The sequence below is a fragment of the Halobacillus halophilus genome (genome assembly GCF_020171985.1).
GTDB lineage: Bacteria > Bacillota > Bacilli > Bacillales > Halobacillaceae > Halobacillus > Halobacillus halophilus_A.
Genome location: NZ_JAIVAL010000009.1, coordinates 1 through 57,671, shown reverse-complemented (window position 1 = coordinate 57,671; position 57,671 = coordinate 1). Strand labels below are relative to the sequence as shown.

The window sequence follows — 57,671 nt, the reverse complement described above, 5'->3', positions numbered from 1 at the left end:
AATATGGCGCTTAAAGTCATTGACCGCGCGATTCAAGCGTTTGGTGCAGCGGGCGTAAGTCAGGATACGATTCTTGCGTCGCAGTGGGCAAATATACGGACGCTGCGATTGGCGGATGGGCCAGACGAAGTCCATCGACGCGCAGTTGCTAAATATGAGCTTAAAAAGACGCAGGATCGGAGTGGCGAATATGCACGCTAAACTGCTTTTTGATCTTACGGATAAAGTGGCCATTGTGACTGGAGGAGGACGGGGACTTGGTAAACAAATCGCAGAGGGCTTTGCGGAATCAGGTGCCCACGTTGTGGTTTGCTCACGTAAGCTGGATGCCTGCCAGGAAGTAAGCAGTCAATTAAAGGAACTTGGGGTAGACTCGCTTGCTTTTGAATGTGATGTTACAAATCCCGACAGTATGCAGAAGGTCGTGGACGAAACTGTCCAACATTTTGGACGTATCGATATATTAGTAAATAATAGCGGTGCGACCTGGGGAGCTCCGGCAGAGGAAATGCCGCTTGAAGCCTGGCAGAAAGTATTTAACGTGAATGTGACAGGCACATTCCTCATGTCTCAAATCGCAGGAAAAGTTATGCTCGAGCAAGGGTCCGGGAAGATCATTAACATTTCATCTGTGGCCGGTTTAAAAGGATCAGATCCAAAATACATGGACACGATTGGCTATAATTCAAGTAAAGGAGCTGTTCTTACCTTCACCAAGGATCTTGCTGTGAAGTGGGGGCCACGGGGAATATGTGTGAATGCAATTGCTCCAGGATTTTTCCCGACAAAGATGTCCAAAGTACTTATGGAAAGAGGCGGAGATGCCTTTTTGGAAGGCACGCCCTTACGCAAATTCGGAAGTGAAGATGATCTAAAAGGAGCGGCTATTTTCTTAAGCTCCGCGGCTTCTGATCATATTACAGGTGACGTCATCATCGTGGATGGCGGCACACATGCCATGTGAAAAAAGCTCTGTTAAGCATTTGTTTTCATAAAGACTTATAAACAATAAGACCCATTACTGTAAAGACTCAGTTTCGAGATATCTTAGGTCCGTTGCTGATATAAAAAGGGGCTGGATACGGAAACAACTCGCTTTCCTGCGGCCCTACACGAGGTAGGGTCGATACATACAGAAAAGGGAGCTTAACTGGAAGATCAATACGGAATTTTAACGGATACAAATAATAGAGGGGTGACATTATGAGAGAACGTGATGCGGTGATTGTATCAGCAGTACGAACGGCTATCGGCAAACAGGGAGGAACACTCGCCAAGGTACCAGCTCATGTCCTTGGAGCAGAAGTGATTAAGGAAGCAGTCAAACGAGCTGGAGTCGATGTGGATATGATTGAAGATGTGATTATGGGAAACGTGTTAAGCGGTGGTGGCAATGTGGCTCGTCTCTCGGCATTACAGTCAGGGCTGTCTATTAACCTTCCTGGCTTAACAGTGGACAGGCAATGCGGCTCAGGTCTCAATGCGATATATCTCGCTTCGCAGGCCATTCGTGCAGGAAGCGGCGATGTCTATGTGGCGGGCGGCACGGAGAGTATGAGCCAGGCTCCTTATTTGATGGAGCGTCCACAAAGAGCTTTCAGCCCGGTTCCCCCTAAGTTTATGAAATCACAGCTGGCGCCAAAAGAGATTGGTGATCCTCCAATGGGGATTACGGCTGAAAATCTTGCTGAGAAGTATAGCATTCCAAGAGAAGAACAAGATCAATTCGCTCAGCAAAGCCAGCAGAGAATGGGAACGGCGATAGAGGAAGGGCGCTTTGAAGAGCAGATCGTACCGCTTGAGATACCAGTTCGAAAAGGCGCCACTATTCAATTTAAGGTAGATGAACACCCAAGACCCGATTCAACGGTGGAGGGCATGGCCAAATTACGTCCGGCTTTTCTTGAAGAAGGAACGGTAACCGCTGGAAACAGCTCCGGTTTAAATGATGCTGCTTCTGCTCTAATGGTTATGTCGAGAGAAAAAGCAGAGGAAGCAGGCTTGACTCCATTAGCCACTGTGAAGGCTTGCACTGTTGCCGGAGTAGACCCGAATATTATGGGAATCGGTCCTGTGCCTGCCACTCAGAAAGTATTGGAGCAGACGGGTCTTGGATTAGATGATATGGACATTATCGAGATTAACGAAGCGTTTGCTGCACAGGTGCTTGCTTGTAATAGAGAAATGGAGATGGATCTTGAGAAAGTGAATGTTAATGGAGGAGCGATTGCTCATGGGCATCCTCTTGGAGCAACAGGAGCCATTCTTGCCACTAAAGCCATTTATGAATTGAAACGAAGGGACGGGCAATACGCTTTAGTTACAGCATGCATTGGCGGTGGTCAAGGAATTGCCATGGTTCTTGAACGTGGATGAAATCCATCGTTTTCGTGTAATTTAGGAATGTTATAATAACGTATCATCCCTAAACGAGAGGACAATGCAGCGATGAAACAGAAAATGATTGATGTGAGCATTCATCTATTTGACAAAAAAGGCTTCACGGAAACGTCGATTCAGGAAATCGTCGACGAACTTGGAGTCACCAAAGGTACCTTCTATTATTATTTCACCAATAAACAGGAATTGTTAACGACGATTCACTTAAACTTCATTGAATTTCTCCTTAATAAGCAGGATGAAATTCTTCAGGATGAGGCTAAAGATTCCAGGGAAAAGCTGCGTGCGATGATTTATATGGTTCTGCAAAGTATTAACGAGCGGAAAAAAAGCGCGAGGATCTTTTTCCGCGAAATGCGTAATTTGGGCCCCAAGTACCTGGAGCAGAATGTTGAAAAAAGAGACCAATTTCGCAAAAATCTACAGCAGCTTGTGGAAGAAGGTATCCGTAAAGGAGAGTTTCAGGAAGATCTCCATGCCGATATGGTTACGCGCGGAATACTAGGAATGACAAACTGGAGTTATTACTGGTTTAACCCTGAGGGGGAGGTATCAGCTGAAGAACTCACAGATATTTATGTAGAGATCCTTTTAAATGGAATTAATAAAAGCGACTAACGAGGTCGCTTCCCTTATGGAGGGGTTTATTCAAAGGATACTAACCGGTTAGAAGGGAGGGTGACATTTGAATCATGAAATACGAGTGAGAGTAAGGTTCTGTGAAACGGATATGGCAGGACACGTAAACAATACGAGTTATTTCATTTATCTAGAGGAAGCCCGGGGGAAATTCTTTCAGGAAGTGATTCCGGAAAAGCTGAACTCAGCTGGGCAGTTCATTTTGGCTTCCACGAAATGCGATTTTGTCAGTCAGGCTTATTTTGGGCAGGAATTGATCGTGTCTTCCTGGGTATCACACATTGGAAACAGCAGCTTCTACTTTACTCATAGTATAGAAGCAGCCGATACGGGAGAACGGATTGCAAATTCCGAAGCCGTAGTCGTTCATTTTAATTATGAAGCGCAGAAAAGTGAAATTATCCCTCAACATTTGCGTGACGCACTTGAAAGTCATCTTGTTCAGAGTTCATAAGCAGAAAGGAGAGATCAACCATTTCTAGATTTAAAGGTACGATAGCTGTGGTAACAGGCGCGGGCAGCGGAATCGGCGAACAGACGGCTGCCCGACTTGCCTCCGAGGGGGCTCAAGTTATTCTAGTGGGACGGACTGTATCCAAGCTCGAGCGAGCAGCTCAGCAGATTAATGAAGGTCTGAGTGACCCAGCGGCTGATATTTTTCAGGCGGATGTGACGAAAGAAGAGGAAGTACAGGAGCTGGCTGGTTTTATTGAGCAGAAGGCAGGAGACATTCACGTTCTTGTGAACAATGCGGGCACCTCAGGGAATTCTAGCATTCTAAATATGGAAGAATCGGAGTGGGACAGAATTCAGAACACAAATTTAAAAAGCGTTTATCTAGTTTCGAAAGCACTTGGGCGTATCATGATCAAAGGTAAGGAGGAGGCAACAGAGGTCAATCGGTCGATCGTAAATGTGGCTTCTTTATCCGGACATAAAGCAGGAGCTAAAATTCCTCATTACAGCTCGTCCAAAGCTGCGGTCATCAATTTTACCAAGTCACTGGCCCTGGAGTTTGCTCCTTATGGAATCAGGGTGAATTCAGTTTCTCCTGGCTTTGCGGAAACTCCCCTCACAGAAGAAGGGCTAAAGAATAAACGATTTGAAGAAGCCATTCAGCGCAATACAGCGCTCAGTCGAGTGGGAAGGCCTGAAGAAATTGCAAAAGTAATTACTTTTGCTGCCTCAGACGAAGCCTCCTATATGACGGGATCAGATTTATTAGTCGATGGCGGATGGATGATTACTTAATTTCTCTTTGGCTAAATAAGAAAACGCTTACAAAATCCTTTAGATCCGAATTGAAAAAGGAGAGATCTTCATGAAAACGAAGCACTATGATTTCTGGCCGAAATTAACGAAGACGATTACCGTGCCGGAAACATCTATTTACGACAATCTTAAAGTATCTGCAGCGCGTTACCCCGATCACGAAGCGATTTATTATTATGGTGCAACGATGACATACCAGGAACTTTTGGCAGAAGTCGATAACCTGGCTGGTTATTTGCAGCAATACTTAGAAGTCGCCAAAGGCGAGAAAATTCTATTATTCATGCAAAATTCTCCCCAGTTCATTATTGGTTACTATGCCATCGTAAGAGCAGGAGCAGTTGTCGTACCGATTAATCCGATGCTGAAAACAAATGAGCTCGAATTCTACATTAAGGATGGTTCCATGAGAAATGCCTTAATTGGACAGGAATTCATGGAAATTGTCGAGCCGTTAGTAGAAAGTACGTCGCTTGAAAATCTGATCGTGGCTGCTTACTCCGACTATAAAGGAAATGAACTGGGAGATTATCTTCCGCCAGAAGTTTCGGCGGAACGAGCATCTTTATCGGGAGAGCATCTGCATATATGGGTGGAGGCTCTTAAACGCAGAGCAGAACCACAGGATCAATTGATTGCAGCCGATGACTTAGCTGTACTTCCTTACACATCTGGGACGACAGGCCTGCCAAAAGGGTGTATGCATACGAATCGTACCGTGCAGGCGAATACCGTTGGTGCGTATCACTGGGCTCGCGCGACTACTGATTCAAGTACGTTAGCCACCCTTCCGCTATTTCACGTGACCGGAATGATTCACAGCATGCTGATGCCGATTTTCAGCGGGAATAAAATTGTCGTTATGACCAGATGGAACCGTGAAGCAGCCCGCCAGCTGATTCGCGATCAGCAGTGTACACACTGGGTGACGATCAGCACCATGCTGGTTGATTTCCTTGCCAATCCTGATGTTAAGTCGGAGGATCTGAGCTCGCTTTATGCGATATCGGGCGGAGGAGCATCTTTTCCAAAAGCTCTTGGCGAAAAGCTCTACAATCTAACTGAGCTTGAATTTGTGGAGGGATACGGGCTGTCTGAGACCATTGCTCAAACCCATTTCAATCCACCTGATCGGCCGAAACTTCAATGCCTTGGCATCCCTTCTTTTAATGTGGATTCACGGATTATTGATCCGGCCACAAATGAGGAAGTTCCGACTGGGGAAATTGGAGAAATTATTGTTAACGGTCCTCAGGTCATGCTCGGTTATTACAATCGTGAAGATGAAAATGAAAGCGCTTTTATTGATATTGACGGCAAGTCATTTTTCCGGACAGGAGATATCGGACGTTGTGATGAGGAGGGCTACTTCTTTATTGTCGATCGAGTGAAGCGGATGATCAATGCTTCTGGATTTAATGTCTGGCCGACCGAAGTAGAATCAGCTCTGTATGATCATCCCGCTGTTCAGCAAACTTGTGTAGTGGGCGTACCAGATCCGCGGAAAGGTGAAAATATTAAAGCGTTTGTCATTTTGAATGATGGATACGAAGGAGAAGTGACGGAAGAAGAGATTATCACATGGTCCAAAGAACGGATGGCAGCTTATAAGTATCCAAGAATGGTGGAGTTCCGAGAAGAATTTCCTACAACCAATAGTGGAAAAATCTTGTGGCGGAAACTGCAGGAACAGGAGAAGGAGAAGGTGCAGGGCAGTTAACAATTGATTGAATTGATCTGGGACCCCGGGGTTTCTTGTAATGTTCATCCTGGGTCTTCCCGGACTTCAAAATCTGGTTAAAGGGGAAGTTCAATGGATATTTTAACGCAGCAGCTATTCAACGGGCTGACAATTGGCAGCGTGTATAGTCTGGTTGCTTTGGGACTGACACTCGTTTACGGCATCCTTCACATTCCTAACTTTGCCCATGGTGCTCTTTACATGCTGGGTGCTTATATCACTCTGACCATGATGCTGTTATGGGGGATTCATTATTGGATAGCTATGGCCGTTTCTGTTCTTGTAGTTGGACTTCTAGGGGTGCTTATGGACCGTCTGGTTTTCCACCCGCTTCGAAATGCCCCTCCGATCCACGATAAAATAGCGGCAATTGGTATGCTGTTGTTTCTCGAAGCATTTGCTCAATTGATCTGGGGCGCTGACTACCGTACTATGACCACACCTTATGGACAAGTCATTAACCTTTTTGGAACGACCGCCACAATGCAGCGGGTGCTCATTAATATTGGAGCTATAGCGGTCATGATTCTGCTCTATCTGTTTTTGAAAAAGACGTACATTGGTTCCACCATTATTGCCATGGCTCAAAACCGTGAGGGAGCCCATTTAGTCGGGATCAACACAAATAAAGTCGCGATGCTTACGTTTATGATTTCCGGTGGATTGGCAGCCATAGCCGCTTCTTTATCGGCACCGATTAATCTTGTCTTTCCGGGAATGGGGCACCTTGTTATCCTGAAAGCCTTCGTCATCATCATTCTTGGCGGAATGGGCAGTATCCCTGGAGCTATTCTCGGCGGTTATATTCTTGGTTTTACGGAGAGTCTTGGCGCCACCTACATTTCTAACGATTATAAAGACCTCATTGCTTTTCTACTTCTTGTGATTATTCTATCCATTCGTCCTAAGGGTCTTTTTTCCAGGGAGGGTTTCTAAATGGGAGCTTATCTTAAGAAAAAAGGCTGGATCATCGGTTTCATTTTACTAGCCGTGGTATTTCCTTTTCTCTCGCAAAATGACTACTTTCTGCATGTGTTAACTCTTGCCTTTATCTGGATGATTGCGGTTTATGGGCTGAATCTTCTGGCAGGTTATACCGGATATTTGTCCCTTGCACACGCTGGTTTTTTCGCCATTGGAGCTTATGCTTTAGGATTGCTGACGGTTAAAGCAGGGCTGAACTACTGGGTTGCTCTCGCACTTGCCTGTGTCATTACAAGTGCCATTGGTTTTGTGGTAGGGCTGGTTGCGTTGAGGACCCGGGAACATTTTTTTGCCATCTATACGCTGTGTGTTGGGTATATCATCTATTTAGTGATCGATAAATGGGACAGCCTCACCGGCGGTGTGCGGGGATTGATTGGAATTCCTGCTCCAACAGCAATTGGTCCCATATCGTTCGAAACGCCTCTCTCCCAATATTACCTAATTCTCTTTTTCTTACTGGCTACCATTCTCGTAATGTATCGGATTGTCCATTCTCTCACAGGCCGCACCTTTATAGCGATTCGAAACAGTGAAGACCTGGCTCAGACGATTGGGATCTCTACGATGAAAAACAAGCTGCTCGTCTTTGTTCTTTCCACGTTCTTCGCAGGTCTTGCGGGAGCCTTGTATGCTTCTTTTATCAGATTTATTGGTCCTGATATTGGATATATTACAGTGATTTTCGATTTCCTTACCTATTTACTTGTCGGTGGACTGGGCACTCTGGCTGGTCCTATTGTAGGCACTTTTCTTATTGTCAGCGTCTCTCAATCTCTTCAATTTCTGCAAGACTACCGAATGCTTATTTTTGGTCCGCTCTTAACTTTACTGATCATTTTCTATCCAAGGGGCATTGCAGGGGCATATCTTGATTTTCGTATGAAGAGACAAGCGAGAAAGAAGAAAGCCGTTCCGTCAAAGCAGACTTCTTATGTTCAGCAGTCACAGGAAGATGAAGAGAAAAGAGTAAAGGAGGGATAAGGCATGTTTATCGAAACCAGACAGCTCACGAAGAAGTTTGGGGGACTAATCGCTGTTAACGAAGTAGACTTTACAATTGAAAAGGGCAAGATTAACGCGATTATCGGTCCTAATGGAGCCGGGAAATCCACGTTCTTTAATCTGGTAAGCGGGTCGTACACACCAAGTTCAGGGCAGGTTTTTTATAAGGGGAAGGATATTACGAAATTGCCTCCGAATAAGATCGCATCTCTCGGGGTAGCACGTACGTTCCAAACCACAAACCTTTTCGAACAGTCCACCGTTCTTGATAACGTGATCGTTGGACACCGGCTAAGGACAAGGTCCAATCTGCTTGATGCAGTGCTCAGAACCAAACGTTATAAACACGAAGAGAAAAAGTGCCGAGACAAAGCGATGGAGGTTCTGGACTTCGTTGAATTGACACATGTAAGAGATGAGCTTGCTGTGAACATCTCCCAGGAAGAGAAGAAGCGGGTAGCTTTCGCTCTTGCGCTGGCTACGGATCCGGAAGTCGTTTTTCTCGATGAACCGACTGCAGGGATCAATCCAGGAGAAACAGAAGGCCTTGCAGCATTAATGGAAAAGATGGTCAAACGGGGCATTACCGTATGCTTAATTGAACATAAAATGAAAATGATTATGAAACTTGCCGATAAAATCATGGTATTAAATTATGGGGAGAAAATTGCAGAGGGAACTTCTGAGGAGATCATGAACAACCAGGCTGTTATAGAAGCATATCTAGGTGGTGACGCGAGTGCTTGAGTTATCCAATGTGTCCGTAAAATATGGAAGCTTTGCGGCAGTAAAAGATATTGATATTGAGGTTGAGAAAGGAGAACTGGTCGTTTTACTTGGCTCAAATGGAGCTGGAAAAAGTACAACCTTTAACGCCATTAGCGGACTGCAAAAACCTAGTGCCGGGGACATTCTTTTTGAAGGGCAATCCATCACAGGCTTATCACCAGATAAGATTGTACAAGCTGGAATCGTGCAATGTGCGGAAGACCGCAAGTTGTTTCCACAAATGTCCGTTCATCAGAATTTAATTATGGGCGCTTATGTTCACAGGAGAAAGCGTAAGCAAGTGAAAGAATCTATTTCCGAAGTATATGAACTTTTCCCGATTCTGCGAGAGAAAAAAGAGAACGCTGCCGGTTCCTTGAGTGGAGGTCAGCAGCAGATGCTCGCAATCGGCAGAGCATTAATGTCCCGGCCGAAGATGATGCTTCTTGATGAGCCATCCATTGGACTTGCTCCTCTCATTGTAGAGCAGATGTTTGAGGTCATTCAGAAAATAAATAAGGATGGTACGACCGTTTTACTGGCCGAACAAAATGCCTTTGCTGCATTAAAAATTGCGGATCGAGGCTATGTCTTTGAAAGTGGATCCATGGTGGTGCAGGGGTCATCGGAAGAGTTGTTAGCCAATGATACGGTTCGGAGAGCATATATTGGCGCCTGATAATTAGTGAGTAGAAGACGTTGGAGCAGCGGTCGGTCAAATAGAAAACACCTATCCTTAAGGAGGAGATCTAATGAAGGTTTTCAGATTATCTGCTTTTCTGGTGATGCTTTCGTTTCTGTTTATTTTAGGGGGATGTATTGATAACCCTTCCAATTCAGCATCTGGAGATGGGGGCGGAGAAAGTCAAACGGAAGAAACGAAAGCAGAAGAGGGGGAAAAACTGGTCAGTATCGGTTATACGGGACCTTTAAGCGGCCCGGCTGCCTATTATGGAGAACGCACGTTGAACGGTCTGAAAATGGCTGTCGAAGAAATCAATAATAATGGCGGATTTGAGATTGATGGACAAACATATAAATATAATCTCGTGTCGCTGGATGATAAATATCTCCCGAATGAGACCGCCGCTAACGCCAAACGTCTGCTTCAGGAAAATAATACTCCGATTATCTTCACTCCACACAGCGGAGGAGTAAAGGCGATGCAAGTATTCAATGAAAAGGAAAACTTCCTCATTGGAGCTTATACGAGTGAACCGGCAGTAACAGCTGAAGGAAATGAGCTGACGGTTCGGATTCCACCGAGCTATGATGGCTACATCGAACCATTCACTAATTACGCCATGGACAACTTCGGTAAGAAAATTGCAGCTCTTCCGACGTCCTCCCAGTACGGAAAAGACTGGACAGAAGCCCTGCTGCCATATTGGAAAGAACAAGGTGGAGAAGTGGTCTATAATTCATCCATCGATTTTTCGAAGGATACAGACTTCTTTACACTAGTGACTAATGCCTTAAAAGGGGATCCGGATGTTCTATTTATTGGAGGCCCATCCGAGCCAACGGCGAAAGTGGCCAAACAGGCAAGAGAATTAGGTTTTGAAGGTGGGTTTATCGTCATGGATCAGGCCAAACTGAATGAAATGAAAACCGTCACTGGTTCTTTAGAGATGCTGAATGGTGCGGTCGGTGTGACACCGCTTGTAAATTCAGATTACCCAGGAACTGCTGAATTTATTGAAAAATACAAAGAGAAATATGGGGAAGAACCGGGATCTGAAGCTGGTTACCATTATGTAGCGATGTATGCTTTTATGGAATCGATGAAAGCTGCGGGAACGGTCGATGATCCAGAGGCCATCCGTTCTCATATGCAAGATGGACTGGATGCGGTACCTAAAGAGAAAGAAGTGTACACAATTAAGAGAATTGAAGAGGATGGAGGATTCACGACTGGATTGCGCATTGCAGCTGTTGAAAACGGTGAAATCGTTACGATTAACGTGAACGAGTAAGGCTGAGTAAGCCAGTTGTATGAAGAGAATACACCATATAACTGGCTTTTTTTATACATAGACTTCCCTGGTAAGGAAGGTTGTAGTAAGCATTGTAGTTCATCAGCGGGTTATTACACTAAAGGGCGGGTTACTGTAAGACGCAGGTTCGAGATATTGTCTTGCTTTTTTTGGAAATGTTTTTAAGTGTAACGAAAAATAAGGTTCTTGTTGAATTAGCTGTTGGAATGAATAATTTAAGGAGGAAATTTGAATGATGAACTTTGAATTAACGGAAGAACAGGAAATGGTTAGAAAAGTGGTTCGTAAATTCGTAGATCAGGAAATCAATCCCTACATTCAGGAATGGGATGAAAAGGGTCACTTTGAATCCTCAATTATGCACCGTCTCGCAGACCTGGATCTGATGGGGGTGTGTATTCCTGAGCAGTACGGGGGCAGTGGAATGGATTACAATACACTGGCCATTGTCTGCGAAGAATTAGAGCGTGGTGATACAGCCTTCCGTACAGCTGTCTCCGTTCATACAGGTCTGAATAGCATGACACTGCTCCAATGGGGCAATGAAGCTCAGAAGCAGAAATACCTTATTCCACAGGCAAAAGGAGAAAAAGTAGGGGCGTTTGGATTAACAGAGCCCAATGCAGGGTCCGATGTGGCCTCCTTGCAAACTACCGCTACAGAAGAAGGGGATTATTACATTTTAAATGGGCAGAAAACGTGGATTTCCTTATGCGATCATGCAGATCATTTTCTCGTTTTTGCTTATACAGACAAAAGCCAGAAGCATAAAGGCATATCGGCTTTTATCGTAGAACGGACTATGGAAGGATTCTCCTCACAGGCTATCAAAGGCAAGCTTGGGATTCGGGCAGGGAACACGGGAGAATTATTTTTTGATCATGTAAAGGTACCAAAAGAACATCTGCTCGGTGAAGAAGGAGAAGGATTTAAGATCGCTATGGCCGCTCTCGACAATGGGCGCTTTACGGTGGCTGCCGGAGCATGCGGTCAGATACTTGCGTGCCTCGAGGAAAGTGTGAAGTATTGCCACGAAAGAAAAACGTTTGGTAAAGAAATCGGCAAGCATCAGCTGGTCCAGCAGATGCTTGCCAAAATGGAAGCGGGTTATCAGATGTCCCGTCTCCTTGTTTTCCGCGCGGGTGAATTAAAAAATCAGGGCAGACGGAACACACGGGAAACGTCACTTGCGAAATGGCAGGCCTGCGATTATGCGAATGAAGCAGCGAATGATGCCGTTCAAATCCACGGAGCTTACGGTTATTCACACGAATACCCGGTAGAACGATATTTAAGAAACTCGAAAGCTCCAGTCATTTATGAAGGAACGCGTGAAATTCATACGGTTATGCAGGCGGAGTATGTACTTGGCTATCGATCAGATAAGACTTTGTCACGCTCGCTTCCGGCTTGGCCGTATGATGAGGTGAAGGAAGAAGTGTAAGAAAGGGGGACTGTATGTGACGGATATTGAAAAACGCCCGTGGTATCAATCATATTCTCCTGAAATGAATACAGAAGTAATAGATCCTCAAGAGTCTCTCTATACACTGCTTCATGAAGCGGCAAATGAATTCAGTGAGAGGACGGCCATCCTATATGAAGATAGCAGAATAACCTATCAGGAGTTGAAAGAGAATGTAGACCAACTGGCAGGCGCGTGGAATGATCTAGGATTAAAAAAAGGCGAACGAATCGGTCTGATGATTTCAAACCACCCGGACTATATCAAGGCCTATTATGCTGCTCAGAGGCTCGGCCTCATCGTGGTTCAAATTAATCCGCGTTATACAGCAAGAGAACTGTTTCATATCATCAAAGATTCCGGTATGAACTATCTGGTAGCTGAAGAGAGCAATCGTTCACTCATTGAGCAGGTAAAGGAAGAGAGTAATATTTCTCTTGTGTTTTTCTCAAAAGCAGATCAGGATCTTCCTGAATCGTTGGAAAGTATTATAAATAAAGCGTATCCACTGAAAAAGGATATTCCTATTACGACTAAAGAAGATGTAGCTGTAATTCAATACACAGGTGGAACAACCGGTAAAATTAAAGGAGCTATGCTCACTCATTACAATTTAGTAGCTAATGTTATTCAGAGTCATGCCATGTATGGGGAGCTGATGAGGAGGGGAAAGGAAACCGTACTGGCCGCTACTCCGCTTTATCACGTGTATGCAATGACTAGTGCCATGAATCTCGGTATCTACCTTGGCGCTACAATTCTGTTAATACCAGAATTCAAGGTGGCTGATGTAGCCGAAAAAATTAAAAAGTATCAGCCGACTTTCTTTCCCGGGGTACCGAAGATGTACAGTGCTTTCGTACATTACCCTAGCATAGAATCGTATGGTCTGAGTTCTCTAAGGTTTTGTTCAAGCGGGTCTGCTCCTCTCCCTGTAGAGATTATCAGACGTTTTGAAAGTTTGACGGGTGCCGTGATTGGCGAGGGGTTTGGGCTTTCAGAAGCCTCTCCTTCTACTCACCGGAACCCTGCTGGCGGAATACGAAAGATAGGGAGCATCGGTATCCCCTTTCCGGGTACGGATTGCTGTATTATAGACGATCAAGGTGAGAGCCTGCCGGTCAATAGCGTAGGAGAGCTCATCATTAAAGGCCCACAGATTATGAAAGGTTACTGGGGACATACAGAAGAAACAAAAAACACGTTAAGGAACGGCTGGTTATACACGGGAGACCTGGCCATGTGTGATGAAGATGGCTACTTTTATATAGTTGGACGGAAAAAAGAAATGATTATTAATGGCGGATTTAATATTTATCCGCAGGAAATTGAAAGCGTTTTATATGAACATCCAGCTGTAAAAGATGCAGCGGTAGTGGGAGTTCCAGATAGGGATGAGGGAGAAATTGTAAAAGCCTATGTGGTCCTTAAAGAAGATTGCAAGGTCGAAATTAACGATTTAAAAGACTATTGTTCGACCCGTTTAACCCGGTATAAAGTGCCCAGGCAATACGAGATTCGTAATGACCTGCCGAGGAATACAGTGGGAAAGTTATTAAAACGAAAACTGGTGGAGGAAGAAGAAAGTAAGTCCAACGGGGGCATTCCCCCGCATGCTAGTTCAAATAATGTTTAAGAAACATGAATTCCTTACAAATTTATAATTCCGGGAGTGGTACTGTTGGATTTTAATTTTGATGAAGATATTCAGATGTTGAAGAACAGCGTACGAGATTTTGTTCAAACTGAGGTAGAAGCGGTAGCCATGGAGATTGAGCGTGAGAATAGAATTCCTGACCATATCTTAGAGATGTCTAAAGAAATGGGGCTGTTTGGTCTAAGTATTCCAGAAGAATACGGTGGTCTTGGTATAGGAATGGTAGGGAAGTGTGCGTTGTACGAAGAGATTGGGGCTACTCATAATGGTTACACCACGCTAGTTGGCGGTCATACGGGGATTGGTACAGTCGGTATCGTGGAAATGGGGAACGAAGCTCAAAAACAGCAATACCTGCCGAAACTCGCACGCGGAGATTCAATCGGCGCTTTTGCCCTCACCGAGCCAAGTGCTGGTTCGAATGCGACCAATTTAAAGACTACCGCGGTTAAACGTGGAGATAAGTACATCCTTAACGGAACGAAGCACTATATTACCAATGCCACAGAGGCTGACGTCTTCACGGTAATGGCTGTAACGGATGCAAGCAAAGGGGCGAAAGGAATTACCTCGTTTATTGTGGAAAAAGATTTTCCGGGCTTCCAGGTCGGAGCTATTGAACCTAAAATGGGGCTGCATGGTTCACATTCAGCCGAAATTATTTTAGAAGATTGTGAAGTTCCTAGCGAGAATGTGCTGGGACAAGAGGGAGAGGGGTATGTAAATGCTCTGAAAATCCTTGCGAACGGAAGGGCTGGGCTCGCCGCGAGAAATTTAGGCTCCTGCCAGAAACTACTGGACTTATCGATGCATTTTACACAGGAACGAGAACAGTTTGGTGTACCGATTATTGAACATCAGGCTGTGGCCCATATGGTTTCTGAGATGGCCGTAGAGATCGAAGCGCTTCGTTCCTTTACGTACCGGATTGCGTGGATGGTGGATCAAGGTCAGAAAGTAATTAAAGAAGCGGCAATGCTCAAATTATATGGATCAGAAGTGTACAACCGGGTAGCTGATAAGGCTGTGCAGGTTCACGGCGGCATTGGTTACATATCCGATTATCCCATTGAGCGCTTCTTTCGCGATGCACGAATTACGAGAATTTATGAAGGAACGTCTGAAATTCAGAAAAACATTATTTCCAGCCAATTGAAAAAGGAATATAGCTTGTGAACGGGAGAGGATGTTATTGATGAAGGAACCGGTGGTCATTGTAAGTGCTGTCCGAACCCCGATAGGAAAATATGGAGGCTCATTTAAAGAACTATCCTCGGCTGATTTAGCTTCTATCGCCATAAAAGAAGCAGTTTCAAGAGCAGGTCTTTCCTTGCAGCAGGTGGACGAAACGATTATGGGAGAGGTCCGGCAGACCACTCAGTCTTCTAATGTTGCCCGCGTTGCAGCTTTACGGGCAGGAATTCCTGAATCTTCTCCCGCTTATACGATTAACCGGCTATGCGCCTCTGGCCTGGAGGCTGTAGCCTCCGGGGTTCAGCAAATTGCTTTTGATCAAGCGGAGGTCATTGTGGCTGGGGGCACTGAAAGTATGAGTCAATCTCCTATCTATCTAAGAAATTCGAGGTTTGGAGGTGACCAGCCTGTTTTAATTGATTCGAATAAGGAAGCTGGGCAGCAGCCCAAAGAAATCTACGGAGATGATCTTGGAATGGGGATAACGGCTGAAAACGTTGCCGAACGCTATTCTATTTCAAGAGAAGATCAGGATGCTTTTGCTCTTGAAAGCCAAAGACGGGCATCAAGGGCGATAAAGGAAGCAGTGTTCGAAGATGAAATCGTACCGGTTGAAGTAAGAGAGCGTAAAGGATCTTTCATTGTAGATCGCGACGAGCACCCCAGGCCTCAAACGACGCTAGATAAGCTCGCGAGGTTACGGCCTGCTTTCAAAGAAAATGGGACGGTAACGGCGGGGAATGCGTGCGGTCGGAATGACGGGGCAGCTGCCCTGGTGCTCATAAGGGAGTCCAAAGCAAGATCATTAGGGCTGACACCAATGGTCCGGATTACAGATTGGGCTGTATCAGGCGTTTCCCCTGAAGTGATGGGAATCGGACCCATACCTGCTGTTAAGAAACTACTTGAAAAGACGTCTACCAAGATAAAAGACGTCGGACTTGTAGAGTTGAACGAAGCCTTTGCTTCTCAATCCCTGGCGGTTATTCGTGAGCTCGGTCTGGTTCAAGAACGAGTAAATATTCACGGTGGAGCAATTGCTCTTGGGCACCCTGTTGGAGCGAGTGGAGCAAGAATTTTGACCACACTTTTACATGCGTTAAATAGAAGTGATTCACAAAGAGGGATTGCTACCTTATGCGCAGGTGGCGGGCAGGGAATGGCCCTGATGGTTGAAAAAATATAGGGAGGGGATTTAAGAGTGAGAGGGCAATCTTCTTTTTTTGAACACTTAGGCTGTATTAAACATAGGGGAAGAGAAGGAGAAATTCTTCTCACTCTTCAAGTGAAGCGGGAAATTTTATCGGCCGAAGGCACTATTCCTTCGGGTATATTTTCAAGCATGCTCGATATTGTTATTGGTTCAACCATAGCAGAGTTAGTCCAGCAGCCCACCACAACCGTAAATTTAAATATCAATTATTTTGACTTCACAAATTGCGGACCATTTACCGCAGTCGGAACGATCACCTGGAGGAATGGAAAACTAATTGCAGGTGAAGGTAGTGTATCGGATCGTGATGGAAACCTGAAAGCCAAAGCGGCCGGGACTTTTAAGGTGATAGGCCGGTAAATAGGGAGGAAAAGACATGACAAAGACGATTGATGAAGTACGTGAAAGTTTTGAAGCCAGTCCGTTTTTTTCCCATATTGGCTTTGAGATCATTCATTTCGAAGAGGGGAACGTTCGATTGAATCTTCCCATTCAGGAAAAGTTATTTAATGTGAATGGCACTCTCCATGGAGGTGTCCATGCCACCATGCTTGACTTAATTATTGGAATGGCTATTCGCTCCACGACTAAAACGCGGTGTACAACTATGAATTTAAATATTAACTATTTGGCCCCTTCGGCAGGCGGCAGCGTAACGGCAAAGGGGAGGATTTTGCAGCAGGGATACCGGATTGTGACGGCAGAAGGAGAGTTATATGATGGGGAAGGTACGATGCTGGCAAAAGGCATCGGTACGTATAAATTAATTAGGGATGAATAACGCTCAGTCCGCGATTGAGCGTTATTCATCCTCTAAGATTTCCTTTAGCACGACCGCATGATTATGCTTTGAATCTTTAGCTCCAAAAAGAAGGATTAGACGTTTATCCTTTGCTATTGCTTTCAATTCTTTAATTTTGGATTGTGCTTCAGCGTTATTCTCTATTTCTTTCCGATAAGCTTCTGTAAACGTATCAAATTTAGCAGGATCGTGATTAAACCATTTTCTAAGCTCCGGGCTTGGGGCAATACTCTTAAGCCATTCATCAATTTCGGCATCTTCTTTAGAAATTCCTCTTGGCCAGATACGATCAGTCAGTACCCGGTGGCCGCCTATCGTTATGTTTTCATCATAGATTCTTCTTAATATAATAGACAACCTAATCCCTCCCCGTGTCGAATCTGCAGCTTCACTTTCTCAATCTTCTTTTAGCCAGCTCCAGGCATCTTCCAACTGGTTTGGTTTATAATCTTTGGCCTTTAACCCTGGCAGATAACCGGCTGCCTGCGTAGCTACCTCTATCCATGCTCTTTCCGTAATTACCGCGAATTTTGAGAACTGTTTCCAACGTTTTAAGTTGAGTTTTGTACCTTCCCAGAACCCTTCAAGTGTGGAACCTTGAACTTCAGGAATAAAGGCTAAAATATTAAAATTCTGATCATCATCAAAATATCCTTCTATATAGTTATCAAGCATTTTTGCATCTTGTCCTGTTAATATTTCTCGGACGTCTATGACGATGGTGGATGGGTCACGGCTTGAAAGAATCGTAAACATAACACACCTGCTTTCTATAAATTAATACACGTGTTTACCTGTTCCCAATGAGTCGTTGGATAAACATGGTGCTATCGACAGGGATGGGGTTTTTGAAGTTAATTCTTAAAGATAAGATCCCGTTACTGAAAGACTTGATTTCGAGACAAATGGGTCCGTTACGTTAAATGGATAAGGAATTGGTGGTGAAATAACTCGCTTTCCTGCTGTCCTACATGACGTAGGATCGATCCTCCTTCTTTCCATGAGCGTCCTCAGTCGTTTCACTCCTTGGGGGGTCTCACCTGGATCCTTCTCCCGCGGGAGTCTCGCCATTTCCTCCGCCACCCCAACGATAGGAATAAAAAAAAGAAACGCCTGCTATTTAAAAGCAGGCGTTTTATAATTCAATTATTGATTAATATACATATCGACACCAGGACCGAACGGAATGCCAAGTAGTGCAAAGGCAATCAATAGTACGACCCAGATCAAGAAGAAGATAATGCTGTAAGGCAGCATGAGGGAAATCAATGTCCCTAATCCAGCTTTCTTATTGTACTCACGCATAAAGGCAAGAACAACAATAATATAGGGGTTCATCGGTGTAATAATGTTTGTTGAGGAGTCGGCAATACGGTAAGCTGCTTGAATGAATGCCGGGTGATAATCCAATAGATAGAACATTTGCAGGAAAATCGGTGCTTCAAGCGCCCATTGAGCTGATCCACTGAAGATCAATAGGTTCATAAGCGCAGTCAGCATAGAGAAACCGACTACAACCGGTAATCCCGTCATATTCATGGCTTCTAGAGCATTTGCACCGCTTACAGCTACCCATGTTCCGATATTCGTCCAGTCAAAGTAAGCAATAAACTGCGCAGCTGCGAAAATCAAGACGATGAATCCGGACATGTCTTTCATGGCTTCACTCATAAATCCAGAAATGTCACGAGTAGATTCGATCTTTTTAACGGTCACTCCATAGGTGATACCAATGGTAATAAAGAAGAAGAGAATAATAGGAACAATTCCATCTAAGAATGGAGACGGGATAATACCGCCCTCTTCATTCCTTAAAGCGGAACCAGGCCATGCAATAGCGATAATAAGGATAGCAATAAAGACTAAGCCTGATATAACTGCGTTTTTGAATCCTTTTTTCTCAAGAGTCGTGCTTGCTTCCAGTTCATTTTCAGAACCTTTACCTTCATATTTTCCTAAGCGGGGTTCAATAATTTTTTCAGTTACCAGGGCCCCTGTAATAGAAAGAATAACGACAGATACAATCATGAAGTACCAGTTATCTACAGGAGTTACTACGATGTCAGATCCAATACTCTCCATAACCTCTGTTGAAATTCCAGAAAGCAGGGCATCTGTACCAGCGATAATGATGTTGGCGGTGAAACCGGAACCTACTCCTGCGAAACCGGCAGCTAAACCAGCCAGCGGGTGACGTCCGATTGTGTAGAAAACCATAGCAGCAAGAGGCGGAACAATAACGAAAGCGGCATCGGAAGCCAGGTTTCCTAATATTCCGACAAATATAACCGCATAAGTGATCAAAGACTTAGGTGCTTTTAGTATCGTACTTTTAATAGCTGTTTCGAGTAAACCAACTTTATCTGCAAGACCAATCCCTAACATCATAGCCAATACCAGGCCAAGGGGTGCGAATCCAGTGAAATTATCAAGCATGGAGGTAAGAATGTATTCCAGTCCATCTCCTGAAACCAGACTCTGAATGGCCACTTCTTCTCCCGTACCGGGTTCTTCGACCGTTACACCAAATAATGAAACCACCCAGGAGAATAAAATCGTAAACCCGGCCAGATACACAAATAACATAAACGGCTCCGGCAACTTGTTTCCTGCTCTTTCAATAAAATTTAAAAACCTTGCCATTCCTTTGCTCGACTGTTCAGTGTTGTTACTCATGTGCTTCACCCTTCCAATTAATTTGGGAAATTTTCCTTAATACTTCCGTTTTTAGCCAAAAACTGTGTAAACGTCATGAGTCTAAAGGGAAAGGGGAAGGCCCCTCCCTTTAAAAAGGGAGGAATTGATAAACCTTCCTTGGCCGGCCGCGTTCACCGGATTGTGTTTCACCGGCTTGCTCTACAATGCCGACACGTTCCATTTCGGATAAGATCCTTCTTCCATTACGTTCTGTACTTTTCAGCCATCTGGAGAGATCCTGCGATGAGAATTGCTCTCGTCCATAATGTTTTACATAGGAGACGATCTTGGAGACGACACCTGGACTGAGGTTTGCATCTTTCAGCTTCTCTTTCCAGGCTTGACCTACATCCGTCGTCTGGTAATCAATCTGTTCTTTCTGCTGTTTCAGCGAAATCGATTGATCGTCATCGACCACCAGGATCACCGGTTCTTCGTACTCTTTAACGTGACGGAATCCAATTCTTACGTGCTGCTCTGCCTGAAGGACGGTTTCGCCAAACCCAATGGATACTTTAGCTCGAAGGTTTGTCTGAAGACGGATCTCCTGGATCAGGTTAAATAAATCGGCTTCTGATTCATGGCTCAGCTCTCCTCGTGTTGTGAAGATGAAGAATAATCCATCGCCCATCTGCATAACGGATCCATTGGTTTTCTCGGCAATGGAGTAAAGCTCGCGTCGGACGTCAAGTTCCTGATACTTCGTTTTGAAGGAATAATAAAGTTCTTCTAAATGATCAGGATCCATATTAATCCGAAAGCCTATGACGGCTACCTGTGAATTACGGTAGAGGTTCGTTTGGGCCCGTTCCTCAAGAAATTGGATAATCAGCTTGATGGATAAATAAGAAGGAGTTACACGAAAAACCGGGATCCCTTTATCTTTAAGTGTCTGATAAACATATTTGATAGAGGTAATAACAACTTCCGTTTTTCCTTCTTCAAATAATTGAGTGTGATAATTTACGAGTTCCTCAGAACTTTGTCCACTTTTAAAAGGATGGTTATAATAGGATAATTCCTCAAGCTGGTAGTAAGAGAGAATCTTTTCAAACTCTTCACTTTCAATCGTATCGATACCGACTTTTCGGTACACTTGGTTAGAGGCTAATTGAGCCTCAAGTAGAATTCCGAAGAAGCTCGCTCCGTGAAGAGGTGGATAAGCTCCTTCATTTTCGGTTATCAATTCATTTTCTATTGCGTACGTGTAATTCAAAACGCCTGAGAAAAACCATTGATCGACTTCGTATCGGTGTTGAGTTAAAATATCGCTTACTTCCGAGAGCTGCTCATAGGGATAAGGAACAAATGTGATCGTCTCAAATTCCTTGGCGACATACATAATCTGCTGTAAGGAGTCATGAGGAGCAATGACTCCGATCGTTGTTTTCATGGTTTTTCACCAGTTTCAACTTTTAGATATTCAGCCATTACCCTGGCGCCTTTGGCCAGATCTTCGTTGGACGCGTATTCTTTCGGGTGATGGCTGATTCCTTCTTCGCAAGGAATAAAGAGAAGACCGGATGGCCATTTTTCAGCCATATTCATAACATCGTGTCCGGCACCGCTATCCATTTCCATAGACTTTAACTGGAGCTGATCTGTTACTTTTGCGAGCTTGCCTTGGAGATTCGGATCTAAAAATACGGAGTTATTATTCACAAGTGTTTTAACGTGAACATGTATCTTTCGTTTATCTTCAATCTTCCTGCAAAAAGATTCAATTCGATCGGCCAGTTCTTTTTTTAAAGTATCGTCCACGCTGCGAATATCAATTCCAAGCTCTACCTGACCGGGGATGACGTTCATCACATTCGGATGAAGCTGAACGGTGCTTACGGTCGCTACCAGAGGAACGTCTTGTTCTTCATTCATTTGGTTGGCTTGTTCTTCTACGAACGTGATAAGCGGCGCGATGGCCGCAAAAGCATCGGATCGACGGTTCATCGGTGTTGTGCCTGTGTGATTAGCCATTCCTTCAGCTGTAATCTGCAAACGAATCGGACAGGCCACCCCTCGAACGATTCCAATATCTGCTCCGTGATTTTCAATCTGAGTGCCTTGTTCAATATGAAGCTCTAAAAAGCTTTCTAATTCTTTCTCACCTTTTTCTGCCTGATCGATTGTATCCCAGGATAAACCGAAAGATTCTACTGCTTCCTTAATAGTGACACCTTCTGCGTCCTCCACATTGGCCACATCATCTTTATCGAGTAGTCCGCTGACAGCTTTACTGCCAATTGTGGATACACCGAACCTGGCTGATTCTTCCGAGGCGAAACAAATGACGCTTATATTTTTGCGTGGGGTATAATCTTGATCTTTTAGAAGTTTGATTGCGGCAAGGGCGGTCAATACACCAGCAACGCCGTCATACCCTCCGCCAGAACTTACAGTATCGACATGAGACCCGAGAGCGACAACTGGCGCCTCCGTATCCGTTTTCCACTCTGCCCAGACGTTACCAGCCTGGTCGGAGTGAACATCCAGTCCAAGGTTTTCAGCAATTCTGCTGAAGGCCTGGTGGGCTTGTTTTTCATCTTCCGTGTAGCTAAGCCGTGTAAATCCATTTTCATAATCCATCTCGTCTGTGAGATTTAATTCAAGTAGATGCTGATTCAGCCATTCCTCTAAGTTAGTCAAGCAAATGTCCCCCTTTTATGATATGGATGTACGTATCCAATGCAGTGGTTAAGACCTCTTCTTCAAAATCGAAGGAAGGGGAATGGTGATTATCTGGTAAATGAGTGCCGAAGAGCATATAAGTGGCCTGACCGCCCTGGGATTGGACTTCATTCATCATGAAACTGGCATCCTCTGAGCCTGACACGCGAGCCACAGGGATCACTTTACGAATGTACGCACTAGGTTCGCAGACTTTTGAAATGTAGGATGCTAAGGAATCATCACAGGTCATTTGCTCCGTTTCGCCTACAAATTCAATTTCTACCTCGACCTGGTGCATGTCCGCCGCAGCTTGAATCATACGTCTGGCTTCCTTTTGCATATAAGAATTGATGGTTTTCGTTTCTCCGCGCGTTTCGATTTCCAGAAAACCACGGTCCGATATAATATTACGTCCGTTGCCGGCAACCAGTTTTCCTGCATTCACCCGGCTGATACCTTCACTGTGCCGGGGGATGGAATGCAATTGAGTCGCTGCCGTGGCTGCCGCGAGTAAGGCATTTCGTCCTTCTTCGGGTTTCATACCGGCGTGAGAGGATTGACCTTTAAAATGGGCGTCTAATTTAGCTGAGGCCAGAAACCCTTCGGTGGTGGCTGCCACCGTTCCAACAGCTAGATCCTGAATTCCGATATGTCCGGAATAAAAGAAGTCGACGTCTTTGAGCCAGCCTTTGTCTGTCATTGCTCTTGCGCCTCGCCCGCCTTCTTCGGCCGGCTGAAACAGGAGAGTAAACTTTCCGTTTAAGTTTGAACGATTCTCCGCAATGAAATGAGCGAGTCCAAGACCGATGGTGGTGTGTCCGTCATGACCGCACGCATGCATAACACCTGTATGTTTGGAAACAAACGAGTGTTTAAATGGGAAGTGCTGTGAATCTTCAGCTTCTGTAATCGGCAAGGCATCAATGTCAAAGCGGAAGGCAAGGTGGTCACCGGCTTTTTCTGTATCCCATACTGCTACTAGTCCAGTATGACCGCCTTTCATATTTTCAAGAAAGCGGTCATCTACCGATGCGGATGCTACCATTTCCTTTTCCTGAAGCGTTTCTTCATTAGGAACACCGTATCTTGAGTCGCTTTCTAAAGCCTCTTTTCCTACATATAAAGTAAAGCCTAGTCTTTCTAATTCCTGGCCAATCGTATAGGTGGTGCAGTATTCCATAAATCCAAGTTCAGGGTACTTATGAAAGTGGCGGCGCCATTCGATTAATTTAGGCTGGATAGCCTGAATAAACGAATCATGAGGCACTTCGATCACCTTCTTTACTTTCGGCTAGACTTTGCAGGGTATCAATCGCCACCTGAACTAAATAGCGACTTCCGATAGGCAAGGCCTTTTCATTCAATTGAAAACCAGAATCGTGAAGTGGTTTTTGATTATCGGCATCTTCAATTTGGGTGCCGAGCCAGATGAATGCCCCCGGATAGTGAAGCAGAAATCTGGAGAAATCTTCTCCAGCTAAAGCTGGGTCGAGATCAGGTGTTGCATGGTCACCTAACAGGCGCTGGGCTGATTTGCGGGCTGTCTGAGCCCATTCGGGTGTATTAATGGTCGCGGGATAGCCGTCATAATAAGTTACTTCTGCCTCTCCCTCGAATGCCTCGGCCGTCTGCTGAATAACCCTGTGGAAACGTTGTTTTACTTTTTCTTTTACTTCTGGTTTAAACGTACGTACGGTACCCTCGAAAACCACTTGTTCGGGAATCACATTGTAGCCATAGCCGCCTTCGATCCGACCTACGGTTACAACTGCTGAATCAAGAGGGTTTACGTTCCGGCTTACAATTGTCTGAAGACTGGAGATGATTTGATTTGTAATAATGAGAGCATCATTGCCGTCATGAGGCATGCTCGCATGTCCGCCTTTTCCTTTAACCGTTACTTTAAATCGGTCGGAAGCTCCCATCATTTCTTTATCCCGAATGCCGACTTGACCGACAGGGAGGCTTGGCCATACATGTTGTCCGTAAATGACATCCGGAGTGTATTGATCAAACACTCCATCGTCAAGCATAGGCTGGGAACCGCCGTAAGGAGACGTCTCTTCCGCGGGTTGAAAGACGAGTAAGACCGTGCCATGAAGGTCTTCTTTCTGCTGTTGAAGAGCGTAGCCGGCACCAAGCAGCATAGCTGTATGGGCGTCATGTCCGCAGGCGTGCATCTTTCCGTCGTTTTCAGATGCGAATTCATGCTGGTTTGCTTCCTGGATCGGAAGGGCATCCATATCAGCTCTTAGTGCCACTGTCCCTCCCGGCTGCGCGCCTTTGATAATTCCGAGAATTCCGGTATTAGCAAAGCCTGATTGGAATTCAATGCCGTATTCCGTAAGTTTCTCTTTTACCAAAGCGGAAGTCTGATATTCTTCGTTGCTCAGCTCTGGATGCTTATGAAGCGTCCGGCGAATATTCAGAATATCGCTTTCAATAAATGAAATGAGTTTATTTATATTTTTCAAAAATGTTCCTCCTTTAAATTAAGGACATTTTCCTTAAATGTTCCGTTATTAAGTAGTATAACAAAAAATAAATAGATTTCATCCTTTTTTCGACAAAAAATTTAGAAAATTTGATTAGGATGGCTATAAAAGGGAAAAGCCTGGTTTGGTACTTATCGTTTGTGGTCTGTACGAGAGAGCTTCCGAAATGATACATTTCATCTTACTGTATAACTCCCTCTAATGATAATATAGTAGAAGATAGGTATAACTTGAGGTGGGATAGATGGATCAGCGAAAAGTTTTCGTTTCCTTATTACTGTTGCATATGCTTGTTCTTTTCGGAATTATTGGATATATGATTACGGAACAGCTCTCATTTTTTGATGCATTGTGGCTGGCGGTTGTCTCCGTACTAACTATCGGATATGGCGATATTTCTCCAAATACAATGGAAGGCAAGTTATTAACCCTGATTCTCATTCCGATTGCCATAGGGTTAACCACATATATACTGGCTCAAGCGGCTGGAGCGATCATCAGCGGTGAATTTTCCAATGAAATGAGGAAACGGAAAATGAATCAAAAGATTAAAAATGTAGAGGATCACATCATTATTTGCGGGTTCGGCAGAGTGGGGCAGCAAGTCCTTCAACAATTACATAAAGAAAATCACTCACTCGTCGTCATTGAATCAGATGAAGACGTGATAGCACGTCTGCCGGAGGGGACATTATTTATTACAGGAAACGCTACGGAGGATGAGATCCTCCTGCAGGCAGGTCTGGAGAGGGCGAAGGGGGTGGTGGTGACTCTCCCTGATGATGCCGATAATATATTTATTACCGTTACGGTGAAAGGGATAAAACCGGACATCTATACGGTCGTAAGAGCTGAGCGGAATTTTTCAGAAGAGAAGTTGTACCGGGCGGGCGCGGATAAAGTGATTAACACCTCGAACATAGGCGGGAAGAGAATGGCCACTGCCATTACAAAACCGATCAGCGTTGAATACGTAGAGACGGTGCTTCACGATCAGAGCAATGACTACAATATTGAAGAGATTTTAATTAAATCTACCTCTATACTTATCGGTCAAACTTTAAAGGAAGCCAGGATCAGAGAAGAATATGGAGTGAACATTGTAGCTATTAAACGCGGCCCGGAGATTATTAACAACCCTGATGCTGCTAACACGATAATGGAAGACGACCTTGTGATCGTATTTGGAACCTCGGAACAATTGAAGCGGTTTGAAGGGGCATCCATGTGATCTTTACAAAAAAGTTTGGCGTAAGGTTGACGTGGATTCACTCAGGTGCTATGATAGAAATTAATTATTCTTGTTCGTCTATGAATGAAAGAAAAAGTAACCTAGTAAGTCACTTTCGTCTAAAATGAATATGCAGAGCAATAATAGTAATACAATGTGGAGAAATTCCACGCAGGAGGCAACAATTATGTTACAAGGTAATGTTAAATGGTTCAACGCAGAAAAAGGTTTCGGTTTTATTGAAGTAGAAGGTCAAGACGATGTATTCGTTCATTTCTCTGCTATTCAAGGCGAAGGTTTCAAAACACTAGAAGAAAACGAAACAGTTTCTTTCGAAATCGTTGAAGGAAACCGCGGACCACAAGCAGCTAACGTTCAAAGATAAAACGTTAAATGAAGACTCCCTCTCATGAGAGGGAGTCTTTTTTGTTTCTCGATTGGGGTGCGGATGGTTCGTGTTCAAGTGACAAGAAATATGAAAGTGTCCTTCTGGCCATTCACGGCTACGAACAGTATCGCTGCATAAGAATATAATTTCCGGGATAAGTCCGGTGATCTTTTTTCGTTAATACTATGTGCCTTCTGATAAAAAAAGTTTGGCGTAAGGTTGACGTGGATTCACTCAGGTGCTATGATAGAAATTAATTATTCTTGTTCGTCTATGAATGAAAGAAAAAGTAACCTAGTAAGTCACTTTCGTCTAGAATGAATATGCAGAGCAATAATAGTAATACAATGTGGAGAAACTCCACGCAGGAGGCAACAATTATGTTACAAGGTAATGTTAAATGGTTCAACGCAGAAAAAGGTTTCGGTTTTATTGAAGTAGAAGGTCAAGACGATGTATTCGTTCATTTCTCTGCTATTCAAGGCGAAGGTTTCAAAACACTAGAAGAAAACGAAACAGTTTCTTTCGAAATCGTTGAAGGAAACCGTGGACCGCAAGCTGCTAACGTTCAGAGATAATAACGTTAACTAAAAGACTTCCCATACGGGAAGTCTTTTTTTATTTCTTCGTTCTTCTGGAATCTGGAGAAAAGAACCAAAAAAACCGGTCTTCTGTGAGGTCAGGCTACTTCTTCTTCAGGTTTCGGATCAGGTTTTGCTGCGTCCAGCATAAGGAAAATGGCAGACAGGATATGCATCGTAATCCCTACAAAAGGGATCCATCCGACGCAAGAGGTGATTATTCCCAGGATACTTCCCGTTGCGGCACCATTATCTTTTTTCGTTAATACTAGAGTGATAATGTGCAAAATTAACATAAGTGCTAAAGGTGTCCAGAGCAGACTGATGATAATGGTGGCACCAAGAAAAGGTACAGCTAGGATAGCTTCAAGTCCGCCTGTTACCCATTTCAAAATACGAGATGCTGACATAGGTTTCCCCCTTTAATGTATTCTAACGGTTAAGTATATCCAGACAACTAGTCTAATATGCTCCTCTCCGTACTATACGAAATCAGATGTTAGCGGTATATGCAAAAACCCCCGCGCCTTTTAAGGCCGGGGGTTTTTCGAGTTTAGCGTACTTCTCCATTCCAGGCTTTCATGCCACCTTCCATGTTGTGAGCATTTAAGCCCCGATCGTTCATAATATCGGCAGCCATATCGCTCCGTCTGCCGGAACGGCATACTGTAATATATTCCTTGTTAGGATCAAGCTCTCCAACACGTTCTTCTATTTCATCCAATGGGATGTGAAGAGCTTCCGGAATTTTACCTTCTGCAACTTCTTCATTTGTCCGCACATCAAGAACTTGAATGTGGTTTTCCTTTCGCTTGCTTTCAACTTCTTCAGGCTGAATGGTTTTAGCCATGGTATGAACCTCCTTGCTTTTAGCGAGTATTATAAATTTTTTCCACGTTAACTTGGATACGTAAACCTTAGTGTTTATTTAATAATGGATTTTATTGGATCTTACAAAAAGTGTTCCCTGTACACTCGTAAATAAACAAATCTTGATTGAAAACAAATTATCAAATATTGTTAGCGTTCTTTCGAGCTTTATATAGTATAATAGACTTAATTAGACAAAATATTCAGTCTTTTGTTCGTTATCTTTCCGTGAGAGGATTAAAAAATTCATAGCGAGGTGAATGTAATGGGAGAAAAGTTTCTGAGGTTCAGTTTGATCTTCCTTCTGATTATGGGCAGTTTCCTATCCTTTTCTAATTCTGTAGAAGCATCTCCTTCAAAGTTTGTTACCAAAGGCAATACCTCTAGTAAACGTGTAGCTTTAACATTTGATGACGGCTCAGATGGGACAAACATTGCTAAGATCCTGAAAACGCTCTCCAATGAAAATATCCACTCTACCTTCTTCTTAACTGGATCCGGAACAAATGCTCATCCAAATTCTATTAAGAATATTAAGGCGAACGGTCACGAATTAGCTAATCACTCCTATTCCCACCCAGATTTTACTGAGTTATCGAGCGCTGAAATAAAACGTGAATTAGATCGGACAGAAGCAGCGGTGAAAAATGTGGCGGGCCTATCGACTAAACCATTGTTCAGGGCGCCTTTTGGCGCAGTCAATTCTTCTGTACTTACAGCCGTAGGAAAAGCGGGCTATACTCACACGATTCACTGGAATATTGATACACTGGATTGGAAAGGTCTATCAGAAACAGAGGTTTATAACCGAGTGGTAGATAACATCGTTCCGGGTTCCATTGTGCTGATGCACACAGGAGCAGGTGCATCTGGGACTCCGGGCGCACTGCCGGATATCATCCGTTCATTAAAAGCCAGGGGCTATCAATTTGTCACTGTTTCGGAAATTTTAAATATGTCTTCTGCTTCAGGAACCATTCATACGGTGAAAGCAGGAGATACTCTTTATAGCCTCGCTAGAAAATATGAGGTAACGGTTAATCAAATTGTAAGAGAGAATAACCTTGCAAATGCTAATGTAATTCAGGTTGGCCAACGCCTTTCCATCCCTGGGGATACGCCGAATCCTCCGCCTGCTCAGGGAGACACCTATACCGTGCAATCCGGAGACACACTTTATAGCATTGCTAAAAGGTATGAAGTGTCCTTGAATGACCTTATCGAGGTTAATAAAATTTCAAATCCATCTTATATACGAATAGGGCAAGACCTGTTAATCCCTCAGAATATGAAAAGTTATACCGTGAAATCCGGGGATACTCTTTACAGTATAGCGAGAAGAAACGGGACAACGGTAAAGCGCTTAGCGGAAGTTAACAATATTTCGAATACGAGTTTGATCTATCCTGGCAGGACTTTAAAGCTACCATGATATAGGGCGGTAGACAGGGAACTTTTGTCCTTTTATGATATTTCAGTATAGTGAAACTGAGAAAAAGACGGAAAAGGACTCAGTTTGCGTCAGGCTTTCAGGTGGAACATTTACGTATGTATACACAAGGAGGTATGACGATGAAACTGATTCGTTCACTAATTCATACAATTGTTGATATCCTTCTCTTTATCCCGCGCGCCATTGGAAGGTTAATCAAGAAGATTGTATAATTAACAAAATAGGAATGCTAAAAGGACACTCTCCTAAGTAAGGAGGTGTCCTTTTTTTGTAGGTATAAAACAGCCGTGCTGGAAGAAATTAAGAGAGATCAAACATTATTGTTGACCTTTACTGAAACGACATGTATTCTCTAATAGTACATTAAACCGATTAAATTAGTTGGTATTATAAAGGAGGAACCACAGAATGAAAAAAATAACCTGGTTAACTATTACGGCATTATTTATTATTATACTTTCTGCCTGCGGCTCAAGTGGAGATGAGCAGGAGTCTTCATCTGGCAGTGATCAAAGCAGTGACCAAAATAGTGAAAAAAGTTTATATGAACAAATTCAAGAAGAAGGGGTCCTGACTGTAGGAACCGAAGGGACTTATGCCCCGTACACGTTCCACAACGAAAACGATGAACTGACAGGGTATGATGTTGAAGTAGCAAAGGAAATCGGGAAGCGTTTAGATCTTGAAATTGAGTTCAAGGAAACCAAATGGGATTCTATGTTTGCCGGCTTGAACAGCAATCGTTTTGATATGATTGCGAATCAGGTAGGAATTAAACCGGATCGAGAAAAGAAATACAGTTTTTCTGTACCTTACACCTATACATCAGCTGTGCTGGTAGCAAGAAAAGACAATAACGATATACAAAGTTTTGAAGACTTGGAGGGCGCAGTGTCCGCTCAATCATTAACAAGTAACTATGCAGATATCGCGAAAGAATACGGGGCTGAGATACAAAGCGTTGAGGGATTTAATCCGGCTATGGAACTATTGAACAATGGCCGTGTCGATGCTACCGTGAATGACCGTCTTTCCGTTTTGGATTACTTGAAGGAAAAAGGCGATCAGTCGAAGGTAGAGATTGTTGCTAAAGAGGATAATGCCTCAGAAACGGCTATGATGTTCCGTCAGGATAATCCTGAGCTTGTTGAGGCAGTGAACGGAGCCCTTAAAGAAATGAAAGAGGACGGTACGCTAGAAGAAATTTCTAACGAATGGTTCAATGAAGATGTTTCTACTCAGTAGCTTTCTCAGTTCAGAGGACGTAACTATATTACAAGACTCCTTTCTTCCTTTGTTGAAAGGAGTTCTTTCTTATACGATTCCCCTTACGCTCATTTCTTTTGCGATCGGGCTGGTATTGGCGATTACGACGGCTTTATTTAGAATTTCCGGTATCAAAGTACTGTCCGGAATAGCCAGAGTGTACGTATCCATTATTCGGGGGACTCCTCTGCTTGTCCAGTTGTTCATAGTCTTCTACGGGTTAGGTAATTTAGGGATCGAAGCTTTGAAATTTGAACCTTTTGTGGGAGCGATTATTGCGTTCTCCTTAAATACTGGGGCGTATGCTTCCGAAACGATAAGAGCCTCTATTTTATCGATTGAAAAGGGACAGTGGGAGGCTTCCTCATCTATCGGAATGTCTTATCTTCAATCTTTAAGACGAGTGATCCTTCCTCAAGCTACGAGGGTGTCGGTTCCCCCTTTATCCAATTCATTCATTGGGTTGGTTAAAGAAACATCACTGGCTTCTACGATTTTGGTTAGTGAAATGTTCAGAAAAGCTCAAGAAATTGTGGCTACGACTTATACTCCTTTATTGGTGTACGTAGAAGCGGCTGCTATTTATTGGGTCATATGCTTTCTATTATCGGTTCTGCAAGGCAGAATTGAGAACCGCATGAACCGTTATGTGAAAACGTAAGGAGAATGCTCATGATTAACATGAACAATGTATCAAAACAATTTGGCGACTTAGTCGTTTTAAAAGATATCAGTTTACAGGTAGAACAAGGAAAAGTGGTTGTCATCATTGGTCCATCAGGTTCGGGTAAAACGACGCTTCTCCGGTGCTTGAACGTTCTTGAACAACCGGAAGAAGGCTCCATCACCATTGATCAGCAGACCCTCAAATTTTCAAAAAAGATTTCCAAAAAAGAAATTAGGGAGTTCAGGAAACAAACCGGCATGGTTTTTCAAACCTATAATTTGTTTCCGCACTTTACGGCCGTTCAAAATGTGATGGAAGGTCCTGTAACCGTCCAAAAAGTCGCTAAGGCTAAAGCGCGTGAAAAAGCAGTGGATATTCTCACTAAAGTTGGTCTCCATGAGAAAATGGAAGTGTATCCTTATCAGCTTTCAGGCGGACAGCAGCAGAGAGTAGGGATTGCCAGGGCCATGGCGATTGACCCGAAAGTTATGTTGTTTGATGAACCCACTTCAGCGCTGGACCCGGAATTAGTCGGCGAGGTTCTGCAGGTTATGAAGAAACTGGCAGCGGAAGGTCGTACGATGGTGGTTGTTACTCACGAAATGAGTTTTGCTAAAGAAGTAGCTGATGAAGTGCTGTTTATGGATAATGGCATGATCGTTGAAAGAGGCGAACCATCTGTTCTATTTGAACAGCCTAAGGAAGAACGCACAAAGCAATTTTTAAATTTGATAAAGCAGTAATAAAAAAAGAACTTCCGGTTATGGAAGTTCTTTTTTTTAGGGAACACCATTTTCCAACAAAGCAAACCACTAGTTTAATCGAAGATTATTATTCTTTGCTTAATTTTTTAAGTGGTTCCGTCGCAGGACCTTCTATAACTTCTCCGTCCGGTGTAAACCGGGAACCATGACAAGGGCAGTCCCAGGATCGTTCTCCATTGTTCCATTCCAAATCGCAGCCCATATGGGTGCATGTGGTATCGACTATTTTCATAGTGCCATCATCTGTTTTATAAGCGCCGGCTTTCTTTCCGTCTATATTAATGATAGCCCCTTCATCGGGAATCAGGTCGTCTATTGTCCGGTCACCTTTGGACAGTTTACCCTTTACGAATTCCTTAGCGACATTAGCATTTTCCTTCGTGAAACTCTTTACATCTTCCTGGGCATGAAACCGAGAAGGGTTAAAAAGTTCTGCATACGGACTGTGATCCTGGCTGATTAAGTCGGTGATTACCATTGCGGCTGCTGTTCCGTTTGTCATTCCCCATTTAGCAAAACCGGTCGCCACATGAATATTAAAGTGTTTTTCTGTAATCGGTCCGATATATGGAACCATATCAAGGGTGGTCATATCCTGAGAAGACCAGCGGTATGGTACGCTCTCAACGTCAAAATGCTGTTCAGCATAATCGCGCAGTCTTTTATAATGTTGTTCTGTATTTCTGCTTTGACCACTTGGATGTCCTTCACCCCCGATAAGCAGATAGCGGTCTCCGTTACTATCAATAGCATGGCGCAGCGATCGCTTTGGAGACTCTGCGTTTAAATACATACCATCGGGGAGTTGCCCTGTCATTTTAACGGCAAGACTATAAGAGCGGTCGACATGGAGTCTCGCAAAATATAAGCCTTTGAAATCTTTGAAGGGAAAATGAGAGGCCATTACGACATGGTCAGAGTGTACACGTTGTCCATTTCTCGTAATAACTTCAGGTCTTTTGCCTTCTTTGATATCTACTGCCCGTGTATCTTCATAGATGGATGTTCCGTTTTCTCTTAAGTACTCAATAAGAGGGAGCAGAAATTTGACCGGGTTAAAATGGGCCTGGTCTTTCATTTTTATAGAAGCTGTCACAGGAAAAGGGAGATCCGTATGTTGGGAGAGCTCTCCGTCGATCCCGAGCTGCTCATAGGCTTTGGCTTCTTTTTCAATGTTCCGTTTTGATTCTACTGTAGTACTGTAAACGTAAGCATCCTGGTAAGCGAAATCGCAGTCGATATGATGTTCCTGTCTAATTTGATCCATAAGCTGTAGGGCCTCTTGGTTCGCGTCATAGTATAGTTTAGCTTTTTCTTTGCCGAACGTTTGAATAAGGTGGTCATAAATGAGCCCGTGCTGAGAACTGATTTTCGCCGTAGTATAGCCGGTGGTACCTTCCACAATCTTTCCTGCTTCAAGGATTACCACTCTGAATCCTTTTTTCACCAGAAGATAAGCGGTCATAATTCCGGTGATACCGGATCCGATGACCGTCACATCTGCTTCCGTATTCTCGGTTAGGGCGGGAAAGGATCCAATTGACTGGTGTCTCCATAAGGGAAAAGATCTTTCAGGGAGCTGGTTCGCCATATTATTTTCTCCTTCCTAGGTGGTTTGATAGGAAACGAAAATCTCTTCTTGAGTAAGAATAGACTCGATGGCCAGGCGTGCTTCTTCCAGTACCGATTGCCGCCATTCTTCATCATTTGGGTAGAACATATTCTTGAATTCCTCAAGAATCCATTGTCGATCCTGCTCCTTTTCTGCACCTTCCCAGTAAAGTTGATTTTCCAGGATAATCGTTGTAAATTCTCTCAGCTCTGCTTTTCGGCTGGTACCGAATGTACCGAACTCAAATAAAGCTGAAAATAGATACGTATCTGGATTTTCTTCAATTTTTAACTTATGAAAATAGTTGGTAGAGTCTCCTTTTACCTTTTTAGGGGTGAACTTCTGGATATTTTCCATTCCATACTCTTTCTTCATCTGCTCTTCTTCCCGTTCATCGTGTTCGGAGACGACCATTGTAACCTCGTTGGTTGGCCCAAGAGCTGTATGCCAATCCATATGGATCACACGTGTATAGGTGGTAAGGAGCTTTCTCTGCCAATCTTTTAAAAAGCTGGCTGATTGCTCTTCGTTTGCTCCTCCGTAATAGACGCCGCGTGGGAATTCAAATTGTCCCATGCCTTTAGCCTTCTTAATTCCACTGTATCCCTCTCTCATCATTCCTTTGCTCAATTGTTCGTATAGCTCTGTTTTTTCTTTAGCCACATCTTGAACAGGGCCGTTGGGCTGGAAAATTTGGCTTTCTTCCGAGTAATTTTCGTTTACATTCTCAGGAACTGAACCTGGATCGAATAGATAATTACGGTTCAAATCCACGTTATTTTCAGTTACACGTCGGAAATTCCGCATCCCCCAGGGGTTAATGGCGTGCACGAGACAGATGCCGGTAGTTTGTGGATCAATTTGATTGAGGTATTCCTCGACAAACAGGTGAGTCACTGCTGCGCCGGCATAACCTTCAATCCCGTGCTCTCCAGTAGTGAAGAAAACGACTTGTTCGTTCGAGGTAAGCGCCTCGGAATAAATTACATCAATGGTATTATCTGGATCCTTTCCGATGCTTTCAGTTGATAAAACAGCCTCTGGCCACTTTTTTTTGATGGTGTATAAATGTTCTTGGAACGTTTCTCTGGATTGTTCATAATCTCTCTTAAAATACTTTTCTGTTGCTGCCATGGTCTCACTACCTTTCGAATGCTTTTTGTAATAAATTCCACAAATATGAAATACTAAACAGCAGTTTCTTATATTAAGATAATATAATAAGGGTGCGGAGTAACTGGGGGATTGTTTTGATAGGTTAAAAATATTGTCATGATCGATTTTTTGTTTAATAATATAAGTGGAAATTAAAAAGTTACATATGTACTTGTTTTTTTGAAAAAGTAATTTGAGTTCAGGCAAAGTCTGAAAGAACCAATCCAGTCTAGTGTGAGTTTTTCATTATGGGTATGGTAATCGGGGGAAGGAGTCCTCAAACCTGCGCCAAATTATGGACATGGTACTCAACTGAGTGCCGTTTTTAATCGTTTAGGGCTCCTGTAGAATAAGAAAAGACCGGATCAAAGGGGAACCTTGATCCGGTCGATCTTACTTTTGGTATTTACGAAGTTTTTACCCAGTGGGCAGCTTCATTACTTGAAGGAGAAGGGGGGAACTGTTCACCTTTTTCCACTTTCACTTCAGTATTGTCCTGATTTGAAGAACCTCCACTGACTAAGCTTTGTACCTTGTAAGTGCCTGATTCTGGTGCTTTTTCGCCTGTCTTGTAAGTGTTTTGTGCCATGTTGCTCCACCTCCTGAATAAATTAGAAAAGGAAAAAATTAGGTTGTCCTTTTCTTATATAACGTATTTACCATAGAAGTATTGGGTTAAAACGTAATTATTTGATAAAAATGGAAAATAGGAGATTCGGCAGATTTCTTATACTGGAAAAGTGGGAAGAATGGAGGGGGTATAGTTCGAACAGCATACAGCGGATAATAAAACTGGGTGTAATCTCTTAAAATTGACATTTAAGTATGTTCATAATATATTTATCTTGAAACCGAGATAAATTAAATTAAGCCAACGGAGGGTATGAAATGAACGAATTGAAGGGCTTGCACCATGTGACCGCTATTACCAGCAGTGCGGAAAAGAATTATGGATTTTTCACCTACGTACTGGGAATGCGGCTGGTGAAGAAAACGGTCAATCAGGATGACATTCAGACATACCACTTATTTTTTGCGGATGATAAAGGGAGTCCCGGAACAGATATGACATTTTTTGATTTTCCAGGCATCCCCAAAGGTCAACACGGAACGAATGAAATATCTAAAACGTCCTTCCGGGTTCCCAGTGACGAAGCGCTCGAGTACTGGGTGAAGCGGTTCGACCGATTAGAAGTTCAGCACGAGGGAATCAAAGAGACATTTGGAAAGAGAGTACTGCCGTTTACAGATTTTGATGAACAAGCCTACGAACTCGTATCCGATGAAAATAACACCGGGGTACCTGCGGGGACTCCGTGGCAGAATGGTCCGATTCCGCTCGAGTATGGCATAACTGGTCTTGGACCGCTTCACGTAAGGATTGCAGACTTTGATTATTTTAAAGAAGTACTGGAAAAAGTTCTCCTGTTCACAGAGATTGCCAAGGAAGGTCCTTTTCATCTATTTGAAGCAGGGCAAGGGGGAAATGGAGCTCAAGTAGTAGTGGAGCATAATGATCAAATGCCTTCCTCCCGCCAGGGGTACGGTACGGTTCACCATGCGGCTTTCCGTGTAGAGGATCGAGATGCACTCAATGAATGGATTGATCGTATGCCTCGATTTGGATTTAGAACCTCCGGCTATGTAAACCGCCATTATTTCGAATCCTTATATGCCGGTGTAGCACCACAAATCTTATTTGAGTTTGCGACTGATGGTCCAGGGTTTATGGGAGACGAACCTTATGAAACACTGGGCGAAATGCTGTCATTGCCTCCAATGCTAGAACCTAAACGAGAAGAGATCGAGCAAGCAGTACGCCCGATTGATACCGTTAGAAGTACAAAGGATATTAAGAAAGAATATAACTAAAACTTTAAGCCCTCTCCGAGTTAATAAAACCCGGAGAGGGCTTTTTATTGATGATATATACAAATATTCCCACCTCAGGTCATACAAATATTGTAAAAAATACGTCTATTCTTCTGTGTTCATCATATTTTCACAGAAGTAAGGTATGATGGAATTCAATTCAGTAAAAGTAGAGGTATGTAAGATGACTATTCAACCTGTAACTATTATTCGAGTTGCTTCATTAGTAATGGCTGCCCTGGTGATGTGGCTGGCTGTATCAAAGGAAACGGGGCACAAGAAAAGGGCATTGGAGCAGTTTAGTTCGGTGCTCGTGACGTGGGCTTTATGGTTTATTGGGGTGAAGATTCTGACGACCTGGCCCCTGGTGCTGGAGTATCCACTTTCCGTATTAGCTTACCCAAGCGGGACCTCAGAATTTTACTTAGCTTCGTTGCTTACGATCATTACAGAATTTCGAGGTAAGGAGAAGCACCGGACTTTCCAATACGAGTACATCCTTCTGCTCGCTTGCAGTTTTTTCTTTTTTACATTACTCTCCCAACTGTTGCTCGAACGAGGAGAATTGGTGGAGCTGGTCCTGTTTTTTGTGTATTTGGCAGCCATACTTCTATGCAGACAGGTTCTTATAATAAGCGCTCTATTTTCTATTAGTGCGGCAGTTTCCGTGTGGATAGGCGGGCCACCGTCGATAATGGGGTATCGTATGGATCTGTGGTTTTATGTAGTGATCAGTCTCGCATTGTTTTTGTTATGGAATTTTGAGAAAAGGAGAGAGGTATGATGTCGGTCGATGTAACGATATGGCTTGCTTTTGGAGCCGGAGTCATTTCATTTTTATCTCCATGTACACTTCCTTTGTTTCCGGCTTACTTGTCTTACATAACCGGAATGAGTGTGAAAGAGATTAAAGAGGATCAGAGTGCCAAGGTAAAACGGAAGCTGCTTCTGCATTCGGTGTTCTTTTTATTAGGTGTATCGACCGTATTTTTGACGCTGGGGATTGGAGCATCCTACTTAGGTAACCTGATTCAGGGGTTTCTCTCAGGCGAATCAGGACTGTTACTTCAGCGGATTGCGGGTGTATTCATTATTCTAATGGGGTTCTTTGTAGCTGGCTGGCTTAAGATTAATTGGTTTATGAGCGAAAAACGAATGAGCTTTAAACCGCGCAGTTCATTTAGTTATGCAGGAACCTGGTTTGCAGGAATGGGATTTGCGGCAGGATGGACACCGTGTATTGGGCCCATTTTTGCCTCCATTTTAATGCTTGCGGCAAGCCAGCCTGCACAGGGGATACTGTACACCGTGGTGTACGTCCTTGGGTTTATTCTGCCTTTTCTTGCTTTTGCCTTTTTCCTGGGATCTACTCGAATGATTCTGAAATACAGCGGTCAGATTATGAAAGCTGGAGGGGCTATGATGATTGTGGCAGGAGCACTTTTATATACGGGGTATATGACGAGGATTTCGACATTTTTGTTGAATCTCGTTCAAGATACCTGGCTTTCCAATTTAGGAATTATTTTTTAATATGAAAGGAGATAAGTATGAAACGCTGGATCATTATATTGACTGTGACGGCTTTATTTGGCTGGGCGATCTATGATTTTGCTTATCACGGGAAAGCGAGTTCTGACCCTGAAGAAGAGGGTACGACGGTTACCACGGGAGCAACAGATGAACGTTCGACTGAACCGGAGAATGGTAAGACGGGACTTGAAAAAGGTCAGCAGGCCCCTGACTTTACACTTCAGACGCTTGAGGGAGAAGAGGTATCTTTATCGGATTACCGTGGTAAAAAAGTGATGATTAACTTTTGGGCTACATGGTGTCCTCCTTGCCGGGCGGAAATGCCTGATATGGAGAAATTTTATCAGAATGAAGATATTGTCATCTTAGCTGTGAATCTGACGGAAACTGAATCCGGTTTAAAAGAGGTGCAGGAGTTCAGGGATGAATTTGATTTGTCTTTTCCTATCCTATTAGATAAAAAAGTGGAAGTGGCTAATAAATATCAGATTAATCCTGTTCCTACTTCGGTGTTCGTAGACGAAGATGGAAAAATTGATTCCGTGATGCTTGGAGCGATGAACTATGACATGATGCTCCAGCGACTGGAGGCATTATAGGAGAGAGTGCGTTATATGAAACCGGAAATTTTAATTGTAGAAGATGATCCGAAAATTTCGAACCTCGTTGCTTTATATGTGAAAAACAGTGGTTATGAGGCACTTCAAGCTTATGACGGCGAAGAAGCCATGCATCTGTATTCCGAGCGGAAACCATGCTTGATTATTCTCGATCTGATGCTGCCGAAAATCAGCGGGGAAGAATTCTGCGAATGGGTGAAGGAAGGACGGGAAGATGATCCCGGGGTTATTATGCTCTCGGCGAAAGCCAAAACGGATGATAAGATCAGCGGCTTGAAGCTTGGGGCAGATGATTACGTAACAAAACCATTCAGTCCTGAGGAATTAATGGCTCACGTGGAAGCGGTACTTCGTCGAACGGGACGGCTCTGTCAAAAGATTGTTTCAAACGGCCTTGTGATCAAACCTCGAAAAGGAGAGGTGTGGCTGCATGATCAACTGCTCGAATTAACCCATTATGAGTTCAACTTGCTTTACTTTCTAATGGAAAATGCCGAACATGTATTTTCAAGGGAACAACTGGTCCAGCAAATCCATCCTTATGGGGAAGCAGAGATCATGGGGCGTACAATTGATGCGCACATAAAGAAACTGCGCCGAAAAATCGAGCGGGACCCAGCTAAGCCTGAACGGATTCTTACCGTGAGAGGAATGGGGTATAAATTTGTTCAAAATTAGAAGAAGCTTAACTCAGAAGCTGTGGGTAAAACTCACGATGGCCAATATAGCCATGCTTGCTGCGGTTGTTATCCTTACAGGTTTCACCCTCTATCGAACTGCTTGTTTCCTGGCCTCGAACGTGGCAGGAGTCGAGGGTGAGACCCAGACGTCTTTTAATTCTACCTTGTCTTCTTATGTGTGGATCATTACGCTGCTTCTTATTATACTAGGTGCCTTCTTCTATGCGGTCATAACGAAGCGGATGCTTGAGCCTGTAAATGAACTTTCGCGCGTCATTCAAACGATGAAAAAAGGGGAGTACCCTACGAAGTTAACAGCTCGGTCCCAGGACGAAATCGGAGAGTTGGTGCACCATGTGAATCATTTAAATTCTTTGCTTGAACAGCAGGAGAGCAATAGAAACCAAATGCTTCATGATCTCTCTCACGAGCTGAGGACTCCGCTTTCAAATTTACAGGGTTATCTGGAAGCCCTTAATAAAGGGGTCATCCAGGGAGATAAGGATATTTATAGGTCTTTGGCAGAAGAAACAGAGCGGGTTAATCAGCTGGTTAAAGGCCTGGATGAAGTAAAAGAATGGGGCAGAAATGATGAAGGAAGTAACATGATCAAGCAGTACACAGCCATGGATGAGTTTATCCAGCAAGTGGTTCAGCTGTTCGAGATCGAATATGAGCGAAGGGGAATTGATTTAATCGTTCAGGCTTCACCTGAAGTGATCATGATTAATCAGCAGGGCATCCAGCAAGTGATAACCAATCTAATGAATAACGCTTTGCATTATTATCAAGGCCACTCGCCTGTAGAAATAAAAGGAGAGCCAGGAGATTCATTTTATACAGTAACTGTTTCAGGTCCCGGGCAACCTATTCCTTCCAGTGATCAGAATAAAATATTTGAACGATTTTATCAGGTTGACCCTTCCCGTACACGTAATGACGGCGGATCTGGTCTTGGATTAGCGATTAGTAAGGAAATTGTGGAGAAGCACGGTGGGAAGATATGGCTCGAGACATACGGCACACGCCATTCGTTTCATGTACAACTGCCTTTAACCATTTAGGCGAATAAGAGCGATAAAGAAAGCCCCTGGGTGCCAGGGGCTTTCGTAATGGACGGGACCTATCTGCTGATTTCACCACATGCAATTCTTGCGCCTGCATCTCCGGAAGGATGAGATTCTTGATCATCAGCTCCTGCATGAATAACGAGAGCCGTTCCGCCTTCCTTCAGGAGGGAATTCTCCTGGCCTTCTTTCAACGTAACCCGTTCTGCCGTCAGTTCTTTCTGAATAGAACCTTCATCGGATACTTCCAGATTAGGAAGGTCTCCAGCATGGGGGCCTTCCTCCGATTCAGTTCCATGACTCACGTTGGCCGGATTAAAGTGACCTCCTGCTGATTTGAAATCTGGTCCTTCGCACATACCTTTTTCATGGATGTGAAGTCCGTGGGTACCCGCCGGAATATCTGATGCGCTGAAATCAATTTTTACAGGGTTCGTTTTAACAGTGGGAAGAAGCTGAACTGGAAGTTTGTTTTTCTTTTACTAAAAACCATGTAGAAAAGCAGCAAGTGCGGGACTTGCTGCTTTTCATATTATGGTTTAAGCACGACCTTGATGTTGTTATCTGCTTTTTTATCAAAAATATCATAAGCTTCAGGTGCATCTTTAAGATCCATTTTGTGCGTGATTATGTCAGTAGGGCTAAATTCGTTGTTCTCGATCATGTTATAAAGTTCCGGCATCAGGTGAATGACGGGAGCCTGGCCCATTTTCAAGGAAACGTTACGACCGAACAAGTCCCCGATTGGGAAGTTATCCGCATTAATGCCATATACGCCTGTTAATTGAATGGTTCCAAATTTCCGGACGGACTCAGAAGCTGTGATAATCGGGCTGATATTCTGGTCATCGCTTGGTCCGTGCTCGCTGGAAGCAACGGTACCATCCATTCCTACACAGTCAATGACTACATCGGCTCCCCCTTGGGTTGATTGATGAAGGAATCCACCAATTTCATCATGTTCTTTAAAGTTATACGTTTCGACATTGTTGGTACGCTTCGCATGTTCAAGACGATGCGGAACATGGTCGATGGAAATGACTCGCTTGGCTCCTTTTTTCCAGGCGAATTTCTGAGCCATCAAACCGATGGGGCCTGCGCCAAGAATGACTACCGTGTCGTCCTGCTTCACACCGCTGTGTTCCACGCTCCAATAGGCGGTCGGTACGACGTCGGACAAGAAGAGAACACTCTCATCTTCCAATTCACTTGATTCTGGAACGACAAAGGAAGTGAAATCAGCGTAAGGAACACGGAGGTACTCGGCTTGGCCGCCGGGATAGTTCCCGAATTGTTCGGAGTAACCAAATAGAGAGCCGTTATCGCTGTGCGGGTTAGAATTGTCACACTGGCTTTCCATCTGATTATTACAATAGAAACAGTCTCCGCAGCCTACGTTAAATGGGATCACTACACGATCTCCCTTTTTAACATTTTTCACCTCAGGGCCTACTTCTTCTACGATACCCATGGGTTCGTGTCCGATAATGTAGTCTTCGGAAAGAGGAATTCCGTTTTTATAAAGGTGTAAATCTGAACCGCATATACCTGTTGCCGTGATACGGACAATCATATCGTCGCCTCTTTGAATTTTAGGAGCTTCAACGTTTTTTACTTCAACATGGTCTTTTCCTTGATAGGCCAGTGCCTGCATGAAAAGTCACGCCTTTCTATGGAATAGATTTCTTCTTATATACGTTCACTCTGATAAAGATATTGAAACTATAATAAGGATAATATGGTATATTTTACCTAATGTTTAAATCTTCTATGACCGTTTTGGAATTAGGATGAATAAGGTGTAAATGACTCTTGAAGAAACGCTTGTTTTTCCATCTCATTTCTTAAACCTTCTTGAAAAAAAGGTCAGGCATACAAGCTTCGCGTTATAGTATGTATATAGGTTAGATTGTAAATTAAAGAGGAGGTAAAGATGGTGTCAAAAGACATGCTGAAACAAAACAAGGTAAGCTGGGATATCGTTGCACCACATTTTAACGGGGTAGATGCTTTGCCAAACTATGGACCGTTCGCTCAGACTGAAGAAGAATTACAGCTCTTTGAAGAGCTTCAAGGTAAGAAAGTGCTTGAAATTGGATATGGAAGCGGTCATTCCTTGCGATATATGGATTCTAAAGGTGCCAGTGAACTGTGGGGCGTTGATTTATCCAATACGCAAAAGAAAGCGGCCGCTCAACTACTTCAAGGGTTAAAGCCTCATTTATTCTGCGGAGCGATGGAAATAGATGTTGGACTGCCGAGGGAGCATTTTGATTATGTGTACTCGGTTTATGCGATCGGGTGGACGACAGATTTACAGGCAACCTTTGATCTCATTTATTCCTACTTAAAGAAAGGCGGAAGCTTTATATTCAGCTGGGATCATCCTTTGTATGCCCATGTTACTAGTGAAGGTGGAACATTGCGTCTGGAGGGGAGCTACCAGGAGGAAGGGGCTAAAGTCATGAAAAATTTTAAAGGGGAAGAGGTGGATATGATGATCTATAAGCGGAAAATGTCTACGTATATAAATCACTTAATTCAATCTGGATTCCAAATAGAGAAAGTTATAGAAAGTGAGCCTGGACACAGTTACGATGGAATAGAAGCAGAGGTGTCCGATCGCTATTATTCATTGTACAAAGCCCGTGAGTTTCCGGCGACTATGATTATAAAAGCCGTTAAACGCTAGGCTGAAAGCTGTAGATAACATAGGAGGAGTTGAATGTATGTCCATCCAAGGATTAAATCATTTTCTGTTTTCCGTTTCTGATTTACATAAATCGATCCAGTTTTACCGTGAGGTGTTTGAAGCAGAGTTATTGGTGAAAGGCGAGAACACGGCTTATTTTGATTTGAATGGGATGTGGCTGGCACTTAACGTTGAGAAGAATATTCCCCGCAATGAAATCAGTCAGTCTTATACTCATATCGCCTTCTCTATAGAACCATCGGATTATGAAGCGATTTATAACAAACTCGAGGCATTGAATGTAAATATCCTATCTGGAAGGCCGCGCAGTGAGCAAGATAAAAAGTCGATCTATTTCACCGATCCGGATGGTCATAAGTTTGAGTTTCATACAGGTACGTTGGAAGATAGGCTAAACTATTATAAACAAGAAAAACCACATATGGAATTCTATGACCGTTCATAAACCTCACCCTAATATTTCCACCTTAGGTCATCAGTATAATGTAACTTGATTATAGTTTATGGTTAATTTTTTTATTTAAGGCTTATTAAGCAATAGGGCCGATTAGTTGAAGACTCAGTTTCGAGATATTTTATGAGAGGAAAGGTCCTGCGGGGGATAATTCGCTTTCCGGCCCTGCACGACGCAGGGTCGTTCGATGTTGCCACAGGACGTGGCGATCTTAGTCGAACTTCTTATATGTGCTGAGCCTCCTCAAGCTAAAGCTTTCTAAAGCTTTCCGGGGTCTCACCGATCATGTTGATCCCGTTCTTACACTTTTTTAGTTTTACTCGAAAATCAGAACATAAACGACAAGGAGAGCTATCCAGTTCCAGCACCTAGCGGCTAGTGAGACATCCCTCACTTCAGTACGATAAGGCAACATCGAATCGCTCCGCTCTTCGTGTTTTCTTTATCTCCGCCAGCTTAGTCCAGTCCATACGCCGCTGACCAAGGTGCTTCCGCTTTTAAAATAGGAGTCTTCATTATCCCCCTCCGGACCTTGCCCAGTCAGAAGTTCGAAACCACTTTATACATTACCTCCGTTTTGAAGCATTAGACCATTAGGATTCTACCTATTTTCAGGATGTAAAAACCCACAAAGTCTGTCATAAAAGCATTTAATCCAGATTAAGCAGAAGCATCATTCTCTTATAGAAGGGTCCGTTCGCAGTATTAAAGTTGGGTTGGTGGGGAAATGGCGAGACTCCCGTGGGAGAAGGATCTAGGTGAGACCCCACAAGGAGTGAAACGACTGAGGAGGCTCACCAGTTCCCCCACAGGAAAGCGAGTTATTTCCCCACCAACCCTTATCCATCTACGTAATGGACCCATTTACCTCGAAACTGAGTCTTCAAGTAACGGGAGCTTTACCTTAATAACATCGAAGGTTAATAGATCCTCAAATTAAAGAGAGATAATATCAAAAACCCGTCCGAGGACAGGTTTTTGGGTTTAGAAAATGCCGAACGACATAAGGGATAAGGTTACCGTAATGATGAAGATCAGCCATCCCACTATATTGATCCAGATTGGATTTACATATTGGTGCAGTGTTTTTCGATTATTCATGGCAAACATTAAGAATAATACGATAATCGGCAGAATTAATCCATTCGCATATTGAGAAAAAACAATCAGTTGAATAGGGTCATAGCCCAGACTTGAAAAGATGACACCCACGAGCAGAACAATCATCCAAATGAAACGGAATTTTGCTGAACGTAGATTCTTTTCCCACCCCAGCGCTCCGGCTGTGGCATAAGCAGCAGCCAGGGGAGCTGTCATGGAGGAGGAAATTCCGGCAGCAAAAATCCCTATCGCAAAGACGTATTTTGCCCATGAGCCAAGCAGCGGCTGTAGCTGCTCTGCCATGGAGGAAGGATCCTGAATGGAAGTTCCTAAAGGAAAAGCAGCGGCTGCGGTAATGATGATGGAAACGGATATAATTCCGCATATTGCCATAGTCAAAATAACATCGAAGCGGCTGTCGCTTAGTTGTTCTTCTCCCTTAAAACGTTCCTGGACGGTAGAGGACTGCAAGAACAAAGTGTAGGGGACGATGGTAGTCCCTATTAAAGAAATGACATACAAGGTATTTCCGGAAGAAACCTTAGGAACAAATCCTTTTGTGAATATGGAAGAGAGGTCCGGCTGAACTACGATAGCCGTGATCACAAAGCTTAGTGTCATTATTAAAATAAGTCCTACAAAGACTCGTTCAATCACCTTATATTGGCCAATCCATAAGAGAATTCCAGCGAGGACTCCAATTAAAATAGCCACCAATTTAGTAGGAAGGCCGGTAATGGCTACCATCCCGAGGGCTCCGCCCACGATATTACCAGCTTCATAGGCTGCACTTCCAATCACAATAGCAGAAATAATTAATAAAATCGTCAGCCATTTTAATATAGGATTGGAAAACTGTTCTCTTAAAATAGTGCTTAAATCCTTACGAGTAATTACTCCAAGTCTTGTTACCATTTCCTGGAGGAACATAGTGGCTATGACAGAAAAAACGAGTGCCCAGATAAGGGCGTAACCAAATTCTGCTCCAACATTACTGGCTGTCGTAACTGTTCCTGGTCCGATGATGGCCGCAGCCACAATAGCGCCGGGTCCGACATTTTTCAGACGTCTTTTAAAGGTGCTGTCTTTTGGCATACTGTTCCCTCTCTTTCTATTTTAAAAAATAGGAAGTGACGAATCTTGAGAGCCTGCTTCGGTTAGGTCAGAAAATATGTACATAGCATCCATGACATTATCAGTTAAATTTTTTAATTTTTTAACAATTCCCTTTATGATCCTGCGTTAATCGTTTTATTTATATGTCATTAGTTGTTATAAGTCTCCTTAAGACTTGGATAAAGCCTGAGATAACGGTCGTATTGGGATTTATAAGTTTCCCGGTTTTCTTGTTCAGGTCTGAAGACTTCGGCTCCCAGGGTATCGATATATTTTTTAGTGAATTCAGCGTAATCTTCGACCCAGCCCATCGAGATAAAAGCAGTCGAGGCAGCTCCAATTACAGTTGAGTATTCACTTTCATTTGGAACCCTGATCGGTCTATTTAAAATTGTAGCGAGTGTTTGAGTCCAGACACGGCTTCTCGTTCCCCCTCCTATGATCGTCATCATTCCCTCTTGTTTTTCAGAGAGAGATTCAATCACCTGACAGCAGGAAAAACATAACCCTTCTACTACCGCACGTGCGAAGTCGGACTTCTGGACAGCCGGATTCAGTCCCACGAACGCGCCGGAAGCTTCTGGATCCATAACCGGAAATCGTTCTCCGTGCAGATAAGGCAAAAAGAGAACACCATTTGCACCCGCTGGGGAGGCAGCGGCCATTTTTTCAAAATTATCGTAAGGAGATTCAGTCTGGTCACCCCAGGTATGGACGGCCCACTGATGAACGTTTCCGGCGTTCAACAGCGGGGCGATGGAAATGTTGGTTCCTTCCGGCAAATGCGAAAGAGTAAATACTCCGTCTATCTTATTCGCACTCTCTTTTGTTGGAGCAGCTGCCCAGCCCGTCGTACCTAAGTATAAATACAAATCACCTTCGTAAAGAGCGCCCGCACCGAGTGTGGCGGCACCTGCATCCCCGCTGCCGCACAAGACAGGAGTCTCAACAGAAAATCCTGTCACTTGAGAAACTTGAGCCGTTATCTTTCCTGCTTCTTCTTCTGGCTCAAGGAGGCGAGGCATCTTACTGGCATCTATTGAAAAATCGGAAAGAAGTTCCTCGCTCCAACTCCGCTCATTTAAATCCATTAGACCTGAAGTTGCAGCGGTTACAGGATCGGTTACTATTTCATTTGTCAACTTGTGGATGAGATAATCCTTCGCGCTGAATACGAAAGCTTTCGTAGATTGGTACTGAGGAGGTTGATGCTTCTTCATCCATAATAGTTTTGCGAGAGGAGTAGATGATCGGATCGCATTTCCTGTAATATTTGAAAGCAAAGGCTTCTTTGATTGGATAAACCGTGCTTCTTGATCAGCTCTTGTGTCTGAATAAAGAATGGCATTAGAAGCTGTTCCAGAAGGATCTAGCGGTATAACATCTTCCATTTGCCCGCTAAACGTAACGGCCGTGATGGCTTCTACACGTCCGGGAGTGGTGTCCTTCCAAATTGAAAGGATAGTTTGAAGGGCCTGCCACCATTGTTCCGGCTGCTGTTCAACTTCCCCGTTCAGACCGTATTTCGTTTCGATTTCTATCGACTGTTCATTTGCCCGGTGACCTTCTCTATCTAGAAGAATTCCTTTTAGAGCAGATGTTCCCAGGTCGAATGCTGCTATGTATGTCATTCTGATCCCTCCAGCTTGAATAGTGAATCTTCATTCTTCAAATTGTACATGATTCAATCGATATAATGAATGTCTAAGATTAAGAGAGAATAGAGAAGATAAGATCGTACATTCCGGAAATTTATCATGAGAAAAACCAGCTTAAAAGGTGTGAAAAAAGATATGTATTTATTTGTAAAAAGATAGGCATAGAGGTATATTTATGTTATCTTTAATTCAAGCCATCTTAATTAAAGAGAAATTATAAAAAAAGAGACGATGGTTTGTATAGGTATAGGATTAGATGGTGAAGCTCTGGTCCATTAGTCAGAGTATCCAGTGGCAGTAAGTCATATGGAGTAAAAAAGTGGGAATCCTCAACATGGATTTCCACTTTTTTATTTAGGCTTATGGCAGGTACGTTCCTTTTTGTTTTTAACTAAGAGAAGATCAGCAAAAAAGTAGCCGCCGTGAGGTTAGGTAAACTATGACCTAACCAAGAAATAGATAGATTACTGGTTTAAAACAACAAATATCCGAAGAATAGACTATCGAAAAACACCATGCCTGTATCAGCTTTCTCAAATGACGTTCCATACATAAATGAGAGGGGAAAAGGCAACGGATCAGGAACAAATAACGTTGCAACAACCATCATGAACGTAATAACTATCATTTCAAAAAAAGCTTAATTATGGACGATGCCCATCCCCAATCTCCTTTAGACGAACCAACCGGTAATATAATGACTCACAAATATTGCGGCGTAGATAAGCGAAATCCATGGTTGATAATTCACATAGAATTCTTTGTGCGTGAATTTGTATTTATGAGGGATAAGTACCCAGACGACATAGTCTACCAGGATAGATAAAACCGTCCATTGTAGAACCGTATGAAACATGAAAACATCAATATTGGCCGGAGCCATGGTTTGCGTGTAAAACCACAAGAAAACTGGAAACACAATCACATTATACAAAGCTTGATACGGCAAGGTTTTCAGGTAGGCAGGAGATTTCAGCGGGGAGGTTCCGGCTTGTTTGGCACTCGGCACTTTGTACACAGTATTAAACATAACCATATGAAGCATCGCTATGGCTGTCACCACCCAGTAAGCACCCATTAACCACAAAAACGAAATAAAGAGATGATCGGTCATGAACTCCACTCCTTTTATTTTTTTGAAATGCAGTTGGCTAGAATAAAGGACTCAATAATTATACTTTCGATTTCGAATATGTACGCCTAATTTAATGTTTTGGCATCTAGAGGAGTAGTTAATACCTGTTTATATTATCGCTAGCAGGAACATTCTTTAGCGGAGCAGAAGTCAATATCTCTTGATGTGAAACTTTTACCTCCTATACCTGAGCCACTCTAAAAAATACTCTACTATTACTACTAGTTAGTTATGATAAAGTTTTAAAAACTCTCTATTATCTCGAAAGTGAGTCTACAAGTAACCGGCCTTTTAGTCTAATGTTTTGATGATAATTAATAACCGATTGAATAGATCCTTATTTTTACAAATTCTTAATGTTACAGAATTCCTGATAAGCCGGGAAATTTAATAGATAGGGACAAATACATATTTTGTCCCGAGTCTCTGGATGTAGTATAGTTAGAATGAGCGTGAGAATTCTGACAATAGTGTAATAGGAAGAGAGGGGTACACCTAATGAATCAGCAAACATTTTTATATCAGCCAAAGATTTCTGATGTGATGAAAAATATTAATAAGGTGATGATTGGGAAAGAAGAAGCGGCATTACTAAGCATTGTGGCTTTGCTTGCTAAAGGGCACGTACTGCTTGAAGATGTCCCGGGTGTAGGGAAGACGATGCTAGTAAAGACCCTTGCTAAATCCTTAGATTGTGAGTTTAAACGAATTCAATTCACCCCAGATTTGCTGCCATCTGACGTTACAGGTGTCTCTATATATAATCCGAAAGAAATGGAATTCGAATTTAAGCCTGGCCCTATTCTGGGTAATATTGTGCTGGCAGATGAGATCAACCGTACTTCTCCAAAAACACAATCCGCTTTACTTGAGGGAATGGAAGAAACGAGTATCACGGTGGATGGAAACCCCGTTTCTCTTAAAGATCCTTTCTTTGTCATGGCTACCCAGAACCCCATTGAATATGAAGGAACGTACCCGCTTCCTGAAGCTCAGCTGGATCGTTTTTTGTTAAAGATGAAAATGGGATATCCTACTGCAAGTCAGGAAATGGAGATGCTGAGCCGGACTTCAGGCGGACACCCGATCAACGAGATTTCGTCTGTCATCACCCGTGATGAGCTGGTGGCTTTACAGAAAGAGGTCGAAGAAGTGTATGTGGACACAACCGTAAACCGCTACATTATTGACATAGTTACAGGCACTCGTAAGCATGAAGGTGTCTATCTGGGTGTGAGCCCTCGTGGATCGATTTCCCTCATGAAAGCCGCTAAAGCCTATGCATTTGTTCACGACCGTGATTATGTCGTGCCCGATGATGTCCAGTACCTTGCCCCATATGTATTGTCACACCGTATGATTCTTACTTCTGAAGCGAATTTTGAGGGAGCAACGCCTGAAAGTATTATTGAAGAGCTGCTCTCCGCCACCTCCATTCCTGTAAAGAGGAATATTAGTGAATGAGACAGACTCTTCAATTCACAGCTAAGCTCCTCGTTGTATTGACATTGTTTGCTGTTTTATTTTCTTATGCAATGTTTCAGGGAGGCTTTGTCAGCTGGTTTCTCTTCTACGCATTTCTTCCTTTTCTCGTCTACATGACAGGGGTACTGCTGTATCCAATAAACGACTGGAAGGTAGAACGCAAACTTTCTAAAAGGGTGGCTACAGGAGGCGAAGGTGTTGAGGTGGATGTGACCCTGACAAGAAGAATCCCTTTTCCAATTTATTATTGCGTAATAGAAGAGTATCTCCCGGAGTCTCTCAAGAAACAAGACCGTCATCTTGAGAAATTCAGGGATATGGAGAAGGCGGATGAATTTCAGCAGGACAGAATGGTGAAGAAAGTCATGTTCCCCTGGTTTAAGAGACATTTACGCTACCATTATGAGCTTGAGAAGCTTCCGCGGGGAGACCACGAGTTCAAGGCTTTCCGCATCAAAACCGGGGACTTTTTTGGATTTGTTAAAAAAGAGCACGTGTATCGGGAAGAGGATAAACTTCTTGTCTTTCCTTATAAGCGTCCAGTGAAGCTCCGTGAACGTGTGTACAGCTTTGAACAGGGAGCGAGTCCCTCTTTTAAACTTAATGAAAAAAACACGAACGTCGTTACAGGAGTTCGTGAGTATATGCAAGGCGATCGATTTGCCTGGGTGGATTGGAAGACTACTGCCAAAAAGAATCAAATGATGACGAAAGAATTTGAGCAGGAAAAAAGCGTCGATATGCTCATCATTTTAAATGCGGTCTATCACCCTTCTATGAACCCTGTGAGTTTTGAAGGTTCCGTCGAATTCACGGCATCTTTATTAGAAGAACTTCATAAAAAATCTTCGCAGCTTGCTTTCATGACACTTGGAGATGGACGAGCCTATTTTCCTTTTCATCAGAATCATTCACAGACCCATAAGATTCAAGGTCACTTAGCTAAGATCAAGCCGCTTGGCCGTGTACCATTTTCTCAGCAGCTGGACCGTGAACGGGCTCAGATTCCTTCTGGGACGATAGCTTTAGTGATCAGTCATCACTTAGATGGAAATACGGAACAATCCCTCGTTAAATTAGCGAAAAAGAGTAAGCGTCTCGTCTTCTTTTATGTGCGCCCCAGGGAGCAGATGAACTTCCAGGACCATCAGCACATTAAGCTGTTAAAAAATCAGGGAATCGTTGTGCAAGTATTATCAGAAGAGCAATTGACCCGACAAGAATTTGAGGTGAGCACCTGATGCCTACTACAAATGACCAGCGCTCTGCTGTATTTAAACTTATGATTTATGTAATTGGTTTTCTATTATTCTGTGAATGGCTCCTGCCTCTGGGATCTATTACGGAAACGAAAAATGTGACGATCTTCTTTATTTATGCAACGTTTTGTTTTTTCATATCTTTTATTCAGGTTCCATGGTATTTATCTATGCCCCTCAAACTGTTGGGATTAGCCTTTATATTGGACGGACTCTATATTGCAGAAACCATTTTCAGCCGCAATTGGTTTTCAGTTCTCTATGATCAGATTATCTTTAATATACAGGTGATCCAGTCGCAGGAATGGTGGCAGATGACTCCTTTATTCCGGAGTCTGCTTTTCCTCATCCTGTTATGGCTGATGAGTTACTTGCTGTTCTACTGGATCGTCGTGGCTAATCGTATGTTCGTGTTTGTCCTGCTTACGCTTATTTATGTTACGGTGGTCGATACGTTTACGGTCTACGATGGAAAATGGGCGATTATCCGCACATTTGTGCTGGCGATGGCTGCTCTTGGTGTGACCAGCTTCCACAAAGAGATGGATAAAGAATCGATTTCTTTGGGCGGGTTTAAAAAAGGTCACTTATGGGTGCTGCCTTTACTTGCGATCATCCTTTTTTCAACAGTTGCGGCTTATGCTTCTCCCAAACTTTCTCCCCAGTGGCCGGATCCCGTTCCATTTATCCAGAGTGCTGCTGAAGGCGCTGGTCCAGGAGGAGGCGGTGTCGTCCAAAAGGTCGGATATGGTGAAAACGATAGTCGGCTCGGGGGATCGTTTATTCAGGATGATACCCGTGTCTTTACGGCTATGGCCGATGGAGAAAGATACTGGAGAATTGAATCGAAGGATACGTACACCGGAAAAGGCTGGGAAGATACATTGGAAGATCCGGTCCAAACGGTTTCTCCTGACAATATTCCTTTTCGAACCTTTACAGATGAAGTTGAAGTAGAAGAACAACAGTCCCTTATCGAGTTAACTAGTGAAGCTGATTTTCGAAAACTGGTGTATCCATATGGCACTACTTCACTTGATTCTTACCCCGAAGATTATAGGCTTCAGATTCATGAGAATACCGGTGAAATGGATACACTCAAAGGAGATTCCCCGGCTAAGCTGAACAGATACGTCATCAACTATGATTTTCCTTCTTTTGAATATGATCAGCTGCGTGAATCGAGTACCGAAGACCCGGAAGAGATCAAAGAGAATTACTTGCAGCTTCCGGATTCCCTGCCGGGGCGAGTGCGCAACCTCGCCAGTCAAATCATAGAAGACGAGGACAATCGGTACGATAAAGCAAAAGCGGTAGAGTCGTACTTTTCATCGAATGGATTCGAATATTCAACGACCGATGTACCGGTCCCTGATGAAAATGAGGACTATGTGAACCAGTTTTTATTCGAATCTCAAATTGGGTACTGCGATAACTTCTCAACCTCGATGGTGGTTATGCTGAGATCTGAAGGCATTCCAGCGCGATGGGTAAAAGGGTTCACAGGTGGAGAGCGAATTGATACCACGGATGTTACGTACAACGATGAACTTCAGAATAAATATGAAATCACAAGCGGCAATGCACATTCGTGGGTAGAAGTTTATTTTCCAGATGTCGGCTGGGTTCCATTTGAACCAACGAAAGGGTTCACGAATAATGCGGATTTCTATACAGATATAGATACCGAGGACAGTGACTCAGCAGCTTCAGGTTCAGATACGGAAACCCCTGAAGACAATATGGGCAACCCACAGCAAATGGAAGAGCAGGAAGCGGCGTCTGATTCTGAGTCCATTAACATCGATTCAGAACAGAGCTATGTATGGGTCTATGTGCTGGCTGCGTTTCTACTCCTTGCTTTACTCGTTCTGTATGTGACTCGTTACAAGTGGATCTCCGCTTTTCTTATCCGACGCTATCGTAAAAATGAGGACGAGGAAACGTTTGAAAAAGCCTACCAATATTTACTAAAAGTACTGGATCATAAAGGATTTAAGCGTAAACCCGAACAGACGCTCAGAGACTACGCTTTTGTTGTCGATCGCCACTTCCAGTCCAATGACATGCGGCGTTTGACGAATAATTATGAGCGGGTTCTTTACAGAAATGAGAGTCGCCGTTCGCATTGGCCGAAAGTCACTGAATTATGGGAAAATTTAATTAAAAAAGCATTGTCTTGATTCCTGTCAGAACCGTTGATAGAATGAATGGAAATTAGACGCATTCTTCCTTCGTATATCCTCGAGAATATGGCTCGAGAGTCTCTACCGGGGCACCTTAAATGTCCTGACTATGAAGGTGGGGATCACGTGACGAGATATGCACGGATGGATTTCTGCCTTCGCCTGAATTATTTTAACGGGAAGGTGGGAATCCTTTTTTTATAGGCCCCAGGTCGTGCGTTTTTTCTAATGAAAAGGAGTGGAAGATATGGAGCAGGTCCAAGGTATGATCCTGGTACTGGATTTCGGAAGTCAATATAACCAATTAATAACCCGCCGCATACGTGAGTTCGGGGTTTATAGTGAACTTCATTCTCATAAAATGACGGTTGAAGAGATCAAGGAACTGAACCCAAGCGGAATCATTCTTTCTGGCGGACCTAACAGCGTCTATGGAGAACATAGCTTCCGTTGTGATGAAGGTCTGTTTGAGCTGGGGATTCCGGTGCTTGGCATTTGCTATGGCATGCAGCTGATGACTCACCATTTCAAAGGAAAAGTGGAGCGTGCGAATGAACGTGAGTACGGAAAAGCAGAGATTAACATAGCCGAAGATCCGGTTATTTTTAAGAAAACTCCCCGGAATCAAACGGTGTGGATGAGCCATAGTGACAAGGTTATTGATCCGCCTCAAGGCTTTGTCGTGGATGCGACTAGTCCTTCCTGCCCTGTAGCTGCGATGAGCAATGGGGAAATTAATATGTACGGTGTTCAGTTTCACCCGGAAGTGCGTCATTCCGAATATGGCAATGATATCCTGCGCAGCTTCGTGTTTGATGTGTGTGATGCGAAGGACGACTGGACTATGGAGCACGTAGTGGAAATGGAAGTAGAGAAAATCCGCGATCAAGTCGGGGACCGTAAAGTATTGTGCGCCCTGAGCGGCGGGGTCGATTCCTCTGTTGTCGCAGCGCTGATTCACCGCGCCATCGGAGACCAGCTGACGTGTATTTTTGTGGATCACGGACTGCTTCGAAAAAATGAAGCAGACGATGTCATGCGCACGCTTGGCGATGGCTTTAATATGAACATTATCAAAGTAGATGCCAAAGACCGCTTTTTAAGCAAGCTTGAAGGCGTATCTGATCCTGAACAGAAGCGGAAAATCATCGGTAATGAGTTTATTTACGTATTTGATGATGAGGCTGAAAAACTGAAGGAAATTGATTATCTCGCTCAGGGAACTCTTTATACTGATATTATTGAGAGTGGCACGGAAACGGCTCAAACGATTAAATCCCACCACAATGTCGGAGGGCTTCCAGAGGAAATGGAACTGCAGCTCATCGAGCCATTGAACACACTCTTCAAAGATGAAGTGCGTGCGCTTGGAACTGAGCTTGGTGTACCTGAACATATTGTTTGGCGCCAGCCATTCCCAGGACCTGGACTTGCGATTCGTGTATTAGGTGCGATTACAGAAGAGAAGCTTAAAATTGTTCGTGAATCCGATGCTATTTTGCGTGAAGAAATCAAGGAAGCCGGACTTGACCGTGATATTTGGCAATATTTCACCGTCCTTCCCGATATTCGATCCGTAGGAGTTATGGGCGATGAGCGGACGTATGACTATACAATCGGTATCCGTGCGGTTACATCCATTGATGGGATGACGTCCGATTGGGCTCGCATTCCGTGGGATGTTCTCGAGAAAATTTCCACCCGCATCGTGAATCAGGTCGATCACATCAACCGTGTGGTTTATGACGTAACGAGTAAGCCGCCGGCTACGATTGAATGGGAATAAAAACGAACGTTTAAATCGTTATTTATTATTAATGTTCGGAAATAGGGTTGACGAACTACAGTCATCCCTAGTAAGATAGAGAAAAATTAAGAATTAGTAACACCGTCGTATAATTTTGGGGATAAGGCCCATGAGTTTCTACCGGACCGCCGTAAACTGGTCTGACTACGTTGGTGAATAGTTGACGCCTTGTATGGTTTATGCCTGGCTCGTCTATTGCCTCCGTATATAGGTAGACACTCTTGATCATTCAAGAGTGTTTTTTATTTGGGTTTTAACATAGAGAGAACTCTCCAAATGCAGCGGCTGGTGACAGTGAGGGAGGAAATTAGAATGAGTAAATTTTTTAAGTTTAAAGAACTGGGCACGAACTATCGTACGGAATTCATGGCAGGTCTAACGACATTTCTAGCGATGGCCTACATTCTGTTCGTTAATCCGTCTACGCTTGCTCTCGATGGGATTGAGCAGCTTCCTGAAGGAGTAACGCGTATTGATAAAGGGGCTGTATTTACAGCGACGGCGATTGCAGCTGCTGTGGGTACGTTAATCATGGGGGTTTTTGCTAAATATCCGATTGCCCTTGCACCTGGTATGGGATTGAACGCATTTTTTGCTTATACAGTAGTTCTTGGATATGGTATTCCATGGGAAACGGCACTGGCAGGTGTGTTAGCATCCGGACTTATTTTTATTGTATTAACGGTAACCGGCCTGCGCCAAATGATCATTGATGCAATACCTGGGAATTTAAAACTTGCCGTCGGAGCTGGGATTGGCTTGTTTATTGCTTTTATCGGCTTTCAAAACGCGGGTATCGTTCAGAATAGTGATGCGACGCTTGTACAGCTTGGAGATTTAACAGCTGGACCAACGATGCTTGCGATTTTCGGGATTATCGTTTCGGTCGTATTCCTTTCTCTGGGCATTAAAGGCGGTATTTTCTACGGGATGGTTCTTACTTCGATTGCCGGAATGGTAACAGGGCTGATTGCGCCGCCTACTGCAGTCAATGACGTCGTAGGTTCTGCGCCAAGCGTGGCGCCGACTTTTGGGGCGGCATTAACCCACTTTGGCGATATCTTTACGATTGAAATGCTGGTCGTAATTCTAACCTTCTTGTTTGTCGACTTCTTCGATACAGCAGGAACGCTTGTAGCGGTGGCGACACAGGCAGGATTTATGAAGGATAATAAATTACCTCGTGCCGGACGTGCACTGTTTGCGGATTCCGCAGCAACAGTTGTCGGATCCGTGGTAGGTACATCAACGACTACCTCTTACATTGAATCCACGGCAGGTGTAGGAGCCGGAGGACGGACAGGCTTTGCCTCTGTTGTAACGGCTGCCTTTTTCTTACTGGCGCTGTTGTTTTCGCCATTATTATCCGTTGTAACCGCACAGGTCACAGCACCTGCCTTGATTATTGTCGGTGTGCTGATGGCATCCACTTTGAAAAATATTGACTGGGACCAATTTGAAATCGGTGTGCCGGCCTTCTTTACGATTGCTGCTATGCCGCTGACGTACAGTATTGCTACGGGTATCGCAATTGGGTTCATCTTTTATCCAATTACGATGCTGTTAAAAGGACGTTCCAAGGAAATTCATCCAATTATGTACTTCCTGTTCATCATCTTTATTCTTTACTTTGTGTTCTTAGCTTAATAGACGTATCTCAAGGTGCAGCTTATTCCATACAAGCTCCCGTTTGTGGAAGATTTGATTTCGAGATATTTGTTGAGCGGAAGGTCCTCCGGGGGACGATTTCACTTTCCGGCCCTGCACGACGCAGGGTCGTTCGACGTTGCCACAGGAAGTGGCGGTTTTAGTCGAACTTCCTATATGTGCTGAGCCTCCTCAAGCTAAAGCTTTCCGGGGTCTCACCGATCATGTTTATCCCGCAGGAGATTCCTATGGGATTTCAAATAGGGGTTCTTGTATGAAAAAAAGCCCTCCGTTATGATGCATTTGTACCTACAAATACAAACATCAAAAGGAGGACTCCTCTATGAATCATAAA

Annotated in this window: 54 protein-coding genes, 1 pseudogene and 2 riboswitches (1 of these 57 running past the window's edge); of the genes and pseudogenes, 38 read left to right on the top strand and 17 right to left on the bottom strand. The window is 43.6% G+C overall.

The window, feature by feature from the left end:
* The 18 genes from LCM11_RS14495 to LCM11_RS14410 all read left to right on the top strand — a co-directional run.
* A protein-coding gene (locus tag LCM11_RS14495) for an acyl-CoA dehydrogenase family protein (protein ID WP_224894991.1) crosses the window boundary here: on the top strand, positions 1-201 show its 3' portion. Its footprint begins 1,029 nt before the window's first position; the window shows 201 of its 1,230 coding nt (coding positions 1,030-1,230); its start codon lies off the left edge, out of view; it ends in the stop codon at positions 199-201.
* Entirely contained in the window at positions 191-964 is a 774-nt protein-coding gene (locus LCM11_RS14490) for an SDR family oxidoreductase (protein ID WP_224894990.1), read from the top strand. Before LCM11_RS14495 ends, LCM11_RS14490 begins: the two co-directional genes overlap by 11 nt.
* Positions 965-1,203: 239 nt before the next feature.
* The gene (locus tag LCM11_RS14485; RefSeq protein ID WP_224894989.1) at positions 1,204-2,376 is read left to right on the top strand and encodes a thiolase family protein; all 1,173 of its coding nucleotides are present in this window, start codon (positions 1,204-1,206) and stop codon (positions 2,374-2,376) included.
* Between the two features lie 72 nt (positions 2,377-2,448).
* Positions 2,449-3,018 carry a TetR/AcrR family transcriptional regulator gene (locus LCM11_RS14480; protein ID WP_224894988.1) on the top strand — a complete coding sequence of 190 codons (570 nt, stop codon included), beginning with the start codon at positions 2,449-2,451 and terminating at the stop codon, positions 3,016-3,018.
* Between the two features lie 67 nt (positions 3,019-3,085).
* Positions 3,086-3,493, top strand: coding sequence for an acyl-CoA thioesterase (locus LCM11_RS14475; protein WP_224894987.1), 408 nt, complete (start codon positions 3,086-3,088; stop codon positions 3,491-3,493).
* A gap of 20 nt (positions 3,494-3,513) precedes the next feature.
* Positions 3,514-4,290 (top strand): SDR family NAD(P)-dependent oxidoreductase, encoded by a 777-nt coding sequence (locus LCM11_RS14470; RefSeq protein WP_224895107.1) that lies wholly within the window; start codon positions 3,514-3,516, stop codon positions 4,288-4,290.
* Between the two features lie 70 nt (positions 4,291-4,360).
* Positions 4,361-6,031 carry a long-chain fatty acid--CoA ligase gene (locus LCM11_RS14465; RefSeq protein WP_224894986.1) on the top strand — a complete coding sequence of 557 codons (1,671 nt, stop codon included), beginning with the start codon at positions 4,361-4,363 and terminating at the stop codon, positions 6,029-6,031.
* A gap of 93 nt (positions 6,032-6,124) precedes the next feature.
* Entirely contained in the window at positions 6,125-6,988 is an 864-nt protein-coding gene (locus LCM11_RS14460) for a branched-chain amino acid ABC transporter permease (RefSeq protein ID WP_224894985.1), read from the top strand.
* Positions 6,989-8,020 (top strand): branched-chain amino acid ABC transporter permease, encoded by a 1,032-nt coding sequence (locus LCM11_RS14455; protein WP_224894984.1) that lies wholly within the window; start codon positions 6,989-6,991, stop codon positions 8,018-8,020.
* A gap of 3 nt (positions 8,021-8,023) precedes the next feature.
* Entirely contained in the window at positions 8,024-8,788 is a 765-nt protein-coding gene (locus LCM11_RS14450) for an ABC transporter ATP-binding protein (RefSeq protein WP_224894983.1), read from the top strand.
* Positions 8,781-9,488 carry an ABC transporter ATP-binding protein gene (locus tag LCM11_RS14445; protein WP_224894982.1) on the top strand — a complete coding sequence of 236 codons (708 nt, stop codon included), beginning with the start codon at positions 8,781-8,783 and terminating at the stop codon, positions 9,486-9,488. Before LCM11_RS14450 ends, LCM11_RS14445 begins: the two co-directional genes overlap by 8 nt.
* 73 nt (positions 9,489-9,561) lie before the next feature.
* Positions 9,562-10,785: an ABC transporter substrate-binding protein gene (locus LCM11_RS14440; RefSeq protein ID WP_224894981.1), complete on the top strand. Its 1,224-nt coding sequence runs from the start codon at positions 9,562-9,564 to the stop codon at positions 10,783-10,785.
* Between the two features lie 256 nt (positions 10,786-11,041).
* Positions 11,042-12,250, top strand: a complete 1,209-nt coding sequence (locus LCM11_RS14435) for an acyl-CoA dehydrogenase family protein (protein ID WP_224895106.1) — start codon at positions 11,042-11,044, stop codon at positions 12,248-12,250.
* 16 nt (positions 12,251-12,266) lie between these two features.
* A complete protein-coding gene (locus tag LCM11_RS14430; RefSeq protein WP_224894980.1) occupies positions 12,267-13,907 on the top strand; it encodes a long-chain-fatty-acid--CoA ligase in 1,641 nt (546 codons plus the stop codon).
* A 45-nt stretch (positions 13,908-13,952) separates the two neighbouring features.
* On the top strand, positions 13,953-15,104 hold the full coding sequence (locus tag LCM11_RS14425) for an acyl-CoA dehydrogenase family protein (RefSeq protein WP_224894979.1): 1,152 nt from the start codon (positions 13,953-13,955) through the stop codon (positions 15,102-15,104).
* A gap of 19 nt (positions 15,105-15,123) precedes the next feature.
* Complete coding sequence (locus LCM11_RS14420) at positions 15,124-16,308, top strand: thiolase family protein (protein ID WP_224895105.1); 1,185 nt, start codon at positions 15,124-15,126, stop codon at positions 16,306-16,308.
* A 15-nt stretch (positions 16,309-16,323) separates the two neighbouring features.
* Complete coding sequence (locus LCM11_RS14415) at positions 16,324-16,695, top strand: PaaI family thioesterase (RefSeq protein ID WP_224894978.1); 372 nt, start codon at positions 16,324-16,326, stop codon at positions 16,693-16,695.
* Between the two features lie 16 nt (positions 16,696-16,711).
* The gene (locus LCM11_RS14410; protein ID WP_224894977.1) at positions 16,712-17,116 is read left to right on the top strand and encodes a PaaI family thioesterase; all 405 of its coding nucleotides are present in this window, start codon (positions 16,712-16,714) and stop codon (positions 17,114-17,116) included.
* A gap of 21 nt (positions 17,117-17,137) precedes the next feature.
* Here LCM11_RS14410 and LCM11_RS14405 read toward each other — a convergent pair whose 3' ends face one another.
* From LCM11_RS14405 to LCM11_RS14375, 7 genes are all read right to left on the bottom strand, one after another.
* Positions 17,138-17,494 carry a DUF488 domain-containing protein gene (locus tag LCM11_RS14405; RefSeq protein WP_224894976.1) on the bottom strand — a complete coding sequence of 119 codons (357 nt, stop codon included), beginning with the start codon at positions 17,492-17,494 and terminating at the stop codon, positions 17,138-17,140.
* Between the two features lie 39 nt (positions 17,495-17,533).
* Positions 17,534-17,893, bottom strand: a complete 360-nt coding sequence (locus LCM11_RS14400) for an STAS/SEC14 domain-containing protein (protein ID WP_224894975.1) — start codon at positions 17,891-17,893, stop codon at positions 17,534-17,536.
* A gap of 390 nt (positions 17,894-18,283) precedes the next feature.
* Complete coding sequence (locus LCM11_RS14395) at positions 18,284-19,813, bottom strand: AbgT family transporter (protein WP_224894974.1); 1,530 nt, start codon at positions 19,811-19,813, stop codon at positions 18,284-18,286.
* Between the two features lie 109 nt (positions 19,814-19,922).
* Positions 19,923-21,227, bottom strand: coding sequence for a hypothetical protein (locus tag LCM11_RS14390; protein ID WP_224894973.1), 1,305 nt, complete (start codon positions 21,225-21,227; stop codon positions 19,923-19,925).
* Positions 21,224-22,477: a M20 family metallo-hydrolase gene (locus LCM11_RS14385; protein ID WP_224894972.1), complete on the bottom strand. Its 1,254-nt coding sequence runs from the start codon at positions 22,475-22,477 to the stop codon at positions 21,224-21,226. The genes LCM11_RS14390 and LCM11_RS14385 overlap by 4 nt, the downstream gene beginning before the upstream one ends.
* The gene (locus tag LCM11_RS14380; RefSeq protein ID WP_224894971.1) at positions 22,470-23,768 is read right to left on the bottom strand and encodes an amidohydrolase; all 1,299 of its coding nucleotides are present in this window, start codon (positions 23,766-23,768) and stop codon (positions 22,470-22,472) included. The genes LCM11_RS14385 and LCM11_RS14380 overlap by 8 nt, the downstream gene beginning before the upstream one ends.
* On the bottom strand, positions 23,758-24,975 hold the full coding sequence (locus LCM11_RS14375; protein WP_224894970.1) for a M20 metallopeptidase family protein: 1,218 nt from the start codon (positions 24,973-24,975) through the stop codon (positions 23,758-23,760). Before LCM11_RS14375 ends, LCM11_RS14380 begins: the two co-directional genes overlap by 11 nt.
* Positions 24,976-25,240: 265 nt before the next feature.
* Between LCM11_RS14375 and LCM11_RS14370 the strand changes: the two genes are divergently transcribed.
* The 3 genes from LCM11_RS14370 (at position 25,241) to LCM11_RS14360 (ending at position 27,193) form a co-directional block, all read left to right on the top strand.
* Positions 25,241-26,227: a potassium channel family protein gene (locus tag LCM11_RS14370; RefSeq protein ID WP_224894969.1), complete on the top strand. Its 987-nt coding sequence runs from the start codon at positions 25,241-25,243 to the stop codon at positions 26,225-26,227.
* A gap of 187 nt (positions 26,228-26,414) precedes the next feature.
* Entirely contained in the window at positions 26,415-26,612 is a 198-nt protein-coding gene (locus tag LCM11_RS14365) for a cold-shock protein (protein ID WP_014641831.1), read from the top strand.
* Between the two features lie 383 nt (positions 26,613-26,995).
* The gene (locus LCM11_RS14360) at positions 26,996-27,193 is read left to right on the top strand and encodes a cold-shock protein (protein ID WP_014641831.1); all 198 of its coding nucleotides are present in this window, start codon (positions 26,996-26,998) and stop codon (positions 27,191-27,193) included.
* 101 nt (positions 27,194-27,294) lie between these two features.
* On the opposite strand, the gene LCM11_RS14355 is transcribed toward LCM11_RS14360, so the two are convergent.
* Both LCM11_RS14355 and LCM11_RS14350 read right to left on the bottom strand, forming a co-directional pair.
* Positions 27,295-27,606, bottom strand: a complete 312-nt coding sequence (locus tag LCM11_RS14355; RefSeq protein ID WP_224894968.1) for a hypothetical protein — start codon at positions 27,604-27,606, stop codon at positions 27,295-27,297.
* A 143-nt stretch (positions 27,607-27,749) separates the two neighbouring features.
* Positions 27,750-28,046 (bottom strand): rhodanese-like domain-containing protein, encoded by a 297-nt coding sequence (locus LCM11_RS14350; RefSeq protein WP_224894967.1) that lies wholly within the window; start codon positions 28,044-28,046, stop codon positions 27,750-27,752.
* Between the two features lie 285 nt (positions 28,047-28,331).
* On the opposite strand from LCM11_RS14350, the gene LCM11_RS14345 reads away from it, so the two are divergent.
* The 4 genes from LCM11_RS14345 to LCM11_RS14330 all read left to right on the top strand — a co-directional run bounded on the left by LCM11_RS14345 (position 28,332) and on the right by LCM11_RS14330 (position 32,195).
* On the top strand, positions 28,332-29,498 hold the full coding sequence (locus LCM11_RS14345) for a LysM peptidoglycan-binding domain-containing protein (protein ID WP_224894966.1): 1,167 nt from the start codon (positions 28,332-28,334) through the stop codon (positions 29,496-29,498).
* 429 nt (positions 29,499-29,927) lie between these two features.
* Positions 29,928-30,764, top strand: a complete 837-nt coding sequence (locus LCM11_RS14340) for an amino acid ABC transporter substrate-binding protein (protein WP_224894965.1) — start codon at positions 29,928-29,930, stop codon at positions 30,762-30,764.
* Positions 30,742-31,446 (top strand): amino acid ABC transporter permease, encoded by a 705-nt coding sequence (locus tag LCM11_RS14335; RefSeq protein WP_224894964.1) that lies wholly within the window; start codon positions 30,742-30,744, stop codon positions 31,444-31,446. Before LCM11_RS14340 ends, LCM11_RS14335 begins: the two co-directional genes overlap by 23 nt.
* Positions 31,447-31,457: 11 nt before the next feature.
* Entirely contained in the window at positions 31,458-32,195 is a 738-nt protein-coding gene (locus LCM11_RS14330) for an amino acid ABC transporter ATP-binding protein (protein ID WP_224894963.1), read from the top strand.
* Between the two features lie 88 nt (positions 32,196-32,283).
* Here LCM11_RS14330 and LCM11_RS14325 read toward each other — a convergent pair whose 3' ends face one another.
* The 3 genes from LCM11_RS14325 to LCM11_RS14315 all read right to left on the bottom strand — a co-directional run bounded on the left by LCM11_RS14325 (position 32,284) and on the right by LCM11_RS14315 (position 35,572).
* Positions 32,284-33,807: an FAD-dependent oxidoreductase gene (locus LCM11_RS14325; protein ID WP_224894962.1), complete on the bottom strand. Its 1,524-nt coding sequence runs from the start codon at positions 33,805-33,807 to the stop codon at positions 32,284-32,286.
* Between the two features lie 15 nt (positions 33,808-33,822).
* Positions 33,823-34,962 (bottom strand): M14 family metallopeptidase, encoded by a 1,140-nt coding sequence (locus LCM11_RS14320; RefSeq protein ID WP_224894961.1) that lies wholly within the window; start codon positions 34,960-34,962, stop codon positions 33,823-33,825.
* A gap of 427 nt (positions 34,963-35,389) precedes the next feature.
* Positions 35,390-35,572, bottom strand: coding sequence for a YjzC family protein (locus LCM11_RS14315; RefSeq protein WP_089754391.1), 183 nt, complete (start codon positions 35,570-35,572; stop codon positions 35,390-35,392).
* 299 nt (positions 35,573-35,871) lie between these two features.
* On the opposite strand from LCM11_RS14315, the gene LCM11_RS14310 reads away from it, so the two are divergent.
* The 6 genes from LCM11_RS14310 to LCM11_RS14285 all read left to right on the top strand — a co-directional run bounded on the left by LCM11_RS14310 (position 35,872) and on the right by LCM11_RS14285 (position 40,752).
* Complete coding sequence (locus tag LCM11_RS14310; protein WP_224894960.1) at positions 35,872-36,855, top strand: ring-cleaving dioxygenase; 984 nt, start codon at positions 35,872-35,874, stop codon at positions 36,853-36,855.
* 184 nt (positions 36,856-37,039) lie between these two features.
* Positions 37,040-37,639 (top strand): hypothetical protein, encoded by a 600-nt coding sequence (locus LCM11_RS14305; protein ID WP_224894959.1) that lies wholly within the window; start codon positions 37,040-37,042, stop codon positions 37,637-37,639.
* Complete coding sequence (locus tag LCM11_RS14300) at positions 37,639-38,388, top strand: cytochrome c biogenesis CcdA family protein (protein ID WP_224894958.1); 750 nt, start codon at positions 37,639-37,641, stop codon at positions 38,386-38,388. The genes LCM11_RS14305 and LCM11_RS14300 overlap by 1 nt, the downstream gene beginning before the upstream one ends.
* A 17-nt stretch (positions 38,389-38,405) precedes the next feature.
* On the top strand, positions 38,406-38,987 hold the full coding sequence (locus tag LCM11_RS14295; RefSeq protein ID WP_224894957.1) for a redoxin domain-containing protein: 582 nt from the start codon (positions 38,406-38,408) through the stop codon (positions 38,985-38,987).
* A 15-nt stretch (positions 38,988-39,002) separates the two neighbouring features.
* A complete protein-coding gene (locus LCM11_RS14290; protein ID WP_224894956.1) occupies positions 39,003-39,686 on the top strand; it encodes a response regulator transcription factor in 684 nt (227 codons plus the stop codon).
* A complete protein-coding gene (locus LCM11_RS14285) occupies positions 39,673-40,752 on the top strand; it encodes a sensor histidine kinase (RefSeq protein WP_224894955.1) in 1,080 nt (359 codons plus the stop codon). The genes LCM11_RS14290 and LCM11_RS14285 overlap by 14 nt, the downstream gene beginning before the upstream one ends.
* Positions 40,753-40,811: 59 nt before the next feature.
* Here LCM11_RS14285 and LCM11_RS14280 read toward each other — a convergent pair.
* Positions 40,812-41,180: pseudogene (locus tag LCM11_RS14280) on the bottom strand (superoxide dismutase family protein); the annotation flags it as partial.
* A gap of 107 nt (positions 41,181-41,287) precedes the next feature.
* The gene (locus LCM11_RS14275) at positions 41,288-42,409 is read right to left on the bottom strand and encodes an alcohol dehydrogenase catalytic domain-containing protein (RefSeq protein WP_224894954.1); all 1,122 of its coding nucleotides are present in this window, start codon (positions 42,407-42,409) and stop codon (positions 41,288-41,290) included.
* A gap of 279 nt (positions 42,410-42,688) precedes the next feature.
* Between LCM11_RS14275 and LCM11_RS14270 the strand changes: the two genes are divergently transcribed.
* Together LCM11_RS14270 and fosM are read left to right on the top strand one after the other, a co-directional pair.
* A complete protein-coding gene (locus LCM11_RS14270; RefSeq protein WP_224894953.1) occupies positions 42,689-43,447 on the top strand; it encodes a class I SAM-dependent methyltransferase in 759 nt (252 codons plus the stop codon).
* Positions 43,448-43,484: 37 nt separating this feature from the next.
* Positions 43,485-43,913, top strand: a complete 429-nt coding sequence (gene fosM, locus LCM11_RS14265) for a FosM family fosfomycin resistance protein (RefSeq protein WP_224894952.1) — start codon at positions 43,485-43,487, stop codon at positions 43,911-43,913.
* Between the two features lie 993 nt (positions 43,914-44,906).
* Here fosM and LCM11_RS14260 read toward each other — a convergent pair.
* From LCM11_RS14260 to LCM11_RS14250, 3 genes are all read right to left on the bottom strand, one after another.
* On the bottom strand, positions 44,907-46,118 hold the full coding sequence (locus LCM11_RS14260) for an Nramp family divalent metal transporter (protein WP_224894951.1): 1,212 nt from the start codon (positions 46,116-46,118) through the stop codon (positions 44,907-44,909).
* A gap of 170 nt (positions 46,119-46,288) precedes the next feature.
* Positions 46,289-47,770 carry a xylulokinase gene (locus LCM11_RS14255; protein ID WP_224894950.1) on the bottom strand — a complete coding sequence of 494 codons (1,482 nt, stop codon included), beginning with the start codon at positions 47,768-47,770 and terminating at the stop codon, positions 46,289-46,291.
* Between the two features lie 700 nt (positions 47,771-48,470).
* Positions 48,471-48,911: a hypothetical protein gene (locus LCM11_RS14250; protein WP_224894949.1), complete on the bottom strand. Its 441-nt coding sequence runs from the start codon at positions 48,909-48,911 to the stop codon at positions 48,471-48,473.
* Between the two features lie 519 nt (positions 48,912-49,430).
* Here LCM11_RS14250 and LCM11_RS14245 point away from each other — a divergent pair.
* From LCM11_RS14245 to LCM11_RS14225, 5 genes are all read left to right on the top strand, one after another.
* A complete protein-coding gene (locus tag LCM11_RS14245; RefSeq protein ID WP_224894948.1) occupies positions 49,431-50,396 on the top strand; it encodes an AAA family ATPase in 966 nt (321 codons plus the stop codon).
* Positions 50,393-51,658: a DUF58 domain-containing protein gene (locus LCM11_RS14240; protein ID WP_224894947.1), complete on the top strand. Its 1,266-nt coding sequence runs from the start codon at positions 50,393-50,395 to the stop codon at positions 51,656-51,658. The genes LCM11_RS14245 and LCM11_RS14240 overlap by 4 nt, the downstream gene beginning before the upstream one ends.
* Complete coding sequence (locus tag LCM11_RS14235) at positions 51,658-53,859, top strand: DUF4129 domain-containing transglutaminase family protein (protein ID WP_224894946.1); 2,202 nt, start codon at positions 51,658-51,660, stop codon at positions 53,857-53,859. Before LCM11_RS14240 ends, LCM11_RS14235 begins: the two co-directional genes overlap by 1 nt.
* Before the next feature lie 31 nt (positions 53,860-53,890).
* A riboswitch (purine riboswitch) is annotated at positions 53,891-53,992 on the top strand.
* 117 nt (positions 53,993-54,109) lie between these two features.
* Positions 54,110-55,648, top strand: coding sequence for a glutamine-hydrolyzing GMP synthase (guaA, locus tag LCM11_RS14230; RefSeq protein WP_224894945.1), 1,539 nt, complete (start codon positions 54,110-54,112; stop codon positions 55,646-55,648).
* 85 nt (positions 55,649-55,733) lie between these two features.
* A riboswitch (purine riboswitch) is annotated at positions 55,734-55,836 on the top strand.
* Between the two features lie 145 nt (positions 55,837-55,981).
* Positions 55,982-57,316, top strand: a complete 1,335-nt coding sequence (locus tag LCM11_RS14225; protein WP_224894944.1) for an NCS2 family permease — start codon at positions 55,982-55,984, stop codon at positions 57,314-57,316.
* Positions 57,317-57,671: the final 355 nt, after the last annotated feature.

Coding starts and splice junctions, on each gene's coding strand:
- LCM11_RS14330 (WP_224894963.1), top strand. CDS start 31,458: ATGATTAACATGAACAATGTATCAAAACAATTTGGCGACTTAGTCGTT.
- LCM11_RS14400 (WP_224894975.1), bottom strand. CDS start 17,893: ATGTTTACGATTCTTTCAAGCCGTGACCCATCCACCATCGTCATAGAC.
- LCM11_RS14290 (WP_224894956.1), top strand. CDS start 39,003: ATGAAACCGGAAATTTTAATTGTAGAAGATGATCCGAAAATTTCGAAC.
- LCM11_RS14250 (WP_224894949.1), bottom strand. CDS start 48,911: ATGACCGATCATCTCTTTATTTCGTTTTTGTGGTTAATGGGTGCTTAC.
- LCM11_RS14360 (WP_014641831.1), top strand. CDS start 26,996: ATGTTACAAGGTAATGTTAAATGGTTCAACGCAGAAAAAGGTTTCGGT.
- LCM11_RS14465 (WP_224894986.1), top strand. CDS start 4,361: ATGAAAACGAAGCACTATGATTTCTGGCCGAAATTAACGAAGACGATT.
- LCM11_RS14325 (WP_224894962.1), bottom strand. CDS start 33,807: ATGGCGAACCAGCTCCCTGAAAGATCTTTTCCCTTATGGAGACACCAG.
- LCM11_RS14255 (WP_224894950.1), bottom strand. CDS start 47,770: ATGACATACATAGCAGCATTCGACCTGGGAACATCTGCTCTAAAAGGA.
- LCM11_RS14350 (WP_224894967.1), bottom strand. CDS start 28,046: ATGGCTAAAACCATTCAGCCTGAAGAAGTTGAAAGCAAGCGAAAGGAA.
- LCM11_RS14295 (WP_224894957.1), top strand. CDS start 38,406: ATGAAACGCTGGATCATTATATTGACTGTGACGGCTTTATTTGGCTGG.
- LCM11_RS14235 (WP_224894946.1), top strand. CDS start 51,658: ATGCCTACTACAAATGACCAGCGCTCTGCTGTATTTAAACTTATGATT.
- LCM11_RS14370 (WP_224894969.1), top strand. CDS start 25,241: ATGGATCAGCGAAAAGTTTTCGTTTCCTTATTACTGTTGCATATGCTT.
- LCM11_RS14420 (WP_224895105.1), top strand. CDS start 15,124: ATGAAGGAACCGGTGGTCATTGTAAGTGCTGTCCGAACCCCGATAGGA.
- LCM11_RS14315 (WP_089754391.1), bottom strand. CDS start 35,572: ATGGCACAAAACACTTACAAGACAGGCGAAAAAGCACCAGAATCAGGC.
- LCM11_RS14355 (WP_224894968.1), bottom strand. CDS start 27,606: ATGTCAGCATCTCGTATTTTGAAATGGGTAACAGGCGGACTTGAAGCT.
- LCM11_RS14410 (WP_224894977.1), top strand. CDS start 16,712: ATGACAAAGACGATTGATGAAGTACGTGAAAGTTTTGAAGCCAGTCCG.
- LCM11_RS14365 (WP_014641831.1), top strand. CDS start 26,415: ATGTTACAAGGTAATGTTAAATGGTTCAACGCAGAAAAAGGTTTCGGT.
- LCM11_RS14300 (WP_224894958.1), top strand. CDS start 37,639: ATGTCGGTCGATGTAACGATATGGCTTGCTTTTGGAGCCGGAGTCATT.
- LCM11_RS14460 (WP_224894985.1), top strand. CDS start 6,125: ATGGATATTTTAACGCAGCAGCTATTCAACGGGCTGACAATTGGCAGC.
- LCM11_RS14305 (WP_224894959.1), top strand. CDS start 37,040: ATGACTATTCAACCTGTAACTATTATTCGAGTTGCTTCATTAGTAATG.
- LCM11_RS14455 (WP_224894984.1), top strand. CDS start 6,989: ATGGGAGCTTATCTTAAGAAAAAAGGCTGGATCATCGGTTTCATTTTA.
- LCM11_RS14310 (WP_224894960.1), top strand. CDS start 35,872: ATGAACGAATTGAAGGGCTTGCACCATGTGACCGCTATTACCAGCAGT.
- LCM11_RS14275 (WP_224894954.1), bottom strand. CDS start 42,409: ATGCAGGCACTGGCCTATCAAGGAAAAGACCATGTTGAAGTAAAAAAC.
- LCM11_RS14490 (WP_224894990.1), top strand. CDS start 191: ATGCACGCTAAACTGCTTTTTGATCTTACGGATAAAGTGGCCATTGTG.
- LCM11_RS14260 (WP_224894951.1), bottom strand. CDS start 46,118: ATGCCAAAAGACAGCACCTTTAAAAGACGTCTGAAAAATGTCGGACCC.
- LCM11_RS14435 (WP_224895106.1), top strand. CDS start 11,042: ATGAACTTTGAATTAACGGAAGAACAGGAAATGGTTAGAAAAGTGGTT.
- LCM11_RS14340 (WP_224894965.1), top strand. CDS start 29,928: ATGAAAAAAATAACCTGGTTAACTATTACGGCATTATTTATTATTATA.
- fosM (WP_224894952.1), top strand. CDS start 43,485: ATGTCCATCCAAGGATTAAATCATTTTCTGTTTTCCGTTTCTGATTTA.
- LCM11_RS14245 (WP_224894948.1), top strand. CDS start 49,431: ATGAATCAGCAAACATTTTTATATCAGCCAAAGATTTCTGATGTGATG.
- LCM11_RS14395 (WP_224894974.1), bottom strand. CDS start 19,813: ATGAGTAACAACACTGAACAGTCGAGCAAAGGAATGGCAAGGTTTTTA.
- LCM11_RS14345 (WP_224894966.1), top strand. CDS start 28,332: ATGGGAGAAAAGTTTCTGAGGTTCAGTTTGATCTTCCTTCTGATTATG.
- LCM11_RS14335 (WP_224894964.1), top strand. CDS start 30,742: ATGAAGATGTTTCTACTCAGTAGCTTTCTCAGTTCAGAGGACGTAACT.
- LCM11_RS14240 (WP_224894947.1), top strand. CDS start 50,393: ATGAGACAGACTCTTCAATTCACAGCTAAGCTCCTCGTTGTATTGACA.
- LCM11_RS14320 (WP_224894961.1), bottom strand. CDS start 34,962: ATGGCAGCAACAGAAAAGTATTTTAAGAGAGATTATGAACAATCCAGA.
- LCM11_RS14485 (WP_224894989.1), top strand. CDS start 1,204: ATGAGAGAACGTGATGCGGTGATTGTATCAGCAGTACGAACGGCTATC.
- guaA (WP_224894945.1), top strand. CDS start 54,110: ATGGAGCAGGTCCAAGGTATGATCCTGGTACTGGATTTCGGAAGTCAA.
- LCM11_RS14225 (WP_224894944.1), top strand. CDS start 55,982: ATGAGTAAATTTTTTAAGTTTAAAGAACTGGGCACGAACTATCGTACG.
- LCM11_RS14270 (WP_224894953.1), top strand. CDS start 42,689: ATGGTGTCAAAAGACATGCTGAAACAAAACAAGGTAAGCTGGGATATC.
- LCM11_RS14390 (WP_224894973.1), bottom strand. CDS start 21,227: ATGAAAACAACGATCGGAGTCATTGCTCCTCATGACTCCTTACAGCAG.
- LCM11_RS14480 (WP_224894988.1), top strand. CDS start 2,449: ATGAAACAGAAAATGATTGATGTGAGCATTCATCTATTTGACAAAAAA.
- LCM11_RS14450 (WP_224894983.1), top strand. CDS start 8,024: ATGTTTATCGAAACCAGACAGCTCACGAAGAAGTTTGGGGGACTAATC.
- LCM11_RS14440 (WP_224894981.1), top strand. CDS start 9,562: ATGAAGGTTTTCAGATTATCTGCTTTTCTGGTGATGCTTTCGTTTCTG.